43 protein-coding genes and 1 tRNA gene (1 of these 44 cut by a window edge) are annotated in these 50,946 nt (G+C 41.3%); 24 read left to right on the forward strand and 20 right to left on the reverse strand.

The genetic code is table 11. The features are described from left to right. Positions 1 to 705: the 5' portion of a hypothetical protein gene (locus tag AC4IFO_RS13810; protein WP_196542566.1), read on the reverse strand. It extends 234 nt beyond the left edge of the window; the window shows 705 of its 939 coding nt (coding positions 1-705); its start codon is at positions 703 to 705; its stop codon lies beyond the left edge, outside the window. A 427-nt stretch (positions 706 to 1,132) separates the two neighbouring features. On the opposite strand from AC4IFO_RS13810, the gene AC4IFO_RS13815 reads away from it, so the two are divergent. Both AC4IFO_RS13815 and AC4IFO_RS13820 read left to right on the forward strand, forming a co-directional pair. Next, the gene (locus AC4IFO_RS13815; protein ID WP_036406398.1) at positions 1,133 to 1,720 is read left to right on the forward strand and encodes an inovirus Gp2 family protein; all 588 of its coding nucleotides are present in this window, start codon (positions 1,133 to 1,135) and stop codon (positions 1,718 to 1,720) included. A gap of 105 nt (positions 1,721 to 1,825) precedes the next feature. Next, positions 1,826 to 2,035 carry a helix-turn-helix transcriptional regulator gene (locus AC4IFO_RS13820; RefSeq protein WP_036406400.1) on the forward strand — a complete coding sequence of 70 codons (210 nt, stop codon included), beginning with the start codon at positions 1,826 to 1,828 and terminating at the stop codon, positions 2,033 to 2,035. A 360-nt stretch (positions 2,036 to 2,395) separates the two neighbouring features. Here the strand turns inward: AC4IFO_RS13820 and arsC are convergent, their stop codons facing one another. The 5 genes from arsC to AC4IFO_RS13845 are packed head-to-tail and all read right to left on the reverse strand — an operon-like array spanning position 2,396 to position 6,711. Beyond that, positions 2,396 to 2,836: a glutaredoxin-dependent arsenate reductase gene (arsC, locus tag AC4IFO_RS13825; RefSeq protein WP_036406402.1), complete on the reverse strand. Its 441-nt coding sequence runs from the start codon at positions 2,834 to 2,836 to the stop codon at positions 2,396 to 2,398. 10 nt (positions 2,837 to 2,846) lie between these two features. After that, positions 2,847 to 4,136 carry an arsenic transporter gene (locus tag AC4IFO_RS13830; protein ID WP_036406404.1) on the reverse strand — a complete coding sequence of 430 codons (1,290 nt, stop codon included), beginning with the start codon at positions 4,134 to 4,136 and terminating at the stop codon, positions 2,847 to 2,849. A 55-nt stretch (positions 4,137 to 4,191) separates the two neighbouring features. Next, entirely contained in the window at positions 4,192 to 5,943 is a 1,752-nt protein-coding gene (gene arsA, locus AC4IFO_RS13835) for an arsenical pump-driving ATPase (RefSeq protein ID WP_319863904.1), read from the reverse strand. A gap of 13 nt (positions 5,944 to 5,956) precedes the next feature. Beyond that, a complete protein-coding gene (gene arsD / locus AC4IFO_RS13840; protein ID WP_112837254.1) occupies positions 5,957 to 6,322 on the reverse strand; it encodes an arsenite efflux transporter metallochaperone ArsD in 366 nt (121 codons plus the stop codon). Positions 6,323 to 6,375: 53 nt separating this feature from the next. Beyond that, positions 6,376 to 6,711, reverse strand: coding sequence for a metalloregulator ArsR/SmtB family transcription factor (locus AC4IFO_RS13845; protein ID WP_196542563.1), 336 nt, complete (start codon positions 6,709 to 6,711; stop codon positions 6,376 to 6,378). Between the two features lie 265 nt (positions 6,712 to 6,976). On the opposite strand from AC4IFO_RS13845, the gene AC4IFO_RS13850 reads away from it, so the two are divergent. Genes AC4IFO_RS13850 through AC4IFO_RS13865 form a run of 4 tightly spaced genes read left to right on the forward strand, consistent with a single transcriptional unit; the run spans position 6,977 to position 11,848 of the window. Continuing rightward, a complete protein-coding gene (locus tag AC4IFO_RS13850; protein WP_196542562.1) occupies positions 6,977 to 8,155 on the forward strand; it encodes an ABC-three component system protein in 1,179 nt (392 codons plus the stop codon). Continuing rightward, complete coding sequence (locus AC4IFO_RS13855; protein ID WP_036406408.1) at positions 8,145 to 8,654, forward strand: three component ABC system middle component; 510 nt, start codon at positions 8,145 to 8,147, stop codon at positions 8,652 to 8,654. The genes AC4IFO_RS13850 and AC4IFO_RS13855 overlap by 11 nt, the downstream gene beginning before the upstream one ends. Continuing rightward, positions 8,654 to 10,621 (forward strand): DUF3732 domain-containing protein, encoded by a 1,968-nt coding sequence (locus AC4IFO_RS13860; RefSeq protein WP_196542561.1) that lies wholly within the window; start codon positions 8,654 to 8,656, stop codon positions 10,619 to 10,621. Before AC4IFO_RS13855 ends, AC4IFO_RS13860 begins: the two co-directional genes overlap by 1 nt. 45 nt (positions 10,622 to 10,666) lie before the next feature. Continuing rightward, positions 10,667 to 11,848: a DUF6035 family protein gene (locus AC4IFO_RS13865; RefSeq protein ID WP_141650261.1), complete on the forward strand. Its 1,182-nt coding sequence runs from the start codon at positions 10,667 to 10,669 to the stop codon at positions 11,846 to 11,848. Between the two features lie 35 nt (positions 11,849 to 11,883). On the opposite strand, the gene AC4IFO_RS13870 is transcribed toward AC4IFO_RS13865, so the two are convergent. The 4 genes from AC4IFO_RS13870 to AC4IFO_RS13885 all read right to left on the reverse strand — a co-directional run bounded on the left by AC4IFO_RS13870 (position 11,884) and on the right by AC4IFO_RS13885 (position 17,185). Beyond that, positions 11,884 to 13,551 carry a UvrD-helicase domain-containing protein gene (locus AC4IFO_RS13870; RefSeq protein ID WP_036406413.1) on the reverse strand — a complete coding sequence of 556 codons (1,668 nt, stop codon included), beginning with the start codon at positions 13,549 to 13,551 and terminating at the stop codon, positions 11,884 to 11,886. Then, complete coding sequence (locus tag AC4IFO_RS13875; protein WP_036406415.1) at positions 13,548 to 15,452, reverse strand: ATP-dependent nuclease; 1,905 nt, start codon at positions 15,450 to 15,452, stop codon at positions 13,548 to 13,550. The genes AC4IFO_RS13870 and AC4IFO_RS13875 overlap by 4 nt, the downstream gene beginning before the upstream one ends. A gap of 252 nt (positions 15,453 to 15,704) precedes the next feature. Then, a complete protein-coding gene (locus tag AC4IFO_RS13880; RefSeq protein WP_036406417.1) occupies positions 15,705 to 16,913 on the reverse strand; it encodes a tyrosine-type recombinase/integrase in 1,209 nt (402 codons plus the stop codon). A gap of 195 nt (positions 16,914 to 17,108) precedes the next feature. Beyond that, positions 17,109 to 17,185 (reverse strand) — tRNA-Arg (locus AC4IFO_RS13885). 187 nt (positions 17,186 to 17,372) lie between these two features. On the opposite strand from AC4IFO_RS13885, the gene folD reads away from it, so the two are divergent. Both folD and ybcJ read left to right on the forward strand, forming a co-directional pair. Continuing rightward, entirely contained in the window at positions 17,373 to 18,230 is an 858-nt protein-coding gene (gene folD, locus AC4IFO_RS13890; protein ID WP_273804012.1) for a bifunctional methylenetetrahydrofolate dehydrogenase/methenyltetrahydrofolate cyclohydrolase FolD, read from the forward strand. Between the two features lie 18 nt (positions 18,231 to 18,248). Further along, a complete protein-coding gene (gene ybcJ / locus AC4IFO_RS13895) occupies positions 18,249 to 18,461 on the forward strand; it encodes a ribosome-associated protein YbcJ (RefSeq protein ID WP_219246167.1) in 213 nt (70 codons plus the stop codon). A gap of 43 nt (positions 18,462 to 18,504) precedes the next feature. Here ybcJ and AC4IFO_RS13900 read toward each other — a convergent pair whose 3' ends face one another. Together AC4IFO_RS13900 and cysS are read right to left on the reverse strand one after the other, a co-directional pair. Further along, entirely contained in the window at positions 18,505 to 19,242 is a 738-nt protein-coding gene (locus AC4IFO_RS13900) for a protein-tyrosine phosphatase family protein (protein ID WP_490735187.1), read from the reverse strand. A gap of 327 nt (positions 19,243 to 19,569) precedes the next feature. After that, positions 19,570 to 20,958: a cysteine--tRNA ligase gene (cysS, locus tag AC4IFO_RS13905; protein WP_490735189.1), complete on the reverse strand. Its 1,389-nt coding sequence runs from the start codon at positions 20,956 to 20,958 to the stop codon at positions 19,570 to 19,572. A gap of 268 nt (positions 20,959 to 21,226) precedes the next feature. On the opposite strand from cysS, the gene ppiB reads away from it, so the two are divergent. The 5 genes from ppiB to AC4IFO_RS13930 all read left to right on the forward strand — a co-directional run bounded on the left by ppiB (position 21,227) and on the right by AC4IFO_RS13930 (position 25,559). Further along, positions 21,227 to 21,721, forward strand: a complete 495-nt coding sequence (ppiB, locus tag AC4IFO_RS13910; RefSeq protein ID WP_219246164.1) for a peptidylprolyl isomerase B — start codon at positions 21,227 to 21,229, stop codon at positions 21,719 to 21,721. Positions 21,722 to 21,731: 10 nt separating this feature from the next. Continuing rightward, a complete protein-coding gene (lpxH, locus tag AC4IFO_RS13915; protein ID WP_490735192.1) occupies positions 21,732 to 22,457 on the forward strand; it encodes a UDP-2,3-diacylglucosamine diphosphatase in 726 nt (241 codons plus the stop codon). A 148-nt stretch (positions 22,458 to 22,605) separates the two neighbouring features. Further along, positions 22,606 to 23,121 carry a 5-(carboxyamino)imidazole ribonucleotide mutase gene (purE, locus tag AC4IFO_RS13920; protein WP_490735194.1) on the forward strand — a complete coding sequence of 172 codons (516 nt, stop codon included), beginning with the start codon at positions 22,606 to 22,608 and terminating at the stop codon, positions 23,119 to 23,121. Beyond that, on the forward strand, positions 23,121 to 24,203 hold the full coding sequence (gene purK / locus AC4IFO_RS13925) for a 5-(carboxyamino)imidazole ribonucleotide synthase (RefSeq protein WP_490735196.1): 1,083 nt from the start codon (positions 23,121 to 23,123) through the stop codon (positions 24,201 to 24,203). The genes purE and purK overlap by 1 nt, the downstream gene beginning before the upstream one ends. Positions 24,204 to 24,305: 102 nt before the next feature. Next, entirely contained in the window at positions 24,306 to 25,559 is a 1,254-nt protein-coding gene (locus AC4IFO_RS13930) for an MFS transporter (protein ID WP_490735197.1), read from the forward strand. A 126-nt stretch (positions 25,560 to 25,685) separates the two neighbouring features. Here the strand turns inward: AC4IFO_RS13930 and AC4IFO_RS13935 are convergent, their stop codons facing one another. The 3 genes from AC4IFO_RS13935 to ybbA all read right to left on the reverse strand — a co-directional run bounded on the left by AC4IFO_RS13935 (position 25,686) and on the right by ybbA (position 30,339). Next, on the reverse strand, positions 25,686 to 27,068 hold the full coding sequence (locus tag AC4IFO_RS13935) for an esterase-like activity of phytase family protein (protein ID WP_490735199.1): 1,383 nt from the start codon (positions 27,066 to 27,068) through the stop codon (positions 25,686 to 25,688). A gap of 140 nt (positions 27,069 to 27,208) precedes the next feature. Continuing rightward, entirely contained in the window at positions 27,209 to 29,656 is a 2,448-nt protein-coding gene (gene ybbP, locus AC4IFO_RS13940; RefSeq protein ID WP_490735201.1) for a putative ABC transporter permease subunit YbbP, read from the reverse strand. Next, positions 29,653 to 30,339, reverse strand: coding sequence for a putative ABC transporter ATP-binding protein YbbA (ybbA, locus tag AC4IFO_RS13945; protein ID WP_219246158.1), 687 nt, complete (start codon positions 30,337 to 30,339; stop codon positions 29,653 to 29,655). The genes ybbP and ybbA overlap by 4 nt, the downstream gene beginning before the upstream one ends. On the opposite strand from ybbA, the gene tesA reads away from it, so the two are divergent. The 5 genes from tesA (at position 30,307) to AC4IFO_RS13970 (ending at position 34,174) form a co-directional block, all read left to right on the forward strand. Next, positions 30,307 to 30,948 (forward strand): multifunctional acyl-CoA thioesterase I/protease I/lysophospholipase L1, encoded by a 642-nt coding sequence (gene tesA, locus AC4IFO_RS13950; RefSeq protein WP_219246157.1) that lies wholly within the window; start codon positions 30,307 to 30,309, stop codon positions 30,946 to 30,948. The two genes, ybbA and tesA, sit on opposite strands and share 33 nt — an antisense overlap. Before the next feature lie 77 nt (positions 30,949 to 31,025). Beyond that, positions 31,026 to 31,829 (forward strand): SDR family oxidoreductase, encoded by an 804-nt coding sequence (locus AC4IFO_RS13955; protein ID WP_490735204.1) that lies wholly within the window; start codon positions 31,026 to 31,028, stop codon positions 31,827 to 31,829. Between the two features lie 59 nt (positions 31,830 to 31,888). Next, positions 31,889 to 32,749: a co-chaperone YbbN gene (locus AC4IFO_RS13960; protein ID WP_490735206.1), complete on the forward strand. Its 861-nt coding sequence runs from the start codon at positions 31,889 to 31,891 to the stop codon at positions 32,747 to 32,749. Positions 32,750 to 32,762: 13 nt separating this feature from the next. Further along, positions 32,763 to 33,698, forward strand: coding sequence for an SPFH domain-containing protein (locus AC4IFO_RS13965; RefSeq protein ID WP_206082909.1), 936 nt, complete (start codon positions 32,763 to 32,765; stop codon positions 33,696 to 33,698). Then, positions 33,695 to 34,174, forward strand: coding sequence for an NfeD family protein (locus tag AC4IFO_RS13970; protein WP_353242028.1), 480 nt, complete (start codon positions 33,695 to 33,697; stop codon positions 34,172 to 34,174). Before AC4IFO_RS13965 ends, AC4IFO_RS13970 begins: the two co-directional genes overlap by 4 nt. Here AC4IFO_RS13970 and cueR read toward each other — a convergent pair. Further along, positions 34,128 to 34,538: a Cu(I)-responsive transcriptional regulator gene (gene cueR / locus AC4IFO_RS13975; RefSeq protein WP_490735208.1), complete on the reverse strand. Its 411-nt coding sequence runs from the start codon at positions 34,536 to 34,538 to the stop codon at positions 34,128 to 34,130. The genes AC4IFO_RS13970 and cueR overlap by 47 nt on opposite strands. A 120-nt stretch (positions 34,539 to 34,658) precedes the next feature. On the opposite strand from cueR, the gene copA reads away from it, so the two are divergent. Together copA and AC4IFO_RS13985 are read left to right on the forward strand one after the other, a co-directional pair. Continuing rightward, on the forward strand, positions 34,659 to 37,592 hold the full coding sequence (gene copA / locus AC4IFO_RS13980) for a copper-exporting P-type ATPase CopA (RefSeq protein ID WP_490735210.1): 2,934 nt from the start codon (positions 34,659 to 34,661) through the stop codon (positions 37,590 to 37,592). A gap of 178 nt (positions 37,593 to 37,770) precedes the next feature. Next, the gene (locus tag AC4IFO_RS13985) at positions 37,771 to 38,352 is read left to right on the forward strand and encodes an HdeD family acid-resistance protein (RefSeq protein WP_219246151.1); all 582 of its coding nucleotides are present in this window, start codon (positions 37,771 to 37,773) and stop codon (positions 38,350 to 38,352) included. A 35-nt stretch (positions 38,353 to 38,387) separates the two neighbouring features. Here the strand turns inward: AC4IFO_RS13985 and AC4IFO_RS13990 are convergent, their stop codons facing one another. Then, positions 38,388 to 41,105, reverse strand: coding sequence for an RHS repeat-associated core domain-containing protein (locus AC4IFO_RS13990; RefSeq protein WP_490735212.1), 2,718 nt, complete (start codon positions 41,103 to 41,105; stop codon positions 38,388 to 38,390). 208 nt (positions 41,106 to 41,313) lie between these two features. Here AC4IFO_RS13990 and AC4IFO_RS13995 point away from each other — a divergent pair, with 208 nt between their 5' ends. Together AC4IFO_RS13995 and ybaK are read left to right on the forward strand one after the other, a co-directional pair. Next, positions 41,314 to 42,129 carry a TraB/GumN family protein gene (locus AC4IFO_RS13995; RefSeq protein WP_490735229.1) on the forward strand — a complete coding sequence of 272 codons (816 nt, stop codon included), beginning with the start codon at positions 41,314 to 41,316 and terminating at the stop codon, positions 42,127 to 42,129. An 11-nt stretch (positions 42,130 to 42,140) separates the two neighbouring features. Then, the gene (gene ybaK, locus AC4IFO_RS14000) at positions 42,141 to 42,617 is read left to right on the forward strand and encodes a Cys-tRNA(Pro)/Cys-tRNA(Cys) deacylase YbaK (RefSeq protein WP_490735214.1); all 477 of its coding nucleotides are present in this window, start codon (positions 42,141 to 42,143) and stop codon (positions 42,615 to 42,617) included. 111 nt (positions 42,618 to 42,728) lie between these two features. Here ybaK and AC4IFO_RS14005 read toward each other — a convergent pair whose 3' ends face one another. The 3 genes from AC4IFO_RS14005 to ushA form a co-directional block, all read right to left on the reverse strand. Beyond that, a complete protein-coding gene (locus tag AC4IFO_RS14005) occupies positions 42,729 to 43,712 on the reverse strand; it encodes a 3-oxoacyl-[acyl-carrier-protein] synthase III C-terminal domain-containing protein (RefSeq protein WP_490735216.1) in 984 nt (327 codons plus the stop codon). A 1-nt stretch (position 43,713) separates the two neighbouring features. Continuing rightward, positions 43,714 to 45,399: a thiamine pyrophosphate-binding protein gene (locus AC4IFO_RS14010; RefSeq protein ID WP_490735218.1), complete on the reverse strand. Its 1,686-nt coding sequence runs from the start codon at positions 45,397 to 45,399 to the stop codon at positions 43,714 to 43,716. Positions 45,400 to 45,627: 228 nt separating this feature from the next. Next, complete coding sequence (gene ushA / locus AC4IFO_RS14015) at positions 45,628 to 47,298, reverse strand: bifunctional UDP-sugar hydrolase/5'-nucleotidase UshA (protein WP_273803784.1); 1,671 nt, start codon at positions 47,296 to 47,298, stop codon at positions 45,628 to 45,630. 255 nt (positions 47,299 to 47,553) lie between these two features. Here ushA and AC4IFO_RS14020 point away from each other — a divergent pair, with 255 nt between their 5' ends. Beyond that, on the forward strand, positions 47,554 to 48,777 hold the full coding sequence (locus AC4IFO_RS14020) for an MFS transporter (RefSeq protein WP_490735221.1): 1,224 nt from the start codon (positions 47,554 to 47,556) through the stop codon (positions 48,775 to 48,777). A 286-nt stretch (positions 48,778 to 49,063) separates the two neighbouring features. Next, entirely contained in the window at positions 49,064 to 50,815 is a 1,752-nt protein-coding gene (gene ybaL, locus AC4IFO_RS14025) for a YbaL family putative K(+) efflux transporter (RefSeq protein ID WP_490735223.1), read from the forward strand. Positions 50,816 to 50,946: the final 131 nt, after the last annotated feature.

The raw sequence follows: 50,946 nt of genomic DNA on the forward strand, positions 1-50,946 counted from the left end.
ATCCACGTATTTAGGATTTGAAGTGATTGCCCAGTAATCAAAGCAAGAGTTAATTACCTTCCATTTTTCATTCCTTATCAAAAGAGCTATATCGCGAGAAACCTCCACATCTTCTTTCACCATTCTCTTAATCAACCAATCTAATGAATCATCGGTTTTTTTAATAAATGAAAATACATCTTTATATTTATCAACATATGACATACTTTTATTTAAAAAATCCAAAAACAAAAATTCAAAATTGCTTTTGCTCACCATAATACAAATATAGTCAATAAAACAAATTACATATTTCAATAAAGAATCGCTCCCTATCATCTCATCAAGGTCAAATGGAGAATAACTACTCATTGTCATTATTTGGTGATTATTTTCATTCTCTTTTAGTTTTTCATTATAAAATATCATTAAATAGTTCATTACTATAAGTAAAATTCGCTCACTCTTTAAAGATTTTATTTTTCCAATTTCAATTAAATTTTCTTTATAACAAGACAAACAATTTTCAAACTTTAAAAAAGTATTTCTTTCTGACATATACAATTTTATTTCATCTAACAGATCACGATTAGACTTTCCTTTTCTATTATCAGTGAAATGACCAATATTAAAGTTTTGATCTATTACAATTTTATTTTTTAACAAATAAAACTCTATTGCATATATCTGCCTGTAACCTAAGTAATCATCGTCAATTTTTATCATGAAATTTTATCCTTACCTAGCAATTAACGTAGTATTTTACGTAGCATTTATAGTTACCTTGTATCATGTGAGAAACAGGATTTACGTGCTAAATATCACTATAATAGTAAATTTATAGTTAGAATGAAGGATAATCTTTAGATAAATTAATATCAGAGTTGATCTACTTGAAAAAGCATCAGTTCACCTTTGTTCAAAAGCGCTCTATCGCGGTCATCGGTGATGAGATAGAGAAGAGCCTTGCCGTGTTGGTATAGTATTATCTTAATAAAGAAAACCTATCCCATAACTACACCTAGAACATTAATCATTACCCTGTCACTGACTCACTAATTCATATGCTCATCATTTTTCTAAAGTGATGAATTCTTATTTTTAACAACATCCATTCTAGATATGAAAATAAAACCAACCAAAGGTATCAATCATGTCTAGAAACACCCACAACGAGCATTACATTCAAAAGATAAACCACACCATCCGTAAATCACTCTTAACCTATAATCGAGTTACTGCTATTCGAGTGGACTTGCGCTTTCCTTCATCGGATATACTTCACTTAAGTGACTCCAATGCCATCACCCGATTTTTTGAATCGTTAAAAGCAAAAATAAATGCTGACCTAAAACGTAAAAATAAAATATGGAAGCGTAACCATTCATGCCCTTTGTTTTATGTATGGGTCAGAGAGTTTGGTGAGATAAAAAACAAAAAACACTACCATGTACTTTTGCTATTAAATAAAGATGTTTATTGGAACCTAGGTGATTTTATTAAAACTAAAGGGACGCTCTATGCATTAGTACAACAAGCATGGTGTAGTGCTATTGGTGTAAACCATCCTGATGAGCGTTATTTAGTTCATATCCCGGACAATGCAGTTACTTGGCTAGATAACAATAATGCCAACAATGAAAGTACGATATTCGAATTAAACCAACGCTGTCGTTACTTAGCCAAAGAGCATACAAAATATTATGGTGATGGCGAGCGTTCTTTTGGATGCAGCCGTTAATCTACCAATAAAAAACATGAGGGGGATATCTTTTGGAAGAGAGATATCCCTAAATACTTATCGATATCCCTTCTGCCTTTTAACTTTAAAGACAGGAGTTCAATAATGAGCACTCAAGCGATCCCTTTATTAGATGACCAATGCGTTGATATGAAATTTATAACTAGTTTAACCGGACTAACAGATAAATGGTTTTATAAATTGATCCAAGATGGGGAGTTTCCAAAGCCGATAAAACTGGGGCGTAGTTCTCGTTGGTTAAAGAGCGAAGTTGAAAATTGGTTACAAGCACGTATTGCCGAATCCAGAGTCTAACCATCACATCACTCCCCTATTCTGCGTTAGTAACACCAACATTTAAGTCACACTTAAAACTCAACAATGAGAAAGTATCATGCTCTTCATGAGACATTGCTACGCCTTTACCAACTCTGACTGAATGGACTTACCAAACTTACTGTCGCTCACGGAATGCTTCATCCCTATATCAAGAATAGTTACCAGCTGGTGGAGAGGATCATTGGCAAGCAGATGGAGAACCGGGGGCTGGAGATAATAATGAATGATTATGTATTATTCACAACAACATATTTTATTTAGTTAACAGCATAAACACATACAGAGTGTTGAAGTTGCCAACAACACTCAATCCCATTCACTTTCTTAGGGTTTGTACTAACTGGCCTTTTCATTTGCATTTTTACATCGTGTACTACCAATCACTATTTGGCCATCTTCCTTGATAAATTCACTTTGTTGCTGATTAGGCAATATATCTAATACGACCTCTGATGGCCGACACAACTTTACGCCTAGCGGCGTGACAACAATCGGCCTATTGATCAGTATTGGGTACTGCAACATAAAATCGATCAATTGCTCATCGGAATAAAGGTTATTTTCTAAATTTAATTGCTCATAGGGCTCAACATTTTTGCGGAGTAATTCGCTGACTGTGATTTTCATATCGGCGATAAGTTGCACTAGCACATCCTTAGTCGGAGGTGTTTCTAGGTAATAAATAATCGTTGGCTCAACACCACTATTGCGGATCATGGCAAGGGTATTACGCGAAGTGCCACAATTGGGGTTATGGTAGATAGTGATCTCATTCATGGGGTTACCTTTAATTTAACAGTGAAAGTCGAAGTACTAAAGCAACGAGTGTGACAATGAGCACAGGGATAGTCATGATAATCCCGGTTTTGAAATAATATCCCCATGTAATGGTCATGTTTTTTTGCGATAAAACATGCAGCCACAGCAATGTAGCCAAACTACCTATTGGTGTGATTTTTGGACCCAAATCGGCACCAATCACATTCGCATAAACCATTGCTTGCTGAATTAACCCTGATGCTTCACTTCCTTCAATGGACAGGGCACCAATTAATACCGTTGGCATGTTATTCATTATTGAGGATAAAAATGCAGTTATAAATCCCGTACCAATTGTTGCAACCCATAACCCTTTATCCGCAAGGTAATTGAGCGTTTCAGACAAATAGTCAGTCAGCCCAGCATTTCTTAAACCATAAACAACCAAGTACATACCTAAAGAAAAAATGACGATTTGCCACGGTGCACCACGTAACACTTTTTTGGTATTAATCGTATGGCCTCTGGCTGCAATCACCCAAAGAATTAAGGCGCCAATAGCCGCAATTGCACTCACTGGAATACCTAATGGTTCTAAGACAAAGAAACCAATTAGTAGCAGTACCAATACCAGCCAACCTGCTTTAAACGTTGTTATGTCCCTAATGGCTAAAGTTGGTTCACTCAGTTTGGTGACATCATATTGTTTAGGAATATCTTTACGGAAAAACCAATGCAGCATCACGAGTGTTGCAACAATTGCTGCAATATCCACAGGCACCATAATCGATGCATATTCAGTAAATCCAATATTAAAGAAGTCCGCAGAAACGATATTCACGAGGTTCGAAACGATCAGCGGCAAACTTGCCGTATCTGCAATGAACCCAGCAGCCATGACAAATGCTAATGTCGTGCCTTTGTTGAAACCAAGTGCCAATAGCATCGCAATCACAATGGGCGTTAATATCAATGCCGCACCATCGTTGGCAAATAAGGCGGCAACAGTTGCACCAAGTAACACGATATAACTGAATAATAGCTTTCCTTTACCCCCGCCCCACTTGGCAACATGTAATGCTGCCCATTCAAAAAAGCCACTTTCATCTAAAAGTAGGCTAATGATAATGACGGCAACAAATGTCGCCGTGGCATTCCACACAATGTTCCAAACTATAGGAATATCTTGAAAGCTAATGACACCAAAAATAAGGGCTAAAACTGCCCCTGCCGTTGCACTCCAGCCAATACCCAGTCCTTTAGGCTGCCAAATAACAAAGGTGATCGTTAAAATAAAAATTAAAGCGGCAATAAACATAACAACCTCATTTAAAAGGTGCTTTTCCGTACCTTTTATTTTTAGAAAATAAAACTTATTCTGCGAGCTGACTTAATGCAGATATCCCCACAGGTTCTGTTTCAAGCAAAGGAACGATAGCAACACGTTTTGCCAATGTTGATGTCACCTTTTCAATCTGAGCGACTTCCTGTTCTGCTCTTAAAAGTAACAATGGTGATGTTGTTTCCGTGATAGATAAACTGTTATTGATCACCCACGCCCACGGATGTATGTCTGCCCGTATTAAATCATTTTGCAAATTTTCCGCCTCAAGCACAGGCGTTGTTTCAGCGAGAGTCGTAATAATAACTTTGGTGCGTTCAGGATCTTGTAATTGCATCATCGGCGTTAAATAGTGGCCTTTTTCACCCATTTTTTTAGCAATTTCTTTATGGTATGCCCCTGTTGCATCCAGAAGTAATAATGTATGCCCAGTCGGTGCAGTATCCATGACGACAAAACGTTTACCCGCGTCTCTAATGATGCGAGAAAAAGCCTGAAATACCGCAATTTCTTCTGTGCATGGAGAGCGTAAATCTTCCTCTAGTAATGCACGCCCCTCTTCATCTAAATCTTTCCCTCTGCTTTCTAAGACATAATGACGATAACGCTCAGTTTCAGCGATAGGGTCAATTCGGCTAACTTGAAGGTTGGGTAAAACACCATCGAGGGTTGATTCAATATGCGCTGCTGGATCAGATGTGGTCAGATGTACATCAAGCCCTTTTTCTGCCAATTTAACTGCGATTGATGCCGCAATCGTTGTTTTCCCTACACCACCTTTGCCCATTAACATAACCAGCCCATGCTGTTGCTGAGATATTTTGCCAACCAGTTCTGACAAGGTAGGTAAAGAAATAGGTTGTTTTGTCGGGGTAATAGTTGGAACTTGTGGCATGTCATTCGATAACAACTGCTTCAGTGCATCGACACCCACCATATTGATATTTTGTAAATAAAGAATATCGACAGGTAACGAGCGTAGGGCTTCAGGCATAGACGCTAATGCCGCTTGTTCACGAGAGTAGAGCGCATGGGATAACTTATCATTTTCAGTCACCGCCGTTTCAGGGAAAACACCATTGACAATCAATTGCTGATTTTTGATACCCAGAGATGACAACTCACTATAGGTTCTTGCAACTTCCCTCAATGCGGCAGACTGAGGTCGTGCAACCAAGACTAGCCTTGTTAGTGATTTATCACTCAACGCTTCCACCGCCATGCTGTACTGCTCACGTTGTTTATCAAGACCAGACATTGGCCCTAAACATGACGCACCATCAGGATTGTCACTAATAAAATCACTCCACGCACTCGGGAGTTGTAATAAACGGATGGTATGCCCCGTTGGTGCGGTATCAAAAATGATATGGTCAAATTGCCCCGTAATTTCGGTATTAGTTAACAATCCAGTAAATTCATCGAAAGCTGCAATCTCTGTTGTACAGGCACCTGATAGCTGTTCCGTAATACTTTGAATTACCGCTTCAGGTAAACTTTCTTTGATTGGATTAATAATTTTGTTTCGATATTCTTCGGCTGCGGCTTGAGGGTCTATTTCAATAGCAAATAGATTTGGAACCAATGTTATTGGCTTAATATTGTTGCCTATCGATTGAGAGAATACTTGCCCAACATTAGAAGCTGGATCAGTGCTCACCAGTAAGACTTTTTTCCCTTTTTCAGCCAACTTAATTGCGGTCGCACAGGAAATAGAGGTTTTACCCACACCACCTTTTCCAGTAAAAAATAAATAATTAGGTGTGTTATCTAAAAATTTCATTTTATTGCTCCTGTTAACAACACGTTTTACCATTACCACAACACGATTTAACAATTTCGGCTTTTTCAATATTCAGGCGAATACCAAACCATCTGGCTAGCTCATGTCGTTTTGGGTATCGACCAGTCAACACAATCTCACCATCCAGAATCAATAGTGGAAGTGACTCGGCACCTGCGGTTTCCAAAAATATTTTTGCTTTTGTGTTGTTAACGAACTCCATAGGCTCTTGCGCTAAATTAAAACGCCTTATACTTGCCCCTTGTTTTTTTAACCAATCCACATCTGTTGCGAAGTCTACCAATGCTTGATCGACTTCGGTTCCGCAAACACCAGTGCTACAACATAATGCGGGATCAAATACTTCTAGTTTTTTCATACCTCAACCTTATATATGATTTTTCGAATATGTTAACTTAAAAATTTTTATTTTTATATAGAACAGCTACTCGCAGACTCTTTTGTCTCTAGACTCTTAAGCAAACCTGCAACTCTGTTTTTCTCTGTGGCATAGGTGACATCAATGATATTTTTCACCCAAGCTAGTAATGCCGGAGATAAACGATAATGAACCCATTTACCATGTTTTGAATCGAGCAAAAGACCTGATTCTCTTAGCATTGCTAGGTGTCGAGAAGTCTTTGGTTGCGATAAATTCAAGGCCGTATAGATATCACAGACACATAGCTCACCAGATGCTTTCAAAAGCAACACGATATCGAGCCTTGTTTGATCACCTAAAATTTTAAACAGTTGTAATGGTTCCATGTGTACCTCTTCAGTCTTTTCTTTAAGTTACACCCAAAAAACACATACGTCAAATCGAATGTGTTTTTTAATTTGAACAATTAATTCCTTTTTGTACTAGTCAATAGAGAAGATAAGAATCAATGATGATAACTACTAACTCCCATCACAACGTGATACCCAATAATAGATACTGTATGTAATACCACTTGCATAATTTTCATTCAGTCATCAATATTGTTAATATTTATAAGCTTTTCGTTTCGATAAAAACAAGGATGTACACATGCATGAAGGAAAAACATCCCAATCAAAATCAAGTGCCGCAGGCCAATATTTAGGGTTTGCTCTCCAGCCAGTTCGGTTATGCTACTACTTACTGAGTGCTCCTGATGATGCATGTGTTTCACTCGAATACTACGATGATGTAGCAGTACACTATGCAAACAATGACGTACTACTAGAGCAAACGAAAAGCGCCTTAGCTCATAACCCTTTAACCGATTGGTCGGAAGATTTTTGGAAAACAGTATCTAACTGGCTCGATATACTCATAGAGCATGATATTTGCCACAATGCAGCGACCTTCCGCTACTACGTAACTCCTTTCAAACAAATTGGTACAATATGTACATTATTTAATGAAGCTAAAAACCAAATTGACACAGCAGCGCTAATTGTCAAATTAAAAGAAAGCCTGGAGAAATTGAAGTCACCTCCCAGATGTATGAGTTATATCAATCGTTTTCTCAATGCTACTCAGCAAGAACAAGAAGCGATAGCAACAAAAATGACTATTATCAATAAAGCAGAGCCTATAGGCTTAATCCGTGAGCTCTTAAAACCAGCAATTCCTGATAATCTAATTGAATTAACTATCCAATTCGCCATCGGAATGGCAAAAGAAAAAGCAGATAACCTGATTCGAAACAAACAAAATGCTATGATCTCTGTTAGAGAATTCAGAAATGAATTTTTAACATTTGTACAAAAAAATAATATTCCTGGTTATCTTCCAAGATTAAACTCACACATTAGTAAATCAGATGCTGAGGAAGTTCTTCAGCAAAGGCCCGTATTTATAAAACAGCTACAGTTAGTTGATTCTCGTGAAAGTCAACAACTACATGCAATCAGTGACCTTCTAAGGACAAACTCTGATCTTACAATTTGGGCTGAGCATGGGTTAATATTTGAGCAAAATATTGATGATTGGCATGATTCATTAATAAGACATTATGATGCAACATGTGATGAAGTAGATGTATGTTTCAGTGATACCCCTAGCATTGATAAAGGTAAAATTATATACAGCCGTTGTTCCACAAAAAATATATCCCTTGACCATTACATTATACCTGATTACTTCACGAATGGAGGGTTCAATATTTTAGCTGATGAACTTAAATTAGGCTGGCATCCAGATTACATTGAGCTCATTGGGAAAATAAATAATGAAAAATAATCATAATAATATTGAGATCAATGATGCTACTTTAGTACAGAATAGTGCCATGGGGGCTTTTTTTATATGGTATTTTTGTTTCCAGTACCAAAAATATAAACAAGATTCACCGTCCATAATCTTAGCCTTTTTGGTTCTCCCACTTATTCTGCATAAATCCACAGTAAAAATAATTTGTACAACAAACAAATCATCAGGAATTCATTTATTAGCAGGGAAATTGGGGAAGCAAAGAGAAATATTACTATCGATTCATACCAGAGCCTTTCAACTTCGTTCCCTTACTTTAGAGTCTATAGGGATAGCTGAACTTTCTGGATTATTAAAAATTGAGATAGAAACAACTAGCCTAATCGCACAAAACAAAAAGAACAAACTTTCTTTACCTTTACTATCTGATGATTTAAATAAGCTTAAAACCTGTTGTGATAAATTAGCATATTGGTTTTCTGAAGAATCAGAACAACAAATAATGAGAACATTAATGGTGGATTTCTAATGTTTTTTCAAATAAAAAAATTAATTCTATGGCCTAAGAAAAACAAAAAGCCTCGCATTGTTGAGTTTGAACTGGGAAAGGTAAACATCATTAGCGGAGCATCAAAAACAGGCAAATCCGCTGTTATACCAATAATTGATTACTGTTTATGTGCTGATAAGTGCGCAATCCCTGTTGGCGTAATTCGAGAGTCGTGCTCTTGGTTTGGTATTTTAATTGAAACTACAGAAGGGCCTAAGCTACTAGCTCGTAAAGAACCAGGAACTCAACAGAGCACAAAAGAAATGTATTTTCTAGAGGGCGATGAAATTATAATCCCAGAGAAATCTCCCAAGAAAAACACAAATGCATCTTATGTTAAAACAGTTCTTGATCGTTTATCAGGATTATCAAACTTAGCTTTTGACGCTTCAACTACTGATAATTTTCGTAGCCGCCCAGCATTTCGTGATTTAATGGCTTTTTTATTCCAGCCTCAGAATATTATAGCTAATCCTGATGTTTTATTTTTCAAGGCAGATACAACAGAACACCGGGAAAAGTTAAAAACAATATTTCCTTATATCTTAGGTGCTATCAGTCCTTTGGTTCTACAGGCAAGGCATGAATTAGATAAGGTAACTCGAAAGTTACACCGTAAAGAAACTGAATTAAAAATGCGTCAAGTTTCTAGTGATACGTGGCAATCAGAAGGTAGAGTTTGGCTCTTTCAAGCTATTGAGTATGGGTTACTTCCAACAGAAACCAACATTCCACTGGAATGGTCGTCTATACTTAAATTATTACAAACCATTCAAAAAAAAGATCCTAATCTTGCGCAACCATCTGTTGATTCTATACAAAATATAGTCAACGAATTAAAAAATCTTCGAGAAAGAGAAACCAATATAGTAACGGAGTTTAATATATTACGTAATCAACTGATTGAAATTGAAAAATTGAATGAAAGTAGTGATTTATATAAGAAAGCATTAAATATAAAAAGAGAACGCCTTAGTTTATCTACCTGGATCAGAGATAAATACCATAGTGCTGATGTAACTGAATCATTAAATGGAACATACAGTTCTGATAAAATTCAACAGCTATGCCAAGCTCTAGAAGGTATTGAATTGCGTTTGCGCTCATACCCACAAATTAATCAATCACTGGGAAAAGAAACTTTATATCTTCGTACTCAACTTAGTGAATTAACACATAAGCTATCACTCGTACGAGAAGAAATAAAATTACTAGAATTAGCTTCAGAGCAGGCAGGTAGGTCCAATAGGCAAAATGAGCTAGTAGCTCACTTTCTTGGTCGCTTGGAAGAAGCTATGAGACTATATCAAACTACCGATACATTAACTCCACTAAATAATGAAATTGAAGAGCTAAAGAAAGAACAAAAAAGATTGTTTAAAATTGTTTCTGAAAAGGATATAGCCAAAAAACTCGATAGTGTCCTGAATAAAGTACAGCGAAATATTGGGAGAATACTACCTTATCTAGATGGTGAGTGGCCTGACTCCCCGGTTAGTTTAATTATTCCTGATCTAACGGTAAAAGTTAATAGAGGGGGACGAGATGACTACCTTTGGGAAACTGGCAGCGGAGCAAACTGGTTAGCTTATCACATTGCAACCACTCTCGCATTGCAATGGATTTTTTCACAACTAAAGCACCATCCTGTACCAGGATTATTAATTTACGACCAACCAAGCCAAGTATATTTTCCTGTTAGAAAAGCAGAAAAATCAGCAATAGACAGTAATGATCCTCACTGGCAGGATGAAGATATAGTAGCCGTAAGAAAAGTATTTAACACATTGGATATGTTCATATCCGCTACTAAAAAAGAATTTCAAATTATTGTATTAGACCATGCCAACGAAGACGTTTGGTATGATTTAGATAATGTTCACTTAGTAGAAGAATGGAGAGGGAAAGCTTTAGTTCCTTATGAATGGAAAGATGAATCAATCTAAGACAAGCAATACCGAAATGCACTTACCATTTATTAAGGAGGTAATTTGAAAAGAAATATGACATCAGTCTTTTTAACTGAAGAAAGTCGGCATATTGATGCAAATGAATTTTTAGATAACGCAGATCAGGAAACTATCTTTCTGTTTCGGAGAAAACTTGAAGAAAACCGAACGTCAAACCCTATAGCATTATGCAGTGAATGCTTTCAACCCGTTGTTTTAAGAGCTAATATTTATAGAACAATATTTTTTTCTCATACTAATAAATCAGAGGATTGCCCTGTAAAAACCACTACAAATCTCACTAGTGATGAAATATTAGCATTAAAATACAACGGTCAGAAAGAGGGAAAAAAACATAAAGAGAATAAAAAATTATTAGCAAATTTATTAAAATTTGATCCTTTTTTTTCTGATAAGGTATATGTTGAATCGACGTTCAGGGAAACTAATCCTTATGGAATTGCCAAACGTTGGCGACGACCAGATATCACTACATCTATTTATAGTGAAAATAGAGAGCAATCAATCGTTTTTGAACTGCAAGTATCTACAACTTTTATTCAGGTTATAGTCGATAGAGAAAATTTTTATAAAGAAAATAATACATACATTATGTGGATATTTCTAGAATTTGACTGTGAGCAGTTCACGCAACTTGATATTTCATATGCAAATAAATCAAATGCATTTGTATTTGATGAAGAAGCCAGAAACCTCTCAATAAAAAACAAAAAAGTCATCATGAAATGCTATTACCGTAAGCCTTACATGACTAAAAATTTATCTATTGATTACACATGGGAACATCAATTAGTTAATTTTGATGAATTATCCTTTGATTTTATTAATAAAAAAATATATTTTTCTGACCCAGTTTTTATGATAAATCAGATCAATGATGAAATTATTGCTGAGAAACAAAAAATAGAAAAAGATAAGATAGAACGAGAAAAAAGAGCCGCAGCAATGCGTGGAGACCTATGGAAAAGGCGTTCCTATAGTGAAGTTTCTTCTGAAGAAGAGCAACAAAAAAGAACAACATCTAATCGAGATATAATCACTTACCCAAGCAAAAGAAACAAAGCCAATCTAAATCTTTCATCTTCTTATTCTCATAAATCATTTGGTGACGCAGTAAAATGTCCTCATTGTAAGAAATTAGTTAAGAAAAAAAAGATTCGAAAGAGTTTACTCTGCAATGAATGCCTACAACCTCTTGAATAGAATGAAATTTATATTAAATACGATAGTGGTGTATTCTAACCATTTACAAATGGTTTTACGTAGTTGAAATATTCTTCTTGGGCACTTCTCTTTACATCCCATCGTTTAGCATCTAATGGGCGCTCTCGTTGTTGTGCATGGGTTAATACTAACCTTCGTTTAGCTCTAGAAACACCGACAAAAAATGCACAACGATTTTCATTTTTACTGCCAAAAAAAATCTCATTTTCAACCGCCATGATTATAACGGAATCAAACTCTAATCCCTTGCTTTTATGAATAGTCAGAATTCTTACAGCTTGATCATCAGTAAAGCGTCCCAATGCTTTAAGCAAATCTGGTTCCAACCTTAGTAAGTCTTGAATCCGAATAGAAGTTTCTCGAATAACTTCCTTTAAACGCTTACGATTTTCGTATTCAGGGGATAAAGCCACCAAAGTTTCGATGCTAGTGTTCTTTAAAAAATCTATCGCTAATTGCCACCAGTCTGAAAATGGCAGCTCTGTACTCCTTGCATTAAATACAATTTTTCTTTGTTTTCTAATCAGCAGATCAAGATCCTTACGTGCACTAGATTGAATTCCTTCATCAGCAAAAGGAATAAGCTGATTCATCAATCGAATCCAAGCCTTAGGTTCACGTTCGCTATAAAGACAAGACAAATAGTCCACGATCAAGCGTGCTACAGGTTCCACCGTAATATCCTGCATTTGTTGCTCATTACGATATGGAATACCACGATTTCCCAACTCAACCATAAGGTGGTTAGCATAAAGATCTAATTGTTTAGAAACCAAAACAGATATTTCCGCTGGCGGTATTTGTTCTATATGTATCCACTTATCAATCAAATCAACTAAATAAATAGCTTCTTGCCGACTATCTTCAAAACTATGAACATAAACTTCCCCCTCATCTCCCCTTAATTGTTCATCAGACATAACAGAAGCAGGATCTAACGTACGAATAATTTCATTCTGAACACGTAATAATCTGGGTTTAGAACGGAAATTGCGATACATGTTAAGTGGCACTGCATTAAAATCATTAACAAATGTTTGGAAAATACCATCCAGTGCTCCAGCCCATGCCATAATTTTTTGTTTTGTATCACCTACTGCGGTGAGACGGAGCCTAGTTCCTTGGAAAGCAAGTTTGACCAATTCATATTGCAAATTAGTGCAATCTTGAAACTCATCCAAAAAAATATCACTGTAAGTTTGTCGAATTGCATTACGGGCAATTTCTGAGCTTTGCAGTATTTGAATAGCAAACGGAACTAAATCACCAAACTCTATTTCTGTTCGAGAAGGACCATTTTTTTTATCAACAATAGAATAACCAAAATCCAAGGTATACTCATTTACAAGTACAGGTCTAAAACGATCAATAATACGTTTAGCAAATGCATGAAAGGTATAGCTATCAAAACGCGACGCAAGATCGAAGCCACATCGTCGTTCTACTCGCTCTTTCAAGTTTTTGCAGGCATCAACCTTAAAAGAAATCGCTAGAATTCTCTTAGGGTATCGGCATGTTCCTGTACGCAAAAGAAAGTCAGCTCGTTGTGCTAGCATTTCTGTCTTACCGGCACCTGGTCCGGCGGTCAATGCCAGACAATACTCATGTTCTTTTGCTGCACGTAACGCATTTGGCTCAAGAATCAACTCATCTGCTGGTTGCCATTCTTCAACAGTAATCATTCAGGTAACTCCGCCAATTTGACAATAACTGCATCAGCTAATCGACTTAATGATGCTGGCATTCTTGCAAGTAGTTCAGTATCCGTTAACTGAGCTAACGCCTCAATATGTGCGGCTGGTTTACTACCAAGTTTAAAGCGTTGCTGATAGGTACTAAATAATTCTAATTCATCTTCTCTATATTGACATGAATCGTAATGGTTTTGTCCAAGTACAGCCTTAATTGTCGAGTCATCAGGTTCCTTGTCTTCAACATCATAAGCTTCAGGGTAAGCCTGCAGCATTGAAAAATCCAAATCCATTGGGTAAGAAAAAAAAACACCACGTTCTTCGAGCTTTTCTAAATAATGGTTATAGTTCCTAATTTTATGCTTTGTGCTATTCCATATTGGAATACCGTAACCATCGGGTAGTTTTTTATGTGGTTCATGTAGAGAAAATTGGTCATTGACATATTTTATACGTCCCCATCCTGCGGCATAGCGGCCTATATCAAGATCGAGCAATGTAAAATAAGGGATTTGTAACGCTGAAAGTAATCGCCAAAAATGATTTACATGTCTACCTCCCAACGGCGCAATTGTAATTGCTGATTCATCAATAGGCGCTCCTTTAGCCTGAAACAAACGAGGTAATACAATCTCTTCACTATCACCTTCACCCAACACTACCAGACGAGAGAAATAGATCTCAGGAAATGCCTGAACGGCCTCTCGTACAAACTTGTGCGCATCATCAGTTTTTGCTGGTAACTCGATGCAAGTGATCCGTGTTTTGCGTGATTCCGTTAGCCGTAAATAACGTATTAACTCAGGAGAAACTCGACGCAACATAGTAGGAGCATGCGTAGCTATAAGTGCTTGAGCATCTTCATTTTTTGTCATCTCATTCAAAACACTTACAATACGACCTAAATAGTGAGGGGAGAGACTATTTTCTGGCTCCTCAAGAGCTATCAATGTAAAGACAGGGGGACGTAATTTATCAGGATCAAAAGATATATCATCTTCCGCAAGTACAGCTCTGCCGATTGCTTGAGACGATAATACAAGAGAAAGATAAAGCATTGACTTTTGTCCATCGCTCAACCGTGAGAAGTCAACAAGTGACCCATCGTGACTAGGAGTGAAAGAAATCGATAAATGCCGCAATAAAGCCTCAATTTCCGATGCAACAAATGTTACTTTTGGATCAGCGAAAAATGTTCCTTTATGTAACGAAGCCCAAGTCGTTTTTAAAGTTTCACTAAATGCATTTACGGAAGAGTTTGCTGCAAGGCTACCGCTGATTTGATCGGTTAATTCCTTAATTGTATTACGTTCAGCATCCCAGCGTACGGCACGAAGTAAACGCCCTAGTAAAGCGTTTGTACCATAAGTAATATGATCAGCTGGATCTCGTCGAGCGGGTAAATAGTGAACTTGGATGTTATTACGTTCTGCCCGTGGAACCTTAGATGTATTATCAGGAGAGCCATCTTCATTTATATCCAGAACATAAACTAAGCTTTCATCGATATCTCCATCCAATCCCATTGTTGCCGAGAGACGAAAACGTACACGTGGTACACCGTCTAGCTCATCTAATCGCATATGACCAAAATGAGGCGCTACAGTACTATTATCCTCATCTCTTGCAAGTTCGGGAAATATAAAGTCAGCTTCTATCCATAACTGGCGTTCACGAGGAGTTTCTTCCTCATCAAATGGAATATAGAAGTCTGAACGTTGAACTCTACGTAATCCAGGATCAAACGCAAAAAGACGGCATAATGCCTGAAGCACCGCAGTTTTTCCTGATCCATTTGGACCAATCAAATAAGTAATGTCTTCCAAATTCAATTCTGTTGGCTCCTGACCAAAAGATTGAAATCCTGATAGCCTAATTATTTCAAGCTTCATTCTATCTCCCCAAAGCAGGTTACCTAGATATTAAAATCCACACCCCAATAATTGTAATAAATTAAATAATATTAATAAGTTAATTTATAATTCTAAAACAATAGCAATTAATTTTGATGATAACTTATTACTAATTATATTTTTCTGACTTAGCTCTCATACAACCCCAGAATTCCAAACAATAGATATAAAACAATAATTACCCCCATTAAAATAGCCATCTTTACATCTAAAGATAAAGATGGCTATTTATCACTTAAAATTCACACTCACCACATTCCCTACCCCACACTCCAACTCATCAATATAGTCCGCATACCACTGGATCATCTCTCTTCTGTTTTCAAGATACTGAGCATGGTTATATGTGCCACGGATCGTATTCTTATCAACGTGAGCAAGTTGAAGCTCAATCCATGCCGTATTGAATCCCTTCTCATGCAAGATAGTGCTCATTGTGTGCCTAAAACCATGTCCAGTTGCTTTTCCATGATAACCAATACGTTTAAGGACCTGATTAACACTTGCTTCGCTCATTGGCTTAGTAATGTCATTTCTGCCGGGGAATACCAACTTATAGCGTCCTGTAATGGCTTGAACTTCACGTAATGCCGTGATGACTTGAGTCGATAATGGAACAAGATGTGGGCGGCGCATTTTCATTCTTTCTTTTGGGATCTCCCAAATACAGCGTTCGAAATCAAACTCACCCCATTCTGCTAAACGTAGCTCAATAGTTCTCACGCCTGTTAACATCAGAATTTTAGTTGCTAGCCGAGTGATTGGGCTACCTGAATAATGATTTAATGCATTAAGAAATGCAGGTAATTCATTAGCAAGCAAATGTGGATAGTGTTGTGCTTTGGGAGGTGTTAACGCGCTAGCGAGTTCAGAGGCGGGGTTGTATTCTGCTTTGCCTGTCACAATAGCGTATCTGAAGACTTGGTTACATGCTTGACGGATCTTACGTAACTTGTCTAGCACTCCCCTTTTTTCTAGTTTACGCAACGTACTGAGTACTTCTAGTGGCTTAATTTCAGCAATTGGCCTTTTACCTAGATCAGGAAAAATGTCATTTTCAAATGACTCCATCAGATCTTCAGCATAACCTTTAGACCAGTTTGGCTTTTTATACTCGTGCCATTCAAGGGTTACGGCTTGAAATGTATTATTAACCGCCGATTGGCGTTCTATCTTTTCAAGCTTTTTCTGTTCCGAAGGATCAATGTTGTTAGCTATTTGACGTTTTGCTTCATCTCTACGCTGCCTTGCATCAGCTAAAGAAATTTCAGGGTAAACACCAAGCGCTAATGTTTTTTGTTTTCCGTCAAATCGATATTGTAGCCGCCAGTATTTAGAGCCATTAGCATGCACGTAAAGGTGCATTCCTTCACCGTCAGTGAGTTTGTATCCTTTGTCGGCGGGCTTTGCCGTTCTTACCTTCACATCTGTTAGTGCCATATAGGAACTCCCATGAGTTTGTGTTGGTATAAGAATTCATTGAACCTGTATGTACCAACGCATATACCAACAAATATTACTTGATGTAGGTTGATATAGGTAGACGTCAGTTGAACGAAGAAAGGTTAAAAACAGCTAATTCACTGAATTTTAGACATAAAAAAAGACATCGGTTGATGTCCATTGACTTCGAAATGGTACGCCCTACAGGATTCGAACCTGTGACCTACGGCTTAGAAGGCCGTTGCTCTATCCAACTGAGCTAAGGGCGCATTGTTAATGCAGGCAGCCTATCTGGCTGATGGCGTTGAATTATACGGTTGCTGAGCGCCGAGTCAATGGCTTTTCGCTACTAAAATAGCTATATGCTCATTTTATGTAACAGTTTGAACTGACAATGGCGTTAACTTCTGACAAAATAGAGCCATCACCGTGTCTCATATATGGATTAAGTTACAGATGTTAGCAAAAATTATTGATGGGAAAACGATTGCGCAGACAATTCGGCAGGAAGTTGCCCAAAAAGTACAGTTACGTTTAGAGCAAGGGAAACGGGCCCCGGGTCTCGCGGTCATTTTAGTGGGTGCGAATCCTGCTTCTCAAATTTATGTTGGTAGCAAGCGCCGTGCCTGCGAAGAAGTCGGTTTTATTTCTCGTTCTTATGATTTGCCCGACACCACCACAGAAGCTGAACTTCTGAAACTGATTGACGATTTAAACCAAGACGCTGAAATTGACGGTATTTTAGTCCAACTGCCATTACCTGCTGGGATTGATAACGTCAAAGTGATTGAGCGTATTCACCCAGATAAAGACGTTGATGGTTTCCACCCTTATAACGTCGGCCGCCTGTGCCAACGTGCGCCCCGTTTACGCCCTTGTACGCCTCGTGGGATTGTCACGCTGCTTGAACGCTACAACATCAATACTTATGGCCTCAATGCCGTTATTATTGGTGCGTCGAATATTGTCGGCCGTCCTATGAGTCTTGAGTTATTATTAGCGGGCTGTACAACAACGGTGACACATCGCTTTACCAAAGACTTAGAACAACATGTCCGCAATGCTGATTTGCTGGTTGTGGCTGTCGGTAAACCGAATTTCATCCCAGGCGAGTGGATTAAACCAGGTGCTATTGTGGTTGATGTGGGCATTAACCGCTTAGAAAATGGCAAGGTGACAGGTGATGTGGACTTTGATGAAGCATCAAAACGCGCAGCGTGGATCACCCCTGTTCCGGGTGGTGTTGGTCCAATGACTGTTGCAACACTGATTCAAAACACGCTGCAAGCGTGCGAAGAGTATCACGATATTTAATGTATTTTGGAGTTATTCATGGAAATTTTCAATCTTGAAGGGCACCCACATGTTGAACTGTGTGATTTGCTGAAAATTCAAGGCTGGGCAGAAAGCGGTGCAATGGCAAAAGCCATGATCGCTGAAGGTTTAGTACAAGTTGACGGCGAAGTCGAAACCCGTAAGCGCTGTAAAATTTTGGCAGGCAAAGTTGTCTCTATGGGCGACGAACAAGTCAAAATTGCAGAGTAATATTATTGGTAAGCTGATATTTTCAGCTTACCAATTACCCTAATTAAGATCTTACTCGACCCAATGCATTATCTATCCGAATACTATTTAGTATGTCTTCTGGTACTCTACCATCAAAAGTAAATTGAATCATTTTACCCTTCCCATCATCGACTGATTTCTTTTCATTAGATTTATTCAGTTTCGCTGACTCGTATATTAATTCAACTGTTCGACTTATCAGCTTTGAATTTTCATTTCTTGGGAGGTTCAGCTCACTAGACCAGTTCTTTACATGCATCACAGGGACTTCATGTCGATGGCCATTTCGCATAACGACTAAGTTAAAGCATTCAAACTTTAAATTTTCAGTATTTCCATTTTTATTTATACCAAATTTTTTTATTTTCAAATCACCAAACTGCTGTTCTTTAACACCTTCTGAAAACAACATTTTCCCTTGCTTTTCTTGGTGCTCCGCTGATGACCAGACAATCACCACCTTGGGTTTATTTTGCATAATATCAGAGAGGAATTGTTCAATAGGTGGTGTTTTGGGCTTGATCGGTTCAATGTCTGCCATTACCACCTTTTGTTCGCTTTTTATCGGTACTTGTTTGGCATTAATTGGTGCTATTGTGCTTTCGGAGGGTATTGCACTTGGAACATACCAAGTGGCCTTGGGCATATTCACTGGTTGCCTTTTAATTCCCACAAGATTTTGTAAAAAAGTAACGAGACGTTTTTTAACGGGTGCTGCAGGCCATAAACTTCTGATTGATATGCTAATTGGTGATACCATAATTATTACCCTTATTTCAAATAATAGCGCCATCATATTGTTCGCACTGTTGATGGCTGTATTTTGTTCATTAATTGAGCTTATTATTTGATGGAAAAATAATTATTTCTTGCAAATTTAGCCACTAAATAGAAAACGGCCAGATATTGAATCAATACCTAGCCGTTTAGTTTTATTAAATTCTGCACCCAATACGCTAAATAGTTCAAATTGCAGCTAGGCGTCAAGGGAAGTTATCCTTAGGAGCATAATAAGTATGTGACTAAGGTAACTGAGCGCAGACAACAACGCTGCTGTTTGAAATATGACGCGTAGACGCGTAAGCGTTTATTTACGACGCCACGTCGTCCCCGCCGATGAATCCTCCAACACAATTCCCATCGCCGTTAATGCATCACGTGCAGCATCGGCTTGTGCCCAATCTTTATTTTGACGTGCATCTAAGCGCTGTTGAATTAACGCTTCGATTTTTGCAACTTCCGCGTCATCTTCACCTTGAGCACCGCCTTTTAAAAAGCTTTCTGGGTCTTGTTCCAGTAAGCCGAGCACGCCTGCTAGTTCACGCAGTTCAGCTGCCATACCGTTAGCAGCGGCCATATCTTCCGCTTTCAAACGGTTGATTTCACGCACCATGTCAAATAACACGGAATAGGCTTCTGGTGTATTGAAGTCGTCATTCATGGCTTCAACGAAGCGTGCTTTAAAGGCTTCACCGCCCGCTGCTTTTGCTGATTTATCTGTGCCACGTAATGCTGTGTACATGCGCTCTAACGCAGTACGCGCTTGCTTCAGGTTTTCTTCTGTGTAATTCAGTTGGCTACGATAATGGCCTGAAAGCAGGAAGTAACGCACTGTTTCAGCATCGTAATACTCGAGCACATCACGAATAGTGAAGAAGTTATTGAGAGACTTCGACATTTTCTCTCTATCAACCATCACCATCCCTGAGTGCATCCAATAGTTAACATATGGGCCATCATGAGCACAGGTCGATTGCGCAATTTCATTTTCATGATGCGGGAACATTAAGTCCGAACCACCACCGTGAATATCAAAATGATTACCCAATGTTTTGCTATTCATCGCAGAACACTCAATGTGCCAACCCGGGCGGCCTAAGCCCCATGGTGACTCCCAGCTTGGCTCCCCTTCTTTGGACATTTTCCAAAGCACGAAATCCATTGGGTTACGTTTAACGTCTGCAACTTCAACGCGAGCACCCGCTTGAAGCTGTTCTAAATCTTGACGAGATAACAGCCCGTAATTTGGGTCAGTTTTCACTTCAAACATCACATCGCCGTTATCCGCCACATAAGCATGGCCACGTTCGATTAAGCTTTCAGTTAGCTCAATAATTTCGCCGATGTGGCGTGTGGCACGTGGTTCGCTATCAGGGCGTAGAATATTCAACGCATCAAAATCTTTGTGCATTTCCGCTAACATGCGAGTGGTGAGTTCTTCAACACTTTCGTTATTTTCTGCAGCACGTTTAATGATTTTATCGTCGATATCCGTCACGTTGCGAACATAATTCAAATCATAGCCTAAATAGCGCAAATAACGGCTAATTGCATCAAATGCCACAAATGTACGGCCATGGCCGATATGACACAAGTCGTAGATAGTGATGCCACACACATACATCCCAATCTTTCCTGCGTGGATGGGCTTAAACTCTTCTTTTTGACGACTTAGTGTATTAAAAATTTGTAGCATCTGGACTTTTCCATGTAAGTGAAAAATGATTATCGATTTCTATCGGTAAAATACCATGTTATTGAACCCCGATCACCTTAAGAATGCAAGGGTTTACCCTGCCTTTTCTTGTTGAATTCAACAGGCATTTAATACACACCTATTATGCTATAAAGCACCGGCAAAATGCACTGTCACTTCAAGTCGGGTTTTATCTGTGATATAAACGTGCAGATCTCAACGCTTTCGCAAGATAGCGCACAAAAAACAATTATTCAGGATAGCTATTATGGTTACATTTCATACCAATCACGGCGACATTGTTATCAAAACATTTGACGATAAAGCGCCAGTCACAGTCGAAAACTTTTTAACTTACTGCCGTGAAGGTTTTTACAATAATACCATTTTCCACCGTGTTATTAACGGCTTCATGATCCAAGGCGGTGGTTTTGAGCCGGGCATGGAACAAAAAAACACGAAAGCGCCTATTAAAAACGAAGCAAACAACGGTTTAAAAAACACCCGTGGTACGCTGGCAATGGCTCGTACTAACGACCCTCACTCTGCCACCGCACAATTCTTTATCAACGTTGCTGATAATGACTTCTTAAACTTCCGTTCAGAGCGCCCAGATGGCTGGGGTTACTGCGTATTTGCTGAAGTCGTTGAAGGCATGGACGTGGTTGATAAAATCAAAGGCGTTTCTACTGGCCGTAGCGGTTTCCACCAAGACGTTCCTCGTGAAGATGTTGTGATTGAAAAAGTGACTGTCAGCGAGTAATCCTGCCTCTATGTCCACTTACATCATTGCAGATCTGCATTTGAGTGAAGATGAACCGGCGATCACCGCCGGTTTTATCAATTTTATTCAACAGCAAGCCATCCACGCCGATAGCCTGTATATCCTCGGTGATTTTTTCAATTATTGGGTGGGCGATGACGATAACACCCCGCTTCATCAACGCGTCGCAAACGAGCTAAAACAGCTCACAGCAAAAGGCATTCCTTGTTATTTCATTCATGGCAACCGCGATTTTTTAATCGGTAAACGCTATGCCAAGCAGTGTGGAATGACAATTTTGCCCCAAGAAACCCTTCTCGATATTTATGATAAGCGCATTTTAATTCTACACGGTGATACCTTGTGCACCGATGATATGGCTTATCAAAACTACCGTAAAAAAGTTCACACGCCTTGGATCCAACGTGTTTTTCTCACACTTCCGCTGTTTATTCGCCGTCGGATCGCGCAAAAAATGCGTAAAAACAGCCAATATGCCAGTAGCATGAAAGCGGAATCCATTATGGATGTTAATCCACAAGCGGTTGTTGACGCACTACAAAGACACCAAGCCCAATGGATGATCCACGGCCATACCCACCGCCCCGCCATTCATGAAATCAATATTGGCGGAAAGCTACATTTCCGTGGAGTATTAGGTGCATGGCACCATGACGGTTCTGCCTTTGTGATTAATGAACAAGGCATCGAACTGATTTTCTTTCCCTTCGAATAACCACAGACAATTTCTTGGTCGTAAACGCGACCGTTTGCTTATTTATTAATCACGCAAACGTTTTCCTTGCTGCTTTGTCGTGATATGATCGACTCAATTCAATTCTCCACCTTCGGGTGACGTTTTTTTCAATACAGGAAAGCACCAAATGACTGCCCAAGCTTCTGCTCAATCTGCGGCAAAAATCGCCATTGTTATGGGTTCGAAAAGTGATTGGACGACCATGCAGCACGCTGCTGATGTATTAACCGAACTCCAAATTCCTTTTCACGTCGAAATTGTCTCCGCACACCGTACACCCGATAAACTGTTTTCATTTGCCGAAACTGCCAAAGCAAACGGCTTTGATGTAATTATTGCAGGCGCTGGTGGTGCAGCCCATTTACCGGGGATGTTAGCGGCCAAAACCTTAGTGCCTGTTTTTGGTGTTCCTGTACAAAGTGCCGCACTCAGTGGTGTTGATAGCTTATATTCCATCGTCCAGATGCCAAAAGGTATTCCTGTGGGCACCTTGGCGATTGGTAAAGCAGGTGCTGCAAATGCCGCATTACTAGCGGCGCAAGTCTTAGCTATCGCTGATGACGCTGTTTTTAAGCGCTTATCCACATGGCGTGAAACACAAACTAACGACGTACTCAATAACCCAGACCCGAGGGACGCGTAATGAAACCCGTTTGCGTACTGGGTAACGGTCAACTCGGCCGTATGTTGCGCCAAGCTGGTGAGCCGCTGGGCATCGCGGTATTCCCTGTTGGGCTAGATGCAGAACCTGAAGCCGTTCCTTATCAGCAAAGTGTGATCACCGCTGAAATCGAACGTTGGCCTGAAACGCCATTGACCAAAGAATTAGCACGCCACAATGCCTTTATTAACCGCGATATTTTCCCGCGTTTAGCCGACCGCTTTCCGCAAAAGAGCCTGTTTGATAGTTTAAATTTGTCAACCGCCCCTTGGGCACTGCTTGAATCCCCTGCACAATGGTCTGAATTATTCTCCTCACTGGGTGATTTTCTGATAGTCAAGCGCAGAACAGGCGGTTATGACGGGCGCGGCCAATGGCGTATACGCCCCGGCGATGAAATCAATCTACCGGCTGAAATCTACGGTGAATGCATTGTCGAGCAAGGCATCCCTTTTGATGCTGAAGTGTCTGTCATTGGTGCACGTAATGCTGCGGGTGAATCCGTTTTTTACCCTATCACTCACAATTTGCACCAAGAAGGCATCTTACGCACCAGCGTTGCGTTCCCAAAATCCACAAATCCCCAGCAAGAGACCGCACAAACTATGTTAAGTGCGGTGATGGATGAGCTTGGTTATATTGGTGTGATGGCGATGGAATGCTTTGTTGTCGGCGACACACTGCTTATCAATGAAATTGCCCCTCGCGTACATAATAGCGGGCACTGGACACAAAACGGGGCCTCAATCAGCCAATTTGAGTTGCATTTACGTGCCATTTTGAATCTGCCAATGCCATCTCCTGAAGTATTCAGCCCTGCGGTGATGGTGAACTTAATTGGTACTGGTGTGAATATTGATTGGCTCAATTTGCCACTCGTCCACTTGCATTGGTATGAAAAAGAGGTGCGCCCAGCCCGCAAAGTTGGCCACTTAAACCTCTCCCACAGCGATTGCCCACTGTTAGCCGAAACCCTTAGCGCATTAATTCCTCTGTTACCAAATGAGTACAAAAGTGGCATTGAGTGGGCAAATGCAAAATTAGACTGGTACTCTCGTCAATAAATAGGGAAAATAGCCCTTAATCGATGCCCGAACTTGTTTTCGGGCATTCTGCTATTTTCGCCGTCATCCAGATGATAACTCTCCTGACTAAAGGTGTGCGGCATGACTGGAGTTACTATGTCCTCGCAGCATTTTAGTCCGTTTTATCAGTGGTGTATTTTAGTTCTGTTAGGGCTAGTGTATTTTTTAGCCACTGCGACCACTTTCACCTCATTAGGTGTTGTTTTGCCCGAAATGATCAGCGAACTAAAGTGGAGCTGGAGTGAAGCAGGTTTCGGCTTTACCTTATTAGGTCTAACTTGCGGGTTAGCAAGTTTCCTACCTTCCCTGTTAATCCGTAAAGTCGGTGTGCGAGCCACATTATTGCTCGGCACCTTGGTGTTCGTTGCAGGCTTTTATAGTCTTTATTCCACCAACACCATCAGCACCTATTTCTTAGGAACCGCCTTGATTGGTATTGGTTTTACCTTATTAGCTACCGTGCCCGGCACTTACGTACTTTCCCGATTATTTGAAAAACAGTCCCTCGCTTTTGGCTTGTATTTCACCATTGGTGGGCTCGGTGGGGTTGCAGGGCCATGGATTTATTTCTACGCCTCAAACCAATTGGGCTCGTGGCGTATGCACTGGGTTTTATGCGCGGTCTATCTCAGCATCGTCACACTTATCACTATCTTTATGCTGCGAGAAGGTAAACAAGAGCAAGAACACGCCAAAAAAGTGATGCAAAAACAGGTCAGTAATGCAAGCAAACCCATTTACCGTACTGCCGAAGTATGGACGGTTGGACGCGCTCTGCGTACGTGGCAATTTTATTTAATCGCTGCAACTTATACGTCATTTTTATGGTGTGGGATTACCGTAAATAGCTTTGCAGTTGCCCATATTGAAGAACGAGGCTTCGGTATGACAGTAGCGGTTTCATTACTGAGTACGATGGCTTTTGTAAATGCATTCTCACGTTTTATTGGTGGGGCTGCTGGAGAATGGCTGGAGCCGAAAAAACTGCTTATTGGCAGCTTAATTATTATGGTGTTAGGGGTTATCTTCCTCAGTATCGCAAGCTCTTGGTTCTGGTTAATTTTATTTGTGCTGTTTGTAGGGATTGGTTACGGCATGACATTCTTGGCCTCAAGCGTTTTGCTATCAAACTACTTTGGCCGCGGGCCTTATTTAGAGCTATTTTCTGTGGTTAACTTGATTTCAACTATTGCCTGTTTAGCGCCATTTATCGCAGGTGGGATCAAGGACTACACAGGTAGCTTCACCCCCGCATTTTTAGTGATTGCCGCCCCTGTTGTGGTGATCCTCGGTTTGACCTTAATGATGAAACCACCTTCCCTCAACGCCAAATAAAAAATCCCGAGCACAAGCTCGGGAAAATAATAACCAAGGGAAAATGATCAGAAAACCAGATATTGGATCAAAACATGCGTTTCATATTGTGCCACCATAAACCACAATGAGGTGGCACAAAGTCAATCAAGGCTTTAACAATTCAGGCACTTTCAACAGAATAAACTCGTTATCATCGGCTTTATTAGGATCACGGCTCGATGAAAATGGGTAGTTATTGTCATTTCCAACAATAATATGTTCGCCGTCAACCACGTCCACGTTCTCAATCGTGAAGAATGGGAAAGTAAACACCCCATCATTCAGTGGCTTTCTAGCCTGACTATTTGGGTCTTTAATATTCATTAAATCAATGTACGCCTGCTTATCAACCGCACCGCCGACGTTTTCGTCTGAAAATGCAATGCGGTATACGCGTTTAAATTTCGCGAGGTTACTAAAGCAATTTTCCGTGTTTGCACTGCCCGCGGCGCAGGCTTTATCCGATGTCCCCTCACCATTATCACGTTCGATAATTAAGCCGTGGGTCTCATCGATTAAATTAAAATCGCCGATAGCATTTTGATTGTCTTCAAATACATACAACCAACTTCTACCTGTCCAATCTTGTTTTTTCACATCAAACTCAAGAATGCGAGCAGCACGTTTGCCATCTACATTTTCATAATCTTGTTTCTCATCTACCCAAATCGCCCCTTCAAGCATTGGGTACAGTTTTGAACCGTCTGGCGAGGAGGCCATCCCTTCAAATCCTTTTGAGCGATTAACTTGGAAAGCCACTTTATCCGTTGGTTTACCCGGTGTGGTGACTTGGTAATGATCAGGGGAAACCACTTTTTTGCCATCGACTTGCGTTTCAAACAGGGCTAGCACTTTGCCATCCAAATCCATTTTTAACAGGTATGGGCCAAATTCATCCCCTACCCATAACGCGCCATCCGCAAATTGAAAACTTTCTGGGTCAAAATCACTGCCCGTTAAATAACGTTCCTTTGTGCTCTCATTAATAATATGAAAAGGAATGATTTTATCGGGATCATGGAAAAAAACCGTTTTGAGTGGTGTGGTTTTGCCTGATTTAAAATCGATATCATATTGCGTCACATACAGCATCGAGTCTGGTGAATTCACTTTATTACCGAACCCATTATCCGTTAACACCCAATAGGTACCATCCGCCATACGTTTAATCCCCGAATGGCCTTGTAATGGCTGCCCTTTAATTGGAATGTGTTTTCCTGTTGGGCGATCAGCGGATTTTCCTTCCACTTTACCGAGGGTATCAACGCGTGTCCCCGTGGTGAATTTACCGCTAACTTGTAAGTCTGAAGGCGCATTTTGTGGTGCAGGCACCGTGGAATCAACAGGAAGAATAGAATGCCCCGCTAATGTGGCAGGCACTTCTTGTTGAGCGAACCCTGAGAGGCTGAATGAAATCAAGCTTGCCAATAAAGAAAACGAGCCAACTTTTTGTTTAACTGAGCGTTTAATTGAATTTTTATGCTGCATGGTTATGTTTCCATTTTAAGGCTATCAATAATCGACGGCGGAATCATAACTTGAGTGAATGACGGTTTTGTGAAGGATTGAAGACAGTTATTTTAATTGGGCGTAAATGATTTCACGCCCAATTATTCTTTATAAACTAATCACCCATTGGGTAATCGGCGGTGCTGGCTGCCTGTGCCTAATAAACGCAAGCCTAACCAGCCACCACAAATAGACAGCAAAATAGCCGCGCACAGAGGCAATAACACCCACATACGCCATTCAGGTTGCCATGGGAAATCAAACACTTTGCTCTGCAATAACCACAGGGCAATTTCAGCACCAAAGGCTGCGGCAAGGCCAGCCATTAAGCCAAGCAATGCAAACTCGCTCCATAAGGTTCTACGCATCAGTTTTTTGCTTGCGCCCAAGGTCCGATAGACCACCAGCTCCCGTTCCCGTTGGCTCATTCCCACTTGAATTTGCGCCAGCAATAGCAATAACCCACAGAAAATCACCAAAACCACCATCACTTCAAGGGCTTGGCTGACTTGCTGAAGAATTTGCTGAATCTGCGTAATGATAGCCCCCGTATCCAACACATTGATAGTCGGATAATGGCGGCTAAGTTGTGTCAATAACTGGCCATCACCTTCATAATGAAAACTACTCAGCCATGTTGCAGGCATTTTCGATAAGCTTTCTTCCGAGAAAATAAAGTAGAAATTCGGTCGTAAACTTTCCCAGTCTACCGTTCGGATACTGCTTACTGTCGCCGAAAAGACTTGTGCTCCCGCATTAAACGTCAGCTTATCCCCCAGTTTTAACCCTAACTCTTTGACAACAGTTTGTTCGATGGACACTTCACCCGCTTTCGGTGGCCATGTGCCTTCATCCACAATATTTGCAGGCGCCAATTGGGATTGCCACGTCAAACTGAGTTCACGCCTCACCGTGTTATTGTTCGGGTCGCGCTTATCAGCCCACTCAATAGCAGATTGGTCGTTAATATCGGTTAAGCGTGCCAATACCACGGGGTTAAACTCGGTAGGTTTAACTTGATACTGTGCCAATAGCTGAGTTACAGGCTTAAGCTGTGACTCGTTCATATTAATTAGAAAATAATTTGGGCTATCCGCGGGGAGTTGTTGCTGCCAACGATCGAGCAAATCCCCTCGCACTAAAATTAATAATGCCAACAACATAAACGAGAGCGAAAATGCGCTCATTTGGGTGATAGTCTGTAACGGTTGGCGTAATAAACGGCTCACAGAAAGACGCAAACTCAGTTGGCGAAACTTAATGTGCCTCAGCCCCCAAAGCCCGACCCAGCCAATTAAAGCCAATAAAATCGCAACGACAACAATCCCCGCCAAAATCGACCATAACAGAGGGTTTACTCCCGCAAAAACAAATAACCCGCCCACGACAATTAAAATAACCACAGGGAGATAGTAATGCAGCGGCCACACAGGGGATTTTGCATCTTCACGTAACACCCGAGAAGGTTGGGTCGCCATCAATTGGTAATAAGGTCGACTGCCTACAATAATGGCAATGATAAACAATGTCCCTATCGCCCAGACCCACGGCATTAGGCTAGCAGGAGGCAATTCTTTTGGCAGCATTGCGCCCAGAATTTGCATCAGAATGCCCTCAAAGGCTAGCCCTAATAATGAACCTAATAACGCCGCTGCCACTAAAATGACTAACCACTGGCCAATGATCCATTTGCGTAGCGCACTACGCCCTGCCCCAAGGGTTTTTAGAACCGCAATCAGCTGGTGACGGCTGCGGCAATAGTGAGTCATAGAAACCACAACAGCAGCAATCGCTAATAACAGGGTTAATAAGACAGATAACAACAAAAACTGCTGAGCACGTTGGAAGGTTTTCCCCACCGCGCCATTGTCTTCACTTAAGGTATACCAGCGCTGGTCATTGCGCAGGTCTTTATCAAATTTCTGTTTAAATGCATCGATAACCTGACTATCTCCCGCAAACATGTCGCGATAGGTTAAACGGCTACCGAGCTGAATTGCCCCTGTTAACGGTGCGTCTTCAATCGCAATTAATACCCTTGGTGCAATCTGGAACGGGTTAAAACCACTATCAGGCTCTTGGATTAACTTGCCAGAAACCTTTAATGTCGCATCACCGATATCAATATTATCGCCAATGCTCAGATTCAATAACTCTAATAAGCGAGGGGCAACTAACACCTCCCCTTGGGTTGGTACTAACCCCTCAGGTTCTGTAACTAACCCACCATATAGCGGATAAGCCTTGTCAGCGGCTTTGACTAACACCAACTGTGGTCGGGCATCTTCATCTTCCGTTGCATAGGCCATCGTCGAAAATGAAATCTGCTGACTCAGTTTTAACCCGTCTTTTTGGGCCTCTTGCAACCAAGCGGGCTCGCTCGGGTGTGAGGAGCGTAGAACCAGATCCCCGGCAAGTAGCTCACGGCTTTGGTAGCTCATGCTGTTTTCAATACGGTCACTAATGCGCCCTAACGCTAATACACACGCAACAGCGAGCGTGAGCGCTAACCAAACAATCAGTAATGAGGGCGTTTTCCATTCACGCCAGAACCAACGCCAAATCATGCTTCTTCCCTCAATTGCCCATCAACTAAGCGTAAGCGGCGCTGGCAACGTGCGGCGAGTTCGTTATCGTGTGTGACTAAAATTAGCGTCGTACCATGTTCTTTGTTCATGGCAAACAGTAAATCAGCAATTTTATCCCCTGTTTGCCTATCGAGGTTACCTGTTGGCTCATCGGCGAATAAAATTTGCGGCCGACCATTAAATGCACGCGCAAGCGCCACACGTTGTTGTTCACCACCAGAAAGCTGCGGTGGCATGTGCTTCATGCGATCTTTCAAGCCTAAGTCAGTCAGTAACTCTGCTGCATGTTGGTAGCTCGATGACTCTGACTCTCCACGTAGTAGCGAAGGTAACTGCACGTTTTCAATGGCATTTAATGTGGGGATTAACATAAATGATTGAAACACAAACCCCACGCTTTGTGCACGTAAACGGGCGCGTTCTTCTTCATCCATACGTGTTAGGTCTTGACCCAATAAATTCACCGTGCCACTCGTGCCATCATCTAAGCCCGCAATGATCCCAAGCAGGGTTGATTTCCCCGATCCAGACTCGCCAATTAAAGCAATTGTTTGACCAGACTCGACAATTAGCTCAACACCTTGCAATATAGTCAGTTCATGTTCACCTTGACCAACACGTTTAATGAGATGATGAACTTCAAGAATATTATTCGCCGACATATATTGGTTTTTCTCCTGTTACTGACTGCAAGTGGACACGCCCTTGCGTCAACTAAGCTATTGATCTTAGGTGATAGCCTAAGTGCAGGCTACCGTTTACCGGCTGAGCAGGCATGGGCCTCTTTGCTTGCCGACCGCTGGCAGAAACTGTCTCCGCCTATTGAGGTGGTCAATGGCAGCATTAGTGGCAATACATCAGCACAAGGGCTGGAACGCCTTTCTACCTTATTGGAACAAAATAAACCGAGCTGGGTGCTGATCGAATTAGGCGCTAACGATGGTCTGCAAGGCTTACCTGTCGAACAACTGGAAACTAATTTACAGCAAATTATCGACCAAATCGTGCAATCGGGTGCAAAACCGCTCTTAATGCAAATTCGTATTCCACCAAATTATGGAAAACGTTATACAACAAGCTTTGAAAAAGTGTACCCAAAATTAGCGGATAGCAATCAAATTCCGTTACTGCCTTTTTACATGGAGACTGTTATCACTAAGCCGGAATGGATACAACAAGATGGGATACACCCGACTGTTGAAGCACAGCCATCCATTGCTGACTTTATGGAAAAACAACTTTCCGCACATATTTTACCCTCAAACAAGTAAAATAGACGGTAAACAAACGCGATAAAGGGCTCTTTATACGCGAAATAAATTCAGTTGCATGAAATGAAGGTAAAGTTATGCAAACATCCGCACGAAACGGAAAATCGGTTCTGATCACTGGTGCATCAAGCGGTATCGGCTTTTGTGCTGCCCAAACTCTGCGCCAGCGTGGCTACCATGTGATTGTCGCGTGTCGCAAAGAGAGCGATATTTTACGCTTGAGAGACCTTGGCTTTGATACTGTTGCTCTCAACCTTGATGATAAAGATAGCATAGATACAGCGGCACAAGAGGTGCTAACACTCTGTAATCACCGACTTTTCGGATTATTCAACAATGCGGGATTTGGGGTTTATGGGCCATTAAACAGTGTGAATCGGGAACAGCTTGAAGCCCAGTTTTCCACCAACTTTTTCGGAGTCCACCAATTGACCTTCCAACTGCTGCCCGCCATGCTAGCACACAACGAAGGGCGCATTGTGCAGACCAGTTCGGTGATGGGAATTATCTCTACGCCGGGTCGTGGTGCTTATGCCGCGAGCAAATATGCATTGGAAGGTTGGTCAGATGCCTTGCGGTTAGAATTAAAAGGCAGCGGTGTTTTTGTGAGTTTAATTGAGCCGGGGCCCATTCACACAGCATTTACGCAAAATGTTGAACAAACTCAGAAAGATAAACCGGTTAAAAACCCGGGGATTGCCTCACGCTTTACCTTAACCCCAGAGCATGTGGTGGAAAAGCTTATCCATGCGTTAGAAAGCCCACGTCCACGCGTACGTTATTCCGTTACCCTTTTGACGGTGGCTGTTCGAGTACTTAAACGTATTTTACCTGACAAACTGATGGATAAAATACTGGCAAATCAGGGAAAAAAGGCTTGAAAAAAGCAAAATAAGCCCCACTCTACTATTAATGCTAACTCATTCAAAAGAGATACCCTATGTTTGCGAATAACGCCCAAATTATTGATATTAACGAAACCAACCTTCATCAAGTCATTGAACAATCAATGAACTTACCCGTCATGTTCTACTTTTGGTCACCGCGTAGCCCCCATTGCCAAGAATTTGGCCCAATGTTGGAAAAAATTGCCAACGACTACGCAGGTTTATATATCTTAGCTAAAGTTAATTGTGACGAAGAGCAAATGATTGCCAGCCAGTTTGGCTTAAAAGCCATTCCAACAGTGTATGTGCTGCAAAATGGTCGCCCCGTTGACGGCTTTGAAGGGCCACAGCCAGAAGAGGTGGTGTTAGAAATTTTATCCCGTGTTCTACCAAGCCCTGAAGAGCTGAAAGCAGCGCAAGCGGCTGAATTAATTGCTGAAGGTAAAACACAAGAAGCGTTGCCTCTGCTGAAAGAAGCTCATCAACTAAACCCGAAAAATAGCGATATCACGCTGTTATTGGCGGAAACACAAATTAACCTAAAACTCGTCGATGAAGCACAAACCACCTTAGATGTAGTGCCATTACAAGACAAAGACAGCCGTTATCAAGGGCTGATTGCGCAAATTGAGTTGTTAAAACAAGCGGCAGATACCCCTGAAATTCAGCAATTGCAGGACGAATTTAATCAAGATCCGCAAAATACCACATTAGCCGTTCAATTAGCGCTAAAATTACATGAAGTGAACCGTAACGAAGAAGCGCTTGAGATGTTATTTAGCTTCTTACGTAAAGACTTAGGTGCCGGTGACGGTGCGGTGAAAAAAACCATGATGGATATTATGTCTGCCATGGGAACGGGCGATGCGATTGCGAGTAAATATCGCCGCCAAATGTATTCATTACTTTATTAATTAAGGGTTAGATATGGACTTGTTCGCCTTTGGTGCCATCCCGATTATTATTTTTGTGGCCATCGTTATTGTTTTCACCTGCGTTAAAACAGTACCGCAGGGTTTCCAATGGACGGTTGAACGTTTTGGGCGTTACACCCGTACATTGCAACCTGGGCTGCATATTATTGTGCCATTTATGGACAAAATTGGCCGCCGCATCAATATGATGGAACAAGTCCTTGATATCCCATCCCAAGAAGTTATTTCACGGGATAACGCCAACGTTACCATTGATGCTGTGTGCTTTATTCAAGTGGTTGACCCTGTTCGTGCCGCTTATGAAGTCAGCAATTTAGAGCTCTCCGTGCTTAACCTGACGATGACCAACATTCGTACCGTGTTAGGGTCAATGGAGCTTGATGAAATGCTGTCTCAGCGTGATTCAATCAACTCCCGCTTATTACACGTCGTAGATGAAGCCACTAACCCGTGGGGCGTGAAAATTACCCGTATTGAAATTCGTGATGTGAAGCCGCCAAAAGAACTTATCAGCGCGATGAATGCGCAGATGAAAGCGGAACGAACAAAACGTGCCGATATTTTAGAAGCGGAAGGTATTCGCCAAGCGGCAATCTTGAAAGCTGAAGGTGAAAAACAATCGCAAATTTTAAAAGCTGAAGGGGAAAGGCAGTCTGCTTTCTTACAAGCAGAAGCCCGTGAAAGAGCCGCAGAAGCGGAAGCCAGAGCCACCCAAATGGTGTCTGAAGCTATCGCCGCTGGGGATATGCAAGCCATTAACTACTTCGTGGCACAAAAATACACGGACGCTTTAACCAGTATCGGCTCGGCGCAAAACAGCAAAGTGATTATGATGCCATTAGAAGCCAGTAACTTAATGGGGGCTATCGGCGGCATTACTGAGCTCATTAGCGAAAGCAAGAAAACCACGCAAAAGGCAAAAGAATGATAGAGCTTATCAGTGCTCAACCGGCATGGTTTTGGCTGTGCCTTGGTGGGTTGTTACTGATTGCTGAGTTACTTGGTACAGGCGGCTATTTGCTTTGGACAGGGATTGCCGCTGTTGTCGTCGGTTTATTGACTTGGGCTTTGCCCTTCCTGAGTTGGGAGTGGCAAGGGATTTTATTTGCCGTCTTTACCCTTGTTTCTGCCGTGTTATGGCGCAAATGGTTAAGCGGCCGTAAAAAAAGTAAAGCCGATGATGTCAACCAAATCAGCCACCAGCTTGTGGGCTTTAAAGCCCGTTTATTAACGGATACCGAAGAAGGTTTTAGCCGTGTACGTCTTGCTGATGGCAGTTGGCGGGTATACAGCGATGTTCCACTTCTCGCGAATACTGAAGTGGTGGTTATCGCCGTTGATGGTATTACACTGCAAGTTAAGCCTTCTGGTGATGGCAACAGCCACGCGCCAGATGGTCAATAATTGGGCAGTCAGCTCCATCGTCCCCCGGGCACACATCCACCAGCTCTTGTAATGTATCGCGAATAGCAGACAGTTTTAAAATTGTCTGCTCTATTTCATTTATCTTAGCAATGGTTGTGCTTTTTACATCGGCGCTATGTCTGGTTGGATTACGAAACAGCCCCAATAACTCACCACATTCATCCAAGGTAAAGCCAACGTCTTTGGCTTGTTTAAGCAACACCAGTTCATTTAAGTGCCGTTCTTGATAATAGCGGTAACTATTCTCCCCCCTTTCCGGCGGTGTGATCAGCCCTTTATCTTCATAAAAACGGATGGCTTTTGCAGTTAGGCCTGTTTTTTTGGCAATTTCACTAATATTCATAATAACCCCTTGACCTTAACCTTGCTGGAAGGTGTAACCTTTGCTCATTGTCGAATTATAGACCTAATTGTAGATAAAGTTATAGACCCAAATTCATCGAACGGGTTCGGAGGCTGCAAAATGAGTAACAAAATTATCCTAAAATTACAGGGACTAAGCTGCATGCACTGTGTCGGCTCTGTCACTAAAGCATTAGAAGCGCGTGGTGATGTGGCAAATTTAAACGTCACTATTGACTACGCGACGTTAGAAAGTGATACCAATGTTGCTGATATCATCAACACAATTACTGAAGCAGGCTATGAAGCCGAAGTCGCATCAGCACCTGATGTCGAATTACAGCTTTCGGGTTTGAATTGCATGAAATGTGCAGGCAAAACCCAAAAAGCCCTTGAAGAAGTTGAAGGTGTTGCCGCTGCGGTGGTAAATACCACTCAGGCAAAAGTGTATGGCACAGCTGATGCACAAACCTTAATCGCTGCGGTTGAGCAAGCTGGATTTAAAGCCCAGCTGCCACAATCCGATGAAGTGACCTTATCCCTTTCAGGTTTAAGTTGCATGAAATGTGCAGCAAAAACCCAACAAGCACTTGAAGCCGTTGATGGTGTCACAAGTGTGCAAGTGGATACAACGTCTGCGGTCGTGCAAGGCTCTGCCCCAGTCTCGGCGTTAATTGCTGCGGTTGAAGCGGCAGGTTACCAAGCCACAGAAGGTGAATCTCACCCAAAAACTGAGCCGCTGACTACCCAAACTGAACAGCCGGATGCTGATTCAGCGGCAATTTGTGACATTCCGGCACAAGAGTCTGATTTAGGTGAGCAACCTGACATCGACCCAACCGATGACAGCGTACAGTTATTGCTTGATGGCATGACCTGTGCAAGCTGTGTCAATAAAGTGCAAAAAGCACTCAGCGGCGTCCCCGGCGTGGAAAACGCACGAGTGAATTTAGCTGAGCGCAGCGCATTAGTCACAGGAACGGCTAAGCCCGATGACCTGATCAATGCTGTGGTAAAAGCAGGCTATGGTGCTGAAATTATTCAAGATGAAGCCAAACGCCGCGAGCGCCAACAAGAAGTGGCTCAAGCCAATATGCGCCGCTTCCGTTGGCAATCCGCCTTAGCCTTAGCCCTTGGTATCCCTGTGATGGTATGGGGGATGATGGGCGATAACATGGTGCTGACGGAGCAAAACCACACCACGTGGCTCACCATTGGGGTATTAACCTTCCTCGTGATGGTATTCGCAGGTGGGCATTTTTATCGCAGCGCATGGCAAAGTTTGAAAAATGGCAGTGCCACCATGGACACCTTGGTCGCACTCGGTACAGGGGCTGCATGGCTCTACTCTATCGTCGTCAATATTTGGCCTGAATGGTTCCCTGACCAAGCTCGCCACCTTTATTACGAAGCCAGTGCGATGATTATCGGTTTGATTAACCTTGGTCATGCGTTAGAGCAACGAGCGCGCCAACGTTCATCCAAAGCCCTTGAAAGATTACTCGATTTAACGCCACCAACTGCGCGTGTCGTCACGGAGCAAGGCGAAGTTGACATGCCGTTGGAGCAAGTGAAAAAAGGTATGATCTTGCGCTTAGCAACGGGTGACCGTGTCCCTGTCGATGGGGAAATCATTGAAGGGGAAGTTTGGTTAGACGAAGCGATGCTGACGGGTGAGCCTATCCCCCAGCAAAAAAGTAAAGGTGACCCTGTGCATGCAGGCACCGTTGTACAAGATGGTACGGTGCTATTTCGTGCGGCGGCAGTCGGTAGCCAAACCACATTAGCACGGATTATCCACCTTGTTCGCCAAGCGCAAAGCAGTAAGCCGCAAATTGGCCAAATGGCGGATAAAATTTCAGCGGTGTTTGTTCCTGTCGTTGTTGCTATTGCCTTGATTTCAGGGGCTATATGGTACTTTGTTGGGCCTGCACCACAAATTACCTATGCGCTGGTTATCACCACAACGGTCTTAATTATCGCCTGTCCATGTGCTTTAGGATTGGCAACACCGATGTCGATAATTTCAGGCGTAGGGCGTGCGGCAGAGTTTGGGGTGTTAGTGCGTGATGCGGATGCTCTTCAACAAGCTAGCGAGTTGGACACTATCGTCTTTGATAAAACAGGTACATTGACTGAAGGTATGCCTCAGGTGACTGACATCCATGTGTTCAATGGATTTGACCAAGACAGTGCATTACAGCTCGCAGCCTCTTTGGAAAATGGTTCAAATCACCCATTAGCACGTGCAGTCTTAGCCAAAGCAAAAGGGTTAACCTTACCCGCTAATGAGCAATTTCGAACATTGGCAGGCTTAGGGGTAAGTGCCATTATTGATGGCAAAACCATTTTGTTAGGTAACCAGAAGCTGTTAGCACAAAGCAATGTGGATACCGCAGATGTAGACGGTCTTTTGCATCAACAAGCCACTCAAGGGGTGACCCCTGTACTGTTGGCGGTTGAGGGTAAAGTAGCGGCGTTATTATCCATCCGTGATCCACTGCGTGAAGACAGTATCAGCGCCCTTGCTCGCTTACATAAACAAGGCTTCCGCTTAGTGATGTTGACAGGGGATAACCCAGTCACTGCCAATGCGATTGCCAAAGAAGCGGGCATTGATGAAGTGATTGCAGGCGTAATGCCAGATGGCAAATCTGCGGCAATTGAAGCCTTACAAGCAAAAGGCCACAAAGTGGCAATGGTCGGTGATGGGATCAATGATGCTCCTGCACTTGCCCGTGCTGATGTGGGTATTGCGATGGGAGGCGGTAGTGATATCGCCATTGAAACAGCGTCTATCACCTTGATGCGTCAAAGCTTACATGGTGTTGCCGATGCAGTTTCTATCTCAAAAGGGACATTGCGTAATATGAAGCAAAACCTGTTCGGTGCCTTTGTGTACAACACACTGGGGATCCCAATTGCAGCGGGTATTTTATACCCACTAACAGGTACTTTACTTAACCCTGTAGTTGCAGGAGCAGCAATGGCGCTTTCCTCTATCACTGTCGTCAGCAACGCAAACCGTCTATTACGTTTTAAGCCTGAAAAATAACCTTTAAAAAAGGGTGAGAGCCTATCTCACCCTTTTTCATCTTATTTCAATCATCAAAATACGCTAAGTGTTTGCCCTCCAAGATTTTATGGCTTAAATCGCACGATCTTTGATGCTATTTACCATCAGCTAGGTCTATACTATTAAATAATTAGCTACTTAATATTTGGAGCGCAAAATGCTTAATATTGATCGTGAAAAACTCGCCAAACTCGCTGGTGAAGAATTTAAAAAACAGCGAACATTTTTGTTAATTTTGTCTTTTTTACTGTTGGCTGGTGGTATTTTTTGTATCGTTAACCCGATGATTTCAGGCATTGCGGTCAGTACGGTGTTAGGTGTGTTGCTGATTATTGGTGGTGTTGGTGCCATTGTTAGCATACTGAGCACCGTGATTTATACTGGGTGGTCGCGCTTATTCGGCTTTGTGATTGGCTTAATCTATATTATTGTCGGCTATTCCTTCATTAAAGACCCACTGCAAAGCTTAATTGCCCTTGCCATTTTAGTCGCGGCATTATTTATTGTCGGCGGTGTCATTCGCTTATATGTCGGTTTTCAACAAATCAAATCTCCAAGTGGTTGGCTGCAAATTCTTATCGGTTTATTAGATTTCTTTATTGCCTTCCTGCTTGTCGGCAATGGGCCATTGACCTCCATTACCTTATTAACCACGTTAATTGGTATCGAAATGGTATTTAGCTCATTTAGTTTATTTACACTGCTCAGTGTGTTTAAAAACATCACTAAAAATAGCTAATTCTATTTGCCCCCTATGTGGGGGCAACCGTGATATCAATGGCGGCGACTGGTACTGGGTTGGTTTCTATCATAACCTTTAGGTTTGCCTTGATAGCTCACCTTCCCCAGTGCTTTTATTTTAAACACCTTATTAAACTGGGCTTGATAGCGCTGATATAAATTTCTATCAATTTCCCCCATAAACCCGCCTAATTCTTTTTGAAAATCAATATTCTTGTATTTATATGTACTGTATTTTGCGTTGTAAGTTCCATGCTCTTTCACATCTTTCGGGATATCATCATTTCTTAACCGTACTGTCATAAATATATTTTTGGGTAATTCTTCTCTAAATTGATACAGTGCATTTTTACAACTTGGGCACATCTTCGCTTTTTGGGAAATAATAATGTTTTTAACATTGGTGTCTTTCAACAAGGACGCTTTTAATGTTCTAAACAGATTTTTTTCACTGTGATTAACTAATTCTTTTTCCTCTTTACTCTGTGTGCCCTTCGTTTCTTGGTAACCTAACTTATCTGCCGCCCATACTTTTATGTTATTATTTTTCCTCTCTATTTCTAATCCTCCATATAAATTAATACTATACGTAAATTTTGAATGGCCATCTCGGTAAAATACCTGTGCAAAACTAATCACTCTATTAGCAACCATTTCAGGCTTATTTGCCACTATTGGGTTTTTAGCTGAATTGATTAATAGCTCACCCACAGTTTCCTCATAACTTGCGTACATCTCTTCACGGCTATTAAAAAGTACAGGAGCAAGCCCTTGCTCATCTTTAAAGGTTAAAGGGTTATTTTGCACCATTCTAAACAGATTTAAGCCATCAATAGTTCCTGCGGGATCTGCACTTAACCAACGTCCAACCCAAGGTTGGTAATAACGGCGGCCATAATAATAAAGCCCTGTAATGTCGCGTTCTTGTCCTGAATAACGTCGTGTTTTGTAGTTCGCTTCCAATGTGCTGCGTGCCGCCCAAACGGCAGTTCCGCCAAAAGGGTAAAACTCTTCATAGCTGATAAGGTTTCCGCTGCTATCAAGCTCTATATTATGGTTGCTGCCGACTCCATTAAGGCAATATCGTTCGACGTTATTCGCTATCTCACTTGGTTGCCCATATTCCCAATGTAACACCTGCACTTGTGTTTCCTTGTCCTCACCGATGCAAATCACTTGGCATTTTTCTTTATTATCAATTTGCCTAATTTCTAGGTTTGGTAAATAAATAACTTGGCTTTGCTTTTGATTTTCTTTAGTTATTTTCATTACTCTCTGGCTATTTGCATCATAGCGATAAAACTCACTCACGCTAACCCCTGTTGCGCTTTGCAATTCCTGCCGAGGCGTCCATCGAAGTATTTGGCCTTGCAAAAGCTGTTTTTGTTGCCCGCTAAGTGTAAATAACGACTCTACTTGGTTAGGTAGCTGAGCTAAATCTGCTAGTACCGCTCGATTACTTCGGTCGCTCACTGTGACTTTCACCGTATAAGCTTGTTGCATAGCTGGCGTTCGGTGATGAATTTGCGTCAAATTGCCCGCCTTATCGTAGGAATATGCGCGAAAATACTGTGTATAAATCGAATTATCAATTGATGAAGAATGAGGCAAACAGTGGCTTTGTTGGCCTTTATTGGCAATTTCTCGCCCAGTGGCATGGATCAGTTGATACAGTGAGTCATATTGATATTGCTGCTTAGGTTCAACTTTTTGGTTACGCCAAAAAAGGCTTTTTTCTGCGCCATTATGAATTCCAACTACATTACCAACAGGGTCGTAGTCATAATATAAATCTTGAAATAATTTATAGCCCAATAAATGGTTAGCAGGCCTATAGCTTCGTATACGGGATAAACGTTGTGTTTGTGCTTCATGTTCATACTCGGTCACGACACCATTGCCATGGAGCTCTCTCACTTTTTGCCCAATAGCTGAATATTCAATAAGTTGAACTATTGATTGTGGATCACTGCCTTTAACTGTTAAGTTCGATTTGATTAATTGCCCCGCAATATCATATTCTCGCAGCTGTTTATGGCCTTTTGCATCGAGAATAGAAAGGCAAGCACCTGTGGCATCGAAGGATATTTGCTGAGGAAATTTTTCGGGTGATAATGCCGTTAAACAGGTATCTCCTTGCCAATCAACACTATATTCTACGTTATCAAACTGTTGAATAAACTGCCGTGTCCATAAGATAGGCTCCCCTCGCAGTGATACCTCTTGAGTTTGCAATAACCCTGCCGTATCGAAGTGGCAGGTACATTGCCCAGCTAAATTTGCCATCTGTTCTATGAATGAATGACCTGCATATTCGAAATACTCACTCACTCTCCAGTGCCCAAACTCAACTTTTTCGTTGATTGATTTGAGTCGGCCTAACGAATCCCTCCCCTCATAGCCACATAACTTATATGTTTTATTTGAATCAATACAGATAACTAAACGCTCTTCAATATCATAGAGCTGGTAAACATCACCACTGTCAGCGCCTTGGCTAAAAACGGGGAACCCCATTAAGTCTGTTGAGTAATAAAAATTATATTGTCCACTTTCAGACAAGCGAGCATCTGCGTTTTTATCTAAAAATCCATAAATATTAAAGTGTTGAAACTCAATTCGCTCTTGCGCTTTCTGTTGAGTATTTGACTGTCGATGGTATTGGATCATGCGAATATTTAAGCCACGATTATCCAAAACGGTGATTTTTGGTGTGCCTACATGAATGTTTGAAATTAAGGGAGTTATCATGTTATCTCCAATTAAGGCTAACAAAATGATAACGCCACCTTGTTAACACGTTGCTTCACATCGTCAAACCATAATTGAAGCTTTCCTAAATTGTCATTTTCAATTTTTATCAATAACGACGAAAAATGCGTAATTGACAGGCAATGTTCGCAAATTGGCGAGAGATTGTTTAACCTATTCAATCAAGAAAAAAGCAGGGTAAAGAATGATGGGAAAACTGTTCGAAAACTTAAAAAATTGGCTGCATATGGAAACGGCGCCCGTATACCCTTATCCTGCAATTGATATTCGTTTATCAAAAGGCCTTAGACTGCATATTGTGGGCAGTATTCATATGGGAACGGAAAATATGTTTCCGTTGTCTGCCATATTACTCGATAAACTGAATCAGGCAGATGCATTAATTGTTGAAGCAGATATCACCCAAACACAGTCCCCTTTTCCTCATGATGTTGAAGTACAGCTTCCTGTTCAGCAGCGCTTAGACGAAGAGCAATACGCACTATTTTTGCAATATTGCCAAGAAATTCACCAACCACCTGAAAAATTTGATGCGCTACCCTCATGGCAAATTGCCTTGATCCTGCAAGCTACTCAAGCACAAGGACTAGGCCTACGCGGTCACTATGGCATCGATTATCAACTTATTCGCAATGCTCAGACTCAACTTAAACCAATCATTGAGCTGGAAGGCACCGCATCCCAAGTTGAATTGCTGCTTTCCTTGCCTAATAATGGGCTAGCGCTATTACAAGACTCTTTAATTCACTGGCGAGCAAACGCACGCTCACTGCAAACCATGATTGGTTGGTGGCTCGATTATCAGCCCAATAGCAGCATGACTTTGCCCAACACCTTCAGCAAAGATGTTTATCAAGTATTAATGGATAAACGAAATGCTGATTGGAGTGAACAGCTTAAAGCGCTCCCAGACGGTAATTATGTGGTTGCGGTAGGCGCGCTACACCTCTTTGGTGAGGGTAGTCTTGTTGAGTATTTGCGCCATTGTGACAGAGATAAATAAAAGGCAAAAAAATGACTCCTGCTGTTAAATTATTAGAAAAACAAAAAGTTAACTTCAAATTACACCCATACGACCATGACCCAAATGAAAACAATTTTGGTGATGAAGCCGTGCGTAAATTAGGCTTAGATGCCAAACAAGTGTTCAAAACGTTATTAGTGGCATTAAATGGCGACCAAAAAACGCTCGCGGTTGCTGTCACCCCTGTTTCTGGCCAGCTCGACCTAAAATTGGTTGCTAAAGTGTTTAAAGTGAAAAAGGTGGAAATGGCAGACCCGCAAATTGCACAAAAAACAACGGGTTACTTGCTGGGCGGCATCAGCCCACTGGGGCAGAAAAAACGTTTACCGACGGTAATTGATGACCAAGCACAGCAATATGCAACAATGTTTATTTCAGGGGGAAAACGCGGGTTGGATATTGAATTAGCGCCAGCTGATTTAGCAAGTGTGCTTACTGCCACTTTTGCGACTATCAGAAAAGACTAATACGTTAATCCTCTCGTTGAATAATGCACGGTGAAATAAAAGGCTCCGAAGTTGACATGAATTTAGAGATCAGAGCCTTTTAATGTTAGCCTAGCGCCCTCTTAGCTTTAATCACAATGAATAAAAATCTAATGACGTAGGAATGTGTTTAAAACCAAGTAACACTGAAACAGAAATCATTCCAGGCGCAAAGCCCGACAACACAATGTAATCCCCCTCAGCTAGTTGATTTTGATTAACTATGGAATAAAAACCAAATAAGTTTTGAGCAGCACCAAGGCTCCCATATTTATCATAAGCCAACTCTATTTTTTCTTTCTTTATGGCAAGTGACTCAGATAAAACATTCGGAACCCAACTTATAGGGTCATAAAAGTGGAACTTGTTGATATCTGATACCGATATATGGCTTCTATCACATAACGCGGTTACAGCCTGTTTTATCGTTTTGTCATAGTTTCTGGTAAAAACCTCGCCGCCTTCTTTCGGGCAATTAGCAACCAGTTTATTTTCTATATTTTTTAGTTGTAGTGGTAGATAATCACAAGTGCTCACACTTTGAAAATCGACGATTTCTGTTCCACTATCGGAACTTATTATCATGCAAGCTGCACCATCGCTGAGTAAGGCTTTCGTTGGGTCATTAATATCAAAGTAATGTGAATAGCAGCACGCGGCAATAATTGCGATGTGCCGATAATGGCCTTGACTAATTAATCCCGAAGCTAACTCCATCGCAGCCACGCCTCCCGACGTCCCCGCACTGATGGCCATAACTGGGCAACGTAATTTGGTCTCTTGAGTAAACTGAACGGTTTCTACGTTTTGTACACTGTTTGGGCAAGAAATAGCAACAATAACATAATCAATATCATTAACAGCCATATCCACTTGTCGCAAGGCATTAAACAAACTTTGACTCATCAATTTGGAAATATCCTGTTGATTTTCCAACCGCCAAATACTCCTGTCTTTTCCTACCGCTTTATCATGGAAGACGCTTTCTTCTTCTTTACTGGCAAGGGTTGTTTGCCTATGGTTGGGCAATACATTTGCTAAGGATATAACACTACCTTTATTTATATTTTTTTTCATATCACATACTCCGCAATGTTTTTACTCTATCCGTTGACGGTGCTAAAACAGTACGATCAATTCGTACATCAATCACTGCTGGGGCTTTAGCCTTAATGGCAGAAATAAGTGCTTTATCAAGGCTCTCTTTATCCGTTGCCCTATATCCAACCGCACCTAACCCCTCACCGATTAATGCAAAATCAGTCAATGGGATTTCACAATCTGGCGGAATAACATCTGACTCTTGCAGAAGTTGCCGGCACATATTGTAACAACCATCATTCATCACGAGCCATATCGCAGGAAGGTGATATCTCACCGCAGTGCTGACTTCATTCGTCATCAACATCGAGCCATCACCTATCACACCAATAACAACATTATTTCTATTTGCAGAAAGCCCAACTAAGCCACATGCGTATTGTCCCATTGCACCAAACCCTGGACTACTTCGATACCGAACAGGATGATAAAATTTCAAATATCGGTTAGTCCATGTAAAAGAATTACCCGCTTCAGCGGCAACATAGCCATCATATTGATTAATAACAATGTGTTGTATAGATTGCATGACTGTTCTTGGATGTAAATATCCCAAATGACTTTGATGCATCTCCGTATCTTCATAAGGGACAACATGGTGAATATTGCCAAGCCCAATCCTGTTTTTTTTCAGTTCGATATTTTGCAAGACATGCTGTAAAAATGCCCCAATTTCACATTCAATTATCGTTGTCTGTTCAGGGAGATTACCTGCCACTTCGTGGCTATTGATTCCCACAAAAAACACGGTCGAATTTGTAAGTGAACTTTGTACATATGATGAGCTAAGCTCTCCTAAACGAGAACCCAGAATGATCACGACAGGATGGCGTTCAGCCGAAAGTTCAGCACTAATTTCTTGTTGATTAGCACCTAGCCCTGTAGCGCCTGCGTACAATGGATGTGTTTCTGGAAAAATGCCTTTTCCTCTCGGTGTTGAGATAACATGGGACTGGCTTAACTCCACCACTTTTTTTAATTGCTCTGCGGCATGACGTGCGCCAAATCCAATCCAGAAAAGTGTTTTATTATTAATAATCGCATTGGTCGCTTGATTTAATTGGAGTTGAAGTTTTTCATTATTAATCTTTCCTTCATCTTTTTTTTCACTTTCCTCACCATGCCCAGCAGTATCAATAATTGTTTTTTGTAGCGATGATGTAATAAAAAGACCAATGCAAATACCTGAAACTCGGTTTATATTTTCAGATATTGATTTTTTCGCTTTCTTATACTCAGTTAAATTTGAAACAAAATATATTTCATCAAAAAAACCTTGCCCATCATGCACACGTAAACTATTTATTTCGTCTCGTGTTGTTTCTTGCAGTTTATATTTGCCAGTGTGATAATCATCCGTAATTGATGATATAAACAATAGATTAGAACCATCTAGTCTAGCGGCTTTAACACCCGTAAGTGCATTCGTTATCCCAGGGCCTGATGTGGCAAATGCCACAGAAGGTTTATTGTTACATATACTGTATTCAGAAGCAGAAAAAACACCACCTGATTCATAACGACAATGAAATAAGTCTATTTTTTTTGAATGAAATAAAGCATCCCATAGAGGAAAAACAAACCCACCTGAAACACCAAATGCAGCATCAATATGACAATCTTCAAGGAAATTAACCAAATCTACAGCAACAGTATTTTTCATTTATGCCACCATATCTAATTAAAGTTAAACTTAAATTTATATGGTGATTTTAAAATCGTAAATTAATATAAAATAGTGGCTATTAACATATTCATCCTTCTGTTACTTATAAATAAAATAAACCAAGTAAAAATAGCCAAACACTATTACCAATACTAATTAATTTTAAAATTGAAAAATCAATCATAAAAAAGCCCCATTATCTAATGGGGCCTTATTTTCGAAAAATTATTTATTATTATAAATAATTTCACCTTTTGGTTCGTAATCTGCGGCTTTCAATGGAGAGTGTTTCTCAATATAACCTTTGAGCACCTCTGCATCTACAAATCCAGTATTTACATAGTTAGGGTGATTATCAATTTTCGGATAGCCATCACCACCAATCGCATTAAAGTTTAATGTCGCCATACGGTAAGTTTTTGATGTATCAACAGGTTTACCATCGATTTTTACATCGCTAATCGTACCGTCTTTATTTAACGTTAAATTCACATTATAGAATTGGCCATACGCCCCTGCATCCGGTTTCATATTCGCAACCGCTGTCAGGTAAGGAATGACTTCATCCCCTTTAAAATCAACGTAAACTAACTCGTTCGCAAATGGTTGAACCTTGAGTACATCTTTATAGGTAATATCACCGCTTTCGATAGAATCACGGACACCACCACCGCTCATAATGGCAAAGTCAGCACCCGCACGCTCTTTTTGAGCAGCTAACAGAAGATGACCCATATTTGTTTGCACAAAACGTACTTTGCTACGGTCGCCTTCCAGTTTGCCTTCAACAGAGCCTACCTTGACGCTTAATTGCTTATCACCTTTCTCTTGGTATGGAGTCAGTAACTTCATCATATCTGGGTTGTGTGCAATTTCCTGCGTGTAATAAACGCGCTCACTGCTGCCATCTTCTTTAGTGACTTTTTTCTTCAAGTTAATTGGAATTAACTGGTAATGTTTTAAGGTAAATTTGCCGTTTTTGAATTCGAAATCAGCACGCCCAACATATTTACCCCACTCATGGGCCTGAACAATCCATGTACCATTTTGATTGTCTGGCGCACACGGTGTACCCGGTACATAGTCCGCTTGTTTGTAGTCTTTATTTTCTTGGGACATACAAACAGGGTCTTGTGAGTGACCACCCACTATCATATCTAAATAACCAGCTGGTAAGCTGCGTGCCATTTCGACGTCACCCGGTGCGTTAGAACCGTGGTTGCCGTTATCATAGTGCCCCATATGGGTTGCTGCGATAATAATGTCAGGTTTTTCAGTCTGACGCAGTTCTTCAACGACTTTTTTCGCTTCATCTGCGGGTACGCGGAATTCCACATCAGGGAAGTTCGCTGGGTTACCGATACGAACAGTGTCATCGGTGGTCAGACCCATCACCGCAATCTTTACACCTTGCTTATCAAATACTTGGTAAGGTTTAAATAGACGTTTGCCAGTACTGGTTTGGTAAATATTGGCAGATAAGAATGGGAAAGTAGCCCATTTCTCTTGCTGACGCAGTGTTTCAAGCGGGTTATCGAACTCATGATTGCCCAATGCCATTGCATCGTAGCCCACTAAATTCATCCCTTTAAAATCAGGCTCTGCGTCTTGTAAATCAGATTCAGGCACACCTGTATTAATATCACCACCAGAGAGTAGCAATACGCTGCCACCTTGCTTCGCTACTTCGTTGCGAATTTCATCAACAACGGTTTTTTGTGCTGCTAAACCGTATTCACCGTGGTCGTTATGCCAAAAATGGCCATGATGGTCATTTGTGTGCAAAATAGTGATATTGTAGGTTTTGTCTTTTTCCCACGCGTTTGCCATCGTTGCGGGTATTAACGCTAACGATACAGTTAATGCACACGCGGATGCTTTAAATGCAAACTTCATACACTTCTCCCTGCTGGTATAGGAATTTTTATTCACGAATATTAGATTATAGTTTGTCACTGCCCGCAGATTTATAGCATAAAAATATGAGCAAGATTTGATACCTCTTGCAGAATAAGAAATTCGTTTCATAAAAATGAGATCGCCGTCAAATAATTCACTGCTGTTATTTTTCATGTGACTTATTTATTCATTTCAATAAATTGTATTTCAGTTATATTGATAACAATTATGTAACACAGAAAGCTGATAATTATGAGTGAGCAAACCACAACCCCTAACAACGCTAGTCCATCAAAACCCGTGAATAAAACAGGGAAAACCGTCTTTAGTATTCTGACGGCAATTAGTGTCTCCCATTTATTAAACGATATGATCCAATCGCTAATTTTGGCGATTTATCCTTTATTACAATCTGATTTCTCCCTAAGTTTCGCGCAAATCGGGATGATCACTCTGACGTATCAGATTACGGCATCCCTACTTCAGCCTATTATTGGCTATTACACGGATAAACACCCGCAGCCATATTCCTTACCAATTGGCATGAGCTTTACATTGACGGGGTTAATTTTATTGGCGATGGCAGAAACCTTCCCAATGATTTTATTTGCAGCCGCTTTAGTTGGGACGGGTTCTTCGGTCTTCCACCCAGAATCATCCCGTGTAGCACGTATGGCTTCAGGCGGTCGCCATGGCCTTGCTCAGTCGTTTTTCCAAGTGGGCGGTAATTTAGGGGCATCATTAGGGCCATTGCTTGCAGCGTTAATTATTGAACCTTATGGGAAAGGTAACTTAGGTTGGTTCTCCCTTGCGGCTTTATTAGCGATCGTGATTTTACTGCAAGTCAGTAATTGGTATAAGCAGCAACATCGTGCTGCCAGTAAAAAACCGATTTCTGCGGGTGATATTAAAGTTCTGCCTCGCAAGGCAGTTATTGGCTCATTAGCCGTGTTATTAGTTCTGATTTTTTCTAAATATTTCTATTTGGCGAGCATTAGCAGCTATTACACCTTTTATCTTATAGAGAAGTTTGGTGTATCTGTGCAAAATGCCCAGATACATCTGTTTGTTTTCTTATTTGCTGTTGCCGCAGGGACAATGATTGGCGGCCCTATTGGGGATAAAATAGGCCGTAAGTACGTTATTTGGTTCTCAATCCTCGGTGTCGCACCTTTTACCCTCATTTTACCGTATGCCTCACTGTACTGGACAGGCGTGCTTACAGTGATCATTGGGATGATATTAGCTTCCGCGTTTTCTGCTATTTTGGTATATGCCCAAGAGCTGATCCCCGGTAAAACAGGCATGGTATCGGGGTTGTTCTTCGGTCTAGCATTCGGAATGGGTGGTGTTGGCGCGGCAGTTTTAGGCCATATTGCTGACCAAACCAGTATTGAGCAAGTTTATCATTATTGCGCTTTCTTGCCTTTACTTGGAATTTTTACAGTATTGTTACCAAATATCGGCCATAAATAGGTTTATTTTCTTATTTTACCCACACTTACTTAAAAATAAGTGTGGGTCTTTCCCGCCATATTTCATAAAAATTTCAGCTAAAAATCCCCTAATCTTAAAGTTTGTAACGATTTAGCACCTTTAGCCTGTCTTTTTTTTAAAAACATTTCATTTTTTTAAGGAAATATTTCTCAAAAAAAGTTAAAATAGAAAAACATGCAATTTGGCATTTTAAAATGAAAGCCTCATTTTAAAAGTCAACGGCATGTACCCACCTTATATTTTCATACTAATCAGAGGAGACTAAATGGAGCATTCAACGCCCTTAATCACAACCATTGTTGGTGGTCTCGCCCTTGCATATTTGTTAGGTATGATCGCGCAGCGATTAAAAATCTCCCCACTTGTGGGCTACCTTGCAGCAGGTGTCCTTGCAGGTCCATTTACCCCCGGGTTTGTGGCAGATGCAGCGCTTGCACCTGAATTAGCTGAAATCGGTGTTATTTTGCTGATGTTCGGCGTGGGTTTACACTTTTCACTCAAAGATTTGTTGGCTGTTAAAGCCATCGCTATCCCCGGCGCAATCGCGCAAATCGCAGTCGCTACCCTATTAGGCCTTGGCTTATCGATGCTATTTGGCTGGGGCATTTTTACCGGTATTGTCTTTGGTTTATGTCTTTCAACCGCCAGTACCGTTGTTTTATTACGTGCATTAGAAGAACGGCAACTGATTGAAAGCCAACGCGGGCAGATTGCCATCGGCTGGCTGATCGTGGAAGACTTAGCCATGGTTCTTACCTTGGTACTGCTTCCTGCCACCGCCGCGATTATGAATACGGATGATGCAAGCTTCAGTGAGCTCGCACTTGGCCTTGTATGGACAATTGGTAAAGTTGTTCTATTCATATTCATTATGATTGTGGTCGGTCGTAAGGTCATTCCTTGGATTTTGTCACGTACCGCATCAACGGGTTCTCGTGAACTATTCACCTTGGCTGTCCTTGCCCTTGCGTTAGGCATCGCATATGCAGCAGTGGCTATCTTTGATGCTTCATTTGCACTGGGCGCATTCTTCGCGGGTATGGTATTGAATGAGTCTGAGCTAAGCCACCGTGCAGCACAAGACACCTTACCACTGCGTGATGCGTTTGCAGTTCTGTTCTTCGTTTCCGTCGGTATGCTTTTCGACCCGATGGTTCTGATCCAGCAACCTCTTGGCATCTTAGCTGTTCTGGCTATCATTATTATTGGTAAGTCTGCTGCCGCCTTGGTGCTTGTCAGGATGTTTGGGCACTCACGGCGAACCGCACTCACTATTTCCGTCAGCCTTGCTCAAATCGGTGAGTTCGCGTTTATCTTAGCTGGTATGGGTTTAACCCTCGGTGTGATGGATAAAGACGCGCAGAACTTGGTGTTAGCGGGTGCCATCGTTTCGATTATGCTTAACCCAGTATTATTTAGTCTGTTAGATAAATACCTTGAAAGAACTGAAACGATTGAAGAGCAGCTTCTGGAAGAAACGTTAGAAGAAGAAACGCAAGTGCCTGTGGATATCTGCGGCCACGCCATTATCGTCGGTTACGGCCGTGTGGGTGGCATGTTAGCGGACAAACTGCGTAGACGTGAAATCCCTGTCGTCGTCGTGGAAGACACACGTGCTCGCTTTGAAGAACTGGCGGAAAATGGCTTCAGTGCTATCCTCGGCAACGGTGCGAATAAAGAAACCATCAGCCTTGCCCGCATTGAGTGCGCCAAAACGTTATTATTAACTATTCCAAATGGTTATGAAGCAGGTGAAATCGTCGCGACCGCGAAAGAAATGAACCCGGACGTGACCGTTATTGTTCGTGCCCACTATGATGACGAAGTCAGCTTTATTAAAGAGCGCGGCGCCGATCACATTATCATTGGTGAACATGAAATTGCCAAATCCATGGCAACACTCATGTGTAATGATGTGGAAGAGTTCGGTTGTTCTATCGATGATATACTCGATGGCGACAACGATAAAAAAGGTGAAGGCAAAAATTTAGATGACTATCTAAAACCTGCTCACTAACCTCCTCTCTCCATAAATACAAAAAGGAAGCCATGGCTTCCTTTTTTATTACTACTGACCCGTCCTGAATAAGGTTGACACTTTTTCAATTTAAAATTGGAGAGTGCAATGAAACCAATCACTAAACGAAC

This window comes from Providencia sp. UF-224 (assembly GCF_058245955.1).

Coding starts and splice junctions, on each gene's coding strand:
- folD (WP_273804012.1), top strand. CDS start 17,373: ATGTTAGCAAAAATTATTGATGGGAAAACGATTGCGCAGACAATTCGG.
- AC4IFO_RS14020 (WP_490735221.1), top strand. CDS start 47,554: ATGAGTGAGCAAACCACAACCCCTAACAACGCTAGTCCATCAAAACCC.
- copA (WP_490735210.1), top strand. CDS start 34,659: ATGAGTAACAAAATTATCCTAAAATTACAGGGACTAAGCTGCATGCAC.
- AC4IFO_RS13965 (WP_206082909.1), top strand. CDS start 32,763: ATGGACTTGTTCGCCTTTGGTGCCATCCCGATTATTATTTTTGTGGCC.
- tesA (WP_219246157.1), top strand. CDS start 30,307: ATGATGAACTTCAAGAATATTATTCGCCGACATATATTGGTTTTTCTC.
- arsA (WP_319863904.1), bottom strand. CDS start 5,943: ATGAAATTTTTAGATAACACACCTAATTATTTATTTTTTACTGGAAAA.
- AC4IFO_RS14005 (WP_490735216.1), bottom strand. CDS start 43,712: ATGAAAAAAAATATAAATAAAGGTAGTGTTATATCCTTAGCAAATGTA.
- AC4IFO_RS13955 (WP_490735204.1), top strand. CDS start 31,026: ATGCAAACATCCGCACGAAACGGAAAATCGGTTCTGATCACTGGTGCA.
- AC4IFO_RS13930 (WP_490735197.1), top strand. CDS start 24,306: ATGACTGGAGTTACTATGTCCTCGCAGCATTTTAGTCCGTTTTATCAG.
- AC4IFO_RS13820 (WP_036406400.1), top strand. CDS start 1,826: ATGAGCACTCAAGCGATCCCTTTATTAGATGACCAATGCGTTGATATG.
- ppiB (WP_219246164.1), top strand. CDS start 21,227: ATGGTTACATTTCATACCAATCACGGCGACATTGTTATCAAAACATTT.
- ybbA (WP_219246158.1), bottom strand. CDS start 30,339: ATGTCGGCGAATAATATTCTTGAAGTTCATCATCTCATTAAACGTGTT.
- AC4IFO_RS13935 (WP_490735199.1), bottom strand. CDS start 27,068: ATGCAGCATAAAAATTCAATTAAACGCTCAGTTAAACAAAAAGTTGGC.
- ybcJ (WP_219246167.1), top strand. CDS start 18,249: ATGGAAATTTTCAATCTTGAAGGGCACCCACATGTTGAACTGTGTGAT.
- AC4IFO_RS14010 (WP_490735218.1), bottom strand. CDS start 45,399: ATGAAAAATACTGTTGCTGTAGATTTGGTTAATTTCCTTGAAGATTGT.
- AC4IFO_RS13830 (WP_036406404.1), bottom strand. CDS start 4,136: ATGTTTATTGCCGCTTTAATTTTTATTTTAACGATCACCTTTGTTATT.
- AC4IFO_RS13855 (WP_036406408.1), top strand. CDS start 8,145: ATGAAAAATAATCATAATAATATTGAGATCAATGATGCTACTTTAGTA.
- arsC (WP_036406402.1), bottom strand. CDS start 2,836: ATGAATGAGATCACTATCTACCATAACCCCAATTGTGGCACTTCGCGT.
- AC4IFO_RS13990 (WP_490735212.1), bottom strand. CDS start 41,105: ATGATAACTCCCTTAATTTCAAACATTCATGTAGGCACACCAAAAATC.
- ybaK (WP_490735214.1), top strand. CDS start 42,141: ATGACTCCTGCTGTTAAATTATTAGAAAAACAAAAAGTTAACTTCAAA.
- arsD (WP_112837254.1), bottom strand. CDS start 6,322: ATGAAAAAACTAGAAGTATTTGATCCCGCATTATGTTGTAGCACTGGT.
- lpxH (WP_490735192.1), top strand. CDS start 21,732: ATGTCCACTTACATCATTGCAGATCTGCATTTGAGTGAAGATGAACCG.
- AC4IFO_RS13960 (WP_490735206.1), top strand. CDS start 31,889: ATGTTTGCGAATAACGCCCAAATTATTGATATTAACGAAACCAACCTT.
- cysS (WP_490735189.1), bottom strand. CDS start 20,958: ATGCTACAAATTTTTAATACACTAAGTCGTCAAAAAGAAGAGTTTAAG.
- AC4IFO_RS13815 (WP_036406398.1), top strand. CDS start 1,133: ATGTCTAGAAACACCCACAACGAGCATTACATTCAAAAGATAAACCAC.
- ushA (WP_273803784.1), bottom strand. CDS start 47,298: ATGAAGTTTGCATTTAAAGCATCCGCGTGTGCATTAACTGTATCGTTA.
- AC4IFO_RS13970 (WP_353242028.1), top strand. CDS start 33,695: ATGATAGAGCTTATCAGTGCTCAACCGGCATGGTTTTGGCTGTGCCTT.
- AC4IFO_RS13845 (WP_196542563.1), bottom strand. CDS start 6,711: ATGGAACCATTACAACTGTTTAAAATTTTAGGTGATCAAACAAGGCTC.
- AC4IFO_RS13850 (WP_196542562.1), top strand. CDS start 6,977: ATGCATGAAGGAAAAACATCCCAATCAAAATCAAGTGCCGCAGGCCAA.
- AC4IFO_RS13900 (WP_490735187.1), bottom strand. CDS start 19,242: ATGGTATCACCAATTAGCATATCAATCAGAAGTTTATGGCCTGCAGCA.
- purK (WP_490735196.1), top strand. CDS start 23,121: ATGAAACCCGTTTGCGTACTGGGTAACGGTCAACTCGGCCGTATGTTG.
- cueR (WP_490735208.1), bottom strand. CDS start 34,538: ATGAATATTAGTGAAATTGCCAAAAAAACAGGCCTAACTGCAAAAGCC.
- ybaL (WP_490735223.1), top strand. CDS start 49,064: ATGGAGCATTCAACGCCCTTAATCACAACCATTGTTGGTGGTCTCGCC.
- AC4IFO_RS13985 (WP_219246151.1), top strand. CDS start 37,771: ATGCTTAATATTGATCGTGAAAAACTCGCCAAACTCGCTGGTGAAGAA.
- AC4IFO_RS13995 (WP_490735229.1), top strand. CDS start 41,314: ATGGGAAAACTGTTCGAAAACTTAAAAAATTGGCTGCATATGGAAACG.
- AC4IFO_RS13870 (WP_036406413.1), bottom strand. CDS start 13,551: ATGATTACTGTTGAAGAATGGCAACCAGCAGATGAGTTGATTCTTGAG.
- purE (WP_490735194.1), top strand. CDS start 22,606: ATGACTGCCCAAGCTTCTGCTCAATCTGCGGCAAAAATCGCCATTGTT.
- ybbP (WP_490735201.1), bottom strand. CDS start 29,656: ATGATTTGGCGTTGGTTCTGGCGTGAATGGAAAACGCCCTCATTACTG.
- AC4IFO_RS13860 (WP_196542561.1), top strand. CDS start 8,654: ATGTTTTTTCAAATAAAAAAATTAATTCTATGGCCTAAGAAAAACAAA.
- AC4IFO_RS13875 (WP_036406415.1), bottom strand. CDS start 15,452: ATGAAGCTTGAAATAATTAGGCTATCAGGATTTCAATCTTTTGGTCAG.
- AC4IFO_RS13880 (WP_036406417.1), bottom strand. CDS start 16,913: ATGGCACTAACAGATGTGAAGGTAAGAACGGCAAAGCCCGCCGACAAA.